Origin of the sequence: Pseudomonas sp. MYb13 (genome assembly GCF_002980075.1) — a bacterium.
Classification (GTDB): Bacteria; Pseudomonadota; Gammaproteobacteria; order Pseudomonadales; family Pseudomonadaceae; genus Aquipseudomonas; species Aquipseudomonas lurida.
The window spans coordinates 113,547-165,436 of sequence record NZ_PCQI01000013.1 but is presented as its reverse complement, the minus strand read 5'-3'; the positions used below and the strand labels follow the sequence as shown (position 1 = coordinate 165,436).

Here is a 51,890-nt window from a genome sequence, read left to right as displayed (position 1 = left end):
GATATGTACCCGGTCTGATCCAACATCCAGGTCGGCTGTCAGGCCGCCTTCGCGGGCAAGCCCGCTCCCACATTTTTAGATCGTGGGGTGTCAGGAAGAGAGTGGTTGGCTGGCAGGCCGTCTTCGCGGGCAAGCCCGCTCCCACAGTTGGATCGCGGGGTGACAGGCAGATAGTGGTTGGCTGTCAGGGCGCCTTCGCGAGCAAGCCCGCTCCCACAGTTGGAGCGCGGGGTGACAGTTAGAGGGTGGTTGGCTGCGGGGGCGCCTTCGCGGGCAAGCCCGCTCCCACAGTTGGATCGCGGGGTGACAGGTAGATAGTGGTTGGCTGTCAGGGCGCCTTCGCGAGCAAGCCCGCTCCCACAGTTGGATCGCGGGGTGACAGGTAGATAGTGGTTGGCTGTTAGGGCGCCTTCGTGGGCAAGCCCGCTCCCACAGTCGGATCGCGGGGGTTACGGTTACATCGGTAAACAACCCCCCACAGCAAATCGTATCTCAACGCTCCATCAAGGACTGTAGTACCCGACCGCCACCATGAAATGCCCAGCCTTGCGCACATAAGCATGCTTATTCTCAACCTTATCGGTCACCGGATTCTTCCACCGGTATTTGTATTCCCCCTGGTCCTGCTCGGCCATCAACTTCAGGATCGGCTCTCCCACGGGCTTGCCATCCGGGTCCTTGATCTTGCTGAAGTCCGTGTTGACCAACCGCAGATTAGTGCCATGGGCCACGTAGCGCCGGGTATCGAGGTCCACCACAAACACATAGAGGTCATCCTGCAGGAACCCACCCTGCAGTGAGTTGATGGCCTTGAGCGTGCCGGCTTCATCCTTGAGCAACGCGTTCACTGCCTTGTTGCGCAAGGCCCTGGCCTGTTCCGGCGTGGCCCGGGGCAGGTAATAACCCACCGCCAGGATGCGATCACCCACGCGCTGATAAAACACGTGCTTATGCTCGACCTTGCCGTCGTTCCAGTTCTGCCAGCGGTAATCAGCCTGCTGGATGCCCTGGCCTTCCGCACGATTGAGTGCATCCTTGAAGGACTGGCGCAAATCCGGGCCCAGCACTTCGGACACATCGCGGCCGATCAGGGCGGAGGAGGGCCCGCCACTGGCCAGCAGCACGCCTTTGGTGTCGACCACGAACACGTAGCGGTCCTGGTCGATGAACTCGCCTTGCCGGCTGAAGGCGGCAAAGGCCTTGTCGCCGTTGCTCTGGTAGTAAGCCAAGGCTTTTTCCAGCAGCGCCTTGGCCGCCTGCGCGTCCTCGTCCTGAGTCGTGGCGGCGTGCACTTGGCTGAAACACAACAGCAGCAGCCAAGTGAGTCGGAGCAGTCCCTTCATGGCCCATCCCTCGTTATTGTTGGTGTGCACACAGCGTAGACGCCCAGCGCTCAAGGCGCCGCCAGCCATTGATTGACGATGCCGTCATAGACGCCGGTGGCGACGCTCAGGTGCAGCCACTGGTCGACATAGCTTTTCCACGCCACATCATCGCGAGGCAGCAAGAAGGCTTTTTCGCTGTACTGCATCTGCCGTTCCGGGTTGACCGCACACAGCCCGGGCTTGAGCTTTTGCTGGTAACGCGCTTCGCTGGCGTCGGTAATCATCACGTCGGCCTTGCCTGCCAGCAATTCGTCAAAGATGGTCACGTTGTCATGCAAACGGATTTGCGCCTGGCCCAGATGAGCGCGGGCGAACACTTCGTTGGTGCCGCCCGCCGGCTCGATCACCCGCACTTGGGGCTGGTTGATCTGCTCGACGGTCTGGAAACGCTGCACGTCTGCGCAACGCACCAGCGGAATCTTGCCGTCGACGCCCAAGGCCTGGCTGAAGAACGCCTTTTTCTGGCGCTCCAGGGATACCGAAATCCCGCCCACGGCAATATCACAGCGCTGGGCCAGGAAGTCCGGCATCAGCGTTTTCCAAGTAGTGGGCACCCAGTGGATCTTGGCGTTGAGGCTCTTGGCCAGGGATTCGGCCATGGCAATGTCGATGCCTTCATAACGGCCGTCGGCACGCAGGGAGGTATAGGGCTTGTAGTCGCCGGTGGTGCAGACCGTGAGCGTGCCCCTTTCAAGCACCTGGTCAAGGCGCGAGGGGGCGGTGTCAGCCAGGGCGCTGGTTGCCAGGCCGAGTACACACAGGGCAAAAGGAACTTTCATGCGGTCGAGTCCTTGGGGCATGGGCAGGGCGCTCATTATTTCCAGCACCGGACAAGGTGGCAAGGCGCGACGAATGTTTAGCCAAGTTGCAACCAAACTCCGTCAACCCTGAATTTAACCCCCTATGCAGGCGTGTGACGCTGGCGGTTACCTCTAGCACTGTGATCCCCGCATGGACGGCTCTTCCGACACCCACCCCGCGACACTGCCGTCCGATCTCGCATTCTGGGCCCTGTTTCACTGCCGACACGCACGCCCACCAGATACCTCATTCCTACGTTGACCCAAGCCCTGGATGGCGTGCACCTGTGCGCCTGCCCGACACATACGTATGAGAATGCCCATGAGTGTTTTTGCCTGCCTGCACGAAGCCCAGTCTTTCCTTGAGCAACACCCGGACATCGAGATGTTCGAGCTGTTTATCCTCGACAATAACGGCGTGCCGCGTGGCAAGTTGTTGCATCGCGATGAACTGCTGGCGGTGTATGAAAGCGGCCGGCCGCTGCCCAGCACCATCCTTGGCTTGACCATCAACGGCGACGACGTGGAAAACTCCGGCCTGGTCTGGGAAGTGGGTGACATCGACTGTCGCGCCTACCCGATCAGCGGCAGTTTGCAACGCATGCCGTGGCGCCTGATCCCCACCGCCGCCGTGCAAGTCAGCATGCACCCCACCGAAGGCCTGCCCGCCACCGTGGCCGATCCCCGGCATTTGCTCGCCAAGGTGATCGACGGCCTCAAGGCCGACGGTTATTACCCCGTGATGGCGGCGGAACTGGAGTTCTACCTGCTCGACCAGAAGTCCGACAGCAACGGTCGCCCGCAACCGGCACGGGATGTGGATGGTGGGCGCCCGCGCTCGACCCAGGTCTACGGCCTGCGCGAGCTGGAGCAGATCGAACCGTTCCTCGCCGACCTCTACAGCGCCTGCAAACTGCAGGGCATTCCCGCGCGCACGGCGATTTCCGAATACGCGCCGGGCCAGGTGGAAATCACCCTGGAGCATCGCCGCGACGCCTTGCAAGCCATGGATGAAGCCGTGCGCTACAAACGCCTGGTCAAGGGCGTGGCGCACAAGCACGGAATGAGCGCCTGCTTCATGGCCAAGCCGTTCGACGACCTGGCCGGCACCGGCATGCACATGCACGTGAGCCTGGCGGATGCCGAGGGCAACAACCTGTTCGCCAGCGAGGCCACCGACGGCACGCCGCTGTTGCGCCAGGCAGTGGGCGGCATGCTCAGCACTTTGCTCGACTCGCTGCTGATGTTCTGCCCCAACGCCAACTCCTACCGTCGCTTCCAGACCAACAGCTACGCACCGTTGGCCGCCACCTGGGGCGTGGACAACCGCACCGTCAGCCTGCGCGTGCCGGGCGGGCCGGCCCCTTCGCGGCATATCGAACATCGCATCTGCGGTGCCGATGCCAATCCTTACCTGGCAGCCGCCGCGATCCTGGCTGGAATTCACCGGGGCATCCGTGAACAGCGCGACCCCGGCGCCCCGGTAGAAGGCAATGGTTACGCCCAGGCCAAGGAATTGCTGCCCACTGACTGGTTGACCACCCTGCGCGCCCTCGAAGAATCGAGCTGGGCACGAGAGGCCTTCGGCAGTGAGTTCCTCGGTGTGTACCTGGCGGTCAAACGCGCCGAATACCGGCAGTTCATGGGCGAGGTGGGCGAGCAGGATTGGCGCTGGTATTTGCATCAGGCGTGATCGGGCGAGCGGCAGTCACCTTTCGACCTTTTTTTGACATTGCAGTGGTTAAGCTGCCAATCAAGGTCGTTCACTGCCGTTCCACCTCTATGAGCCCGCGATGTCGTCACAGCCACCTTCCTCCATCGAGATCGAATACGCCGAGCGCTGTGACCGTGAGCACGCCAGGATCTGCGGCGAAACGCGTCCGCCCGGGTTGCGGCGCCGCCTGGCGTCGTGGCGCGACGAGTGGCTGGTGCGCCAGGCGCTGAAAGTCGCCGGCGAACCTGGGCTGGTGCTCGACCTGGCCTGTGGTTCGGGGCGCTTTTGGCCGGTATTGGCCGAACATATCAACCGGGTGATCCTGGCGTCGGACAACTCTCAGGACATGCTCGACCACGCCCGCACTCACCACCCGGCGTCCTTGCTCAAGCGCGTCAAGACCTTCCAGGGTTCGGCGTTTTCCATCGGCTTGTCGGCCAATGCAGTGGACTGTATTTTCTGCCTGGAATTGTTTCGCCATGTGCCCAGCAGCGAAGGGCGACTGGCGTTGCTGCGCGAGTTTCACCGGGTCAGCCGTGACACGGTGATTGTCTCTGTCAGTTCTCGTACTGCAGTAGAGGACGAGTTTCGCCAGGCGGGCTTCAAGGTCCTGAATCATCAGGAATTCATGCCAGGCTCAAACCTGTGGCGGGTCTACGTGCTGCGTAAGAGAGGATAACTCCCGCCTGTCGGACTATTCTTCATCTACTGTCTGAGTTTTCATGGTTGCCGTGCACTGCGAATGCTCGCAAGTCCCTTTAGCGATATATACTGCGCGCCATTCTTCAAGGGAGAGCCGTGTGGCCATCGATATTCACTGGATCTGCGACAACGATAGCCTCGGCCAGCATTGCGCCGAATGGCAGCAGTTGCCATTCGTCGCCCTCGACACCGAATTCATGCGGGTCGACACCTTTTATCCCATTGCCGGGCTGATCCAGATCGGTGATGGCGTGCGCGCTTACCTGATCGACCCCCTGACCATCGACAACTGGCAGCCCTTGGCCGCGTTGCTGGAAAACCCGGCGGTGATCAAGGTGGTGCACGCCTGCAGCGAAGACCTCGAAGTGTTGCTGCGCTTGACCGGCAGCCTGCCGGTGCCGTTGTTCGACACCCAGTTGGCGGCGGCTTATTTGAACCTGGGTTTCTCCATGGGCTACTCGCGCCTGGTGCAAGCCGTGCTGGATATCGAGCTGCCCAAGGGCGAGACCCGCTCGGACTGGCTGCAGCGGCCATTGTCCGAGACACAGATCAGCTACGCCGCCGAAGACGCGGTGCACCTGGCCGAGGTCTACGTCCGCCTGCGCCCGCAGCTGTCGGATGACAAATACGCCTGGGTCTTGGAAGACGGCGCCGAACTGGTCGCCAACCTGCGCCGTGAAGTCGACCCGTACGAGGTGTACCGCGACGCCAAGCTGGCGTGGAAGCTGTCCCGCGCGCAACTTGCCGTGCTGCGTGAGCTGTGCGCCTGGCGCGAGCAGCAAGCCCGCGCCCGTGACCTGCCGCGCAACCGCATCATTCGCGAGCATTCGTTGTGGCCACTGGCCAAATCCCAGCCGGATAACCTTGCTGCGCTGGGCAAGATCGAAGACATGCACCCGCGTACCGTGCGTCAGGATGGCCAGTTCCTGCTGGACCTGATCAAACGTGCCGGCAGCGTGCCGATGGACCAATGGCCGCCCGCCGTTGCCGAGCCGTTGCCGGTGGACGCCGCCGCACTCATCAAGCAACTGCGCGCCCTTGGCCAGGCTGAAGCCGAACGCCTGGACATGGCGCCGGAACTGATGCTGCGCAAGAAAACCCTCGAAGGCCTGGTCAAGAGTGGCTACCCCGATGGGCCTTATAAATTGCCAGACTCGCTGCGTGGCTGGCGCCGCGAGTTGATGGGCCAGGCGCTGCTCGACAGCCTGGCCACTGCCGGAGAACAGCCTTGAAACGTATCTGCTCCATCTACCGCAGCAAGAAAAAAGACGGGATGTACCTCTACGTGCTGAAAAGCGACGCCCTGGAGCGCGTGCCCGAACCGTTGATGGACGCCTTCGGCAAGGCCCATCACGCGTTTGACATGGTGCTGACGCCGGAGCGCAAGCTGTCCCGCGAAGACATTGCCGTGGTCCTGGAAAACCTCGACAAGCAGGGCTATCACCTGCAAATGCCGCCAGCCGAGGACGAGTACATCGAACACTTGCCCGAAGAGTTGCTGCGCCGTAACGACCCGATGTGATCGGGACGTGCCCCAGGGCACACGCTTCAATGGAATCGTATAAGTGGGCGGTGGCCGTAAGGATGCGGGCGGCCGCCCGGACTGTTTTTGAAAGGTTTTAAGCATGCGTGTTCTGATTGCTGAACAGGATCACCCGCTCTACGCGCGGTTGTTGGGCGAAGCGGCACCGGACCTGGAGGTGCTGACCAGTGGCGACTCGGCCGAGTTGTCACGCCTGGCCGCTGATTGCCCGGTATGGTTGGGCCAGCCGGACCTGTTGGCCACATTGTTGCGCCAAGGTCATCACCCGCAATGGCTGCAATCGACCTGGGCCGGCATCACCCCATTGCTCGCCGAAGGCCTGCCGCGCGACTATCGCCTGACCCGAGCGGTCGGCATCTTTGGCCAGGTCATGGCCGAATTTGTCCTGACCTACATGCTGGGCCACGAACGCGAAGTGTTGGCGCGCCTGGTCAGCCAGGTCGAGCGCAAGTGGGACAACCGCATGGGCCAGAGCCTGGCGGGCCGCAAGGCGCTGATCGTCGGCACCGGCGATATCGGCCAGCGCGTCGCCGAGTTCCTGCTGCCGTTCGGCGTGAAGCTTTACGGTATTGCCAGTGCGGCGCGCGAGCAGGCGCCGTTTATCGAGGTGGCCGGGCTCGACCAACTGGGCCGGCTGGTGGGGGAGGTGGACTACGTGATCAACCTGCTGCCCAATACGCCGAATACCCATGACCTGTACGACGCGGCGCTGTTCAAGCAGTTCAAGCCGACCGGGTTGTTCATCAACGTCGGGCGCGGGGTGGCGGTGGTAGATGCCGACTTGGTCGACGCCTTGAAAGAAGGGCATTTGGCGGGTGCGGTGATCGACGTCTGCCGTCAGGAACCTTTACCGCAGCGTCACCCGTTCTGGACGGCGTGGGGGCTGTTGCTGACCGGCCACAGTTCGGCGCCGACTTCGCCGGAGTTGATGGTGGCGTTGTTTGTCGAAAACCTGCGGGCGTACCAGGCCAAGGAAGCGCTGCGCGGGGAAGTGGATTTCGATCGCGGTTACTGACCCAACTCGGGATAAAAATGTGGGAGCGGGCTTGCCCGCGAAAGCGGTATGTCAGTCGCCAGACAGGCTAGCTGATCTACCGCGTTCGCGAGCAAGCCCGCTCCCACAGTGGTTCTGTACAAGGTTTAGAGGCTGAAGTCGCCCTCGCAAACCAGCTCGCTCAGCGGCCGACGCGGGCTGGGTGTTTCGCGACCTTGCAGGTAGTCCGGCAGGCTCGACTTGTCGCCCAGCTTGCCCACGGCCACGGCGGCATGCAGGGCATAACCGTCCGGGATCTTCAGCGCTTCGCGGGTCAGTTCCTGGTCGAAGCCAGCCATGCCATGGGTGTGCCAGCCGCTGAGGCTGGCCTGCAGCGCCAGGTGGCCCCAGGCGGAACCGGTGTCGAAGGTGTGCCACAGGGCCGGGGTTTCTTCCGTAGCGCCGGGGGCGGTGAAGTCGGTTTTCGAGGCGATGATCACCAGGGCAGATGCATGCTGCGCCCAGCCACGGTTGAATTCATTCAGTAAGCCCAGGAAGCGCTCCCAGTCCGGCGTATCGCGGCGCGCGTAGAGGAAACGCCAGGGCTGCGAGTTGTAGGCCGAAGGTGCCCAGCGCGCGGCTTCGAAGAAGCTCAGCAGGGTTTCCTGGGAGATAGGCTCGCCGGTGAAGGCGCGAGGCGACCAGCGGTCGGTGAACTGGGGGTGGATCGGGTAGTCGGCAACACGGGTCATGAGCAGTTCCTGATCGTCAATTCGGCGCTCAAAGCTACTGCGCAGCCACTAGACTGACAAGTGTTGTTACACCGCCAGTCGCTAGCGCTTGGTTCCAGGCGCCTGGGGCACTAGACTGGCGGCCTTTTCACCTACCGATACTGATGTAGAGCCATGGCCGCCAAAGTCGAACCATTCTGGATACGCAAAACCCTCGAGCACCTCGACCAGGAGGAATGGGAGTCGTTGTGCGACGGCTGTGGCCTGTGCTGCCTGCAAAAGCTCGAGGACGAAGACGACAACAGCGTCTATTACACCCGAATCGCCTGCAAGCTGCTCGACCTGAAAACCTGCCAGTGCACCGACTACCCCAACCGGCGCGCCTCGGTGCCTGACTGCATCCAGCTCACCCCAGGCCAGGCCGACCAGTTCAAATGGCTGCCGCCCACCTGTGGCTATCGCCTGGTCAGCGAACGCAAGGACCTGCCGCTGTGGCACCACCTGGTTTGCGGTGACCGCGACGCCGTGCACCACGAACGCATTTCCCAGTCCGGGCGCATGCTCAGCGAAGGCAGCGTGCCCGAGGACGATTGGGAGGACTACCTGATCTTCCGCGCTGGCTGAACAAGGAGTGTGTATGAGGGGGGGAGTCAAGCTGACGGCAACTGTCATGCTGCTGGCGCTGAGCATGCCGGCGTGGTGCGCCAAGAAAGTCGACCTGGATTATCACGTCAAACTCCTGCCCCAGAGCGATCAGGCCGAGGTGCGCGTGAGCTTGTCCCAGGGTTCGGCAGTGCGCAGCCTGAACTTTGACTTGGGCCACGACGGTGACTACAGCGACTTCAAGGCCGATGGCCAGTGGAGCGTCAGCGAGCACCGTGGCCTCTGGCAACCTGGCCCCAATAAAGCCAGCCTCACCTACCGCGTGCACCTCACCCACGCGCGCAAAGCGGGTCTGTATGAGGCGCGCATGACACCGGGTTGGGCGCTGTTTCGCGGCGAAGACCTGGTGCCGCCGGCGCGGCTCGATCAGCAGGACGGCGTCGAGCTGGTCTCGCGGCTGGTGTTCGAACTGCCGGCCGGCTGGAAAAGCGTCGAAACCGCCTGGCCGCGCATTGGCAAGAACACCTTTCGCATCGACAACGTTTCCCGCCTGTTCGACCGGCCCACCGGCTGGATGCTCGCCGGCAACCTCGGCAGTCGCCGCGTGCGCCTGGGCGAGACCGAGGTTACCGTGGCCTCGCCCAAAGGCCAGGCCATGCGCCGCATGGATGTACTCACGTTGCTGACCTTCGTCTGGCCGCAGGTGGAAGCTGCATTCCCGCGCCATCCGGCCAAGTTGCTGGTGGTGGGCGCCAGCGACCCGATGCGCCGCGGCGCGTCCTCGGCGCGCGATTCGATCTACCTCAATAGCCGCACCGCGCTGGTCAGCGAAAATGGCAGCAGTCCGTTGATCCGTGAATTGGTACAAGCGATCGGGCGCTTCAATGATCACGACACCAGTGACTGGATCAGCGAAGGCCTGGCCGAGTACTACGCCATCGAGCTGGTGCGCCGTGCTGGTGGTATTACCGATGAGCGCTACCAGGCGATACAGGCGCGCCTGGCGAAGGAAGGCAAGGACGTGACCAGCCTGCGCGGCGCACAGGTCAGCGGCGCGACGGTGTCACGGGCGGTGGTGGTGCTGCAGGAGCTGGACCGCGAGATCCGCGTGAAGACCCATAACAAGCGGTCGCTGGATGACCTCACGCAAGCGGTGATGCGCGCCAACAGCATCACCACCGCCGAGTTCGTGCACCTGGCCGAGAGCGTCATCGGCGAGTCGTCGGTGGTGTTGGATAACAAACTGCTGCGCTGATTCTGTGTCGTGCAAATCAAAAATGTGGGAGTGGGCGTGCTCGCGAATACGGTGCTTCAGCCGGACAGTCGGGGCCTGAATCACTGCTTTCGCGAGCACGCTCGCTCCCACATTTGACGGTGTTCGGTTTGACTATTTGGTGGCCTTTTCAGCCGCTACTTCGGCCTTGGTCTTCAAATTCATCAATTCTTCCCCGGCCCGCTCGATCTTCGCGCGCACCGTGTTCATTTCCTGGCGGCCCTGTTCGAGCTTTTCCTTCAGGTTGCTGTGACCGGTAAGGCCACGTGCCAGCGCCACACCGCCAATTGCTACCTGGATCAAGCCGAAAATCCCACCACGGCGCAGGCCTTTGCCTACCATCATCACGCCACCGGCCACCGAGCCAATGCGCTCCCAGCCGTGCACGTTTTGCGTGGGCTGGGCCTGGAATGGCGTGTGTTCGATGATAGGTCGCAGGGTTTTGCTGTCGCTCATGATCTGTCTCCAACAAGGGCTAGTGATAAATAGCTGACTGCCGGCAGGCGCTGGATGTTCCCGAAATATCAGTACTTGGGGCCCGAACGGGTGTTGTTGCCCTTGGCCAGGCGGTCATAGAGCACCACGTTGACGGTGGCGGCAAGGTTCATGCAGCCGGTGGTGGGGATGTAGACCACGTCTTCACACCAGTCGCGGATCTCCTTGTCGAGGGAGCCGTCTTCCGGGCCGAAGATATACAGCGCTCGGTCGGGGTGGGTGTATTCCGGCAGGGGGCGGGCGCCTTCCACCAGTTCCACCGCGACGGGGATGCAGCCCAGCGGCAGGATCTTTTTCAAGTCGTCGATACCGATCAGCGGGATATCGTGGTGGACCTTCTTGGTGTCGGTGATGAAATCCCGGGCGCGCTCGTAACGCACGCCGGTGTAAAACACCGAGGCCACGCCGTAGCAGCCGGCGGCGCGCATGACCGAGCCGACGTTTTCGGGGGATTTGGGGTTATACAGACCGATGCAGCTGTAGCGTTTATTGCCCACGGGGAAGGGTGCCTTGGAGAAAAACGGCGATTATACGGCCTGGAAGGCATGTGGTGGTTGGGCGATCGCTATCTCGGGCAAGCCCGCTCCCACAGTTGAATGCGTTCACACTTCACCCGTGTGGGAGCGGGCTTGCCCGCGATGAGGCCTGTACAGCCGACGGAGATCTTCAGTCGTCCTTCTTCATCAACCCCGCCAACGCCGCAAAGGGGTTATGCGTGGCCTTGGCAATTGTCGGGCTGCTGGTGGAGCCTTCGCCGAAGTACTGTTGGTCGGTGTAGCGCGAGTGCTCGTTATCGTGGCAGTACAGGCACAGCAACTCCCAGTTGGAGCCGTCCTGGGGATTGTCATCATGGTTGTGGTTGCGATGGTGTACGGTCAGTTCACTCAAGCGTTTGCCTGCGAACTCACGGGCACAGCGACCGCACACGTGGGGGTACATCTTCAGGGCTTTGTCGCGGTAGCCCATTTCCCGGTCGCGCTGGGCATCGGCGAGGATGCGGTCCAGCTTGGCGGTGTGGGAGGGCGGGTTGGTCGAGCTCATCATGGCTCCTGGCTATTTGGTGGTTCACGGATAGGGTTGATTCTAGCCGCTCGCGCTGTAAATAACCGCTTCACTTTATCGGTAAGGATTGAAACTCATGCGTCTGCATTCATGGACAGTTGCACTGTTGTTGTGTGGGCTCACCGCCCACGCCCACGCATTCTCTACACCCCAACCCGGGCAGGTCATCGAGGTGTCCCTCGAACAACTGCACCCGACCCAGGCCGTGGTGGGCTTCGACCAGATTTACTACAGCCTCGGCCTGTTCGCCGACAAACCCGCCAAGGTCTTCGATGAATACTGCGAAACCAACGGCCAGGGCGAAGCCGACAAAGTGCCCAAGGGCGCGGACCTGCACACCCCCGCAAGCTTCAGTTGCAAGGACCCTGTGGGCACTCATCCCGACGAGATGAAAACCGTGGTCGTCGGTCCAGGCGGCCAGTTGTACCTGACCGACGGCCACCACAGTTTCACGACCTTGTGGGAGGTGCCGGGCGGCGGCCCCCGCTTGAACATGTGGGTCAAGGTCACCGACGACTTCAGCAACAGCCCGACCATGGCGAACTTCTGGCAGCGCATGGAGACTGCGCGCAAAGTCTGGCTCAAGGACAACCAAGGCCAGGCCCTGCCGCCCGAGCAGTTGCCCGCCCACCTGGGCTTCCAGAACCTGCAGGACGATACCTTGCGCAGCCTGGTGTATTTCACCCGCAAGGCCGCCTATGGCAAACCTGATGCAGGCGAGATCGCGCCGGAATTCCTGGAGTTCTATTGGGGCAACTGGCTGCGCACCCAGATCGACCTGGGCGCGTTCAACCTGAACAAGAAGGGCGGTTACAAGGACGCGATCGAAGCGGTGGCCAAGCGCATGGTCAGCCTGGCGCCGGGTTCACAAGTGGGTGACAGCGGCTTTACCGCCCATCAATTGGGCGGCATGACCAAGCTGGACCGCGACGAACTGGAAAAGACGTTCGACAAAAAAGTGCCCTACGTGATCGACTACCGCAAATCCCGAAACTGACGCCGATCAAAATGGGGGAGCGAGCAATCCCGCTCCCGCACTGGATCTGTGGTGTTCAGTAATGTGTATTCAGCCTTTGAGCTTCTCGGCGATCCAGATGGTGTGCCGTGTGCCCTTGTTGCCATGGGCAAACACCTGCACTTCCTCGGCCTTGAAACCGGCCTTGCGCAGTTTGTCGCTGAACAGCTTGTCGGCGCTGGCCGACCACACCGCCAATACGCCTTTAGGGCGCAGGGCCTTGGCGCACGCCGCCAGGCCACCTGCGGAGTAAAGCCAGCTGTTGGCCCTTTGCGTCAGGCCTTCGGGGCCGTTGTCCACATCCAGCATGATCGCGTCAAAGCCCTGGGGCTCGGCCTGCAGCACCTTCGCCACGTCTTCCTGGCGGATCACCGTGCGTGGGTCCATGAGCGGCCGGCCGGATTTTTCCCCCAGCGGCCCACGGTTCCATTCCACAACGCCCGGCACCAGCTCCGCCACGACCACTTCGGCGGTCTTGCCCAGGTGCTTGAGCGCCGAGGCCAGGGTAAAGCCCATGCCCAGGCCGCCGATCAATACCCGCGAGCCCGGCCGCCCCGCGACCTTGCGGCAGGGAATTTCCGCCAGGGCATCTTCGGAACCGTGCATGCGCGTGTTCATCAACTGTCCGCCGTCACCGCCCTGAATCTTGATGACGAAATCTTCACCGTATTCGAACAGGCACAAGGCACCGCCGTTGTCGGGGATTGGGGTGGTGTCCAGCAGAACGAAACGTTTCATGGAAATCTCATTGGGAAGGGCATTCTTGCGCGGTTGGGAGTAGCCTTGTGACATTCCGGTCAGGCCATGGAGCCATCGATGAAGTGCAGCATTCTAACGGTCATTGTGTTGAGCGCGCTCGCATTGGGTGCGGCGCAGGCTCAGGAGTTGCAAACCGTACCGGTCGCGCCAGCCCCAACGCCGGGTGCGCCGGGCACCCCGACGCCAACGCTGTACCCGCAAATCACCCCGCCAGCCGTGCCCAAGACGAACGGCTCGCCACCCCTGGTGCCCATCGTGCTGCCGACGCCGCCGAAGGACCAGACGGTGCCCGGCCTGCTGCAAAACGACAGCAAGCCGAAGACGCCGGGGGGTTAAAACTGCTGCGAGAGTAGTTGGCCGTCAGCCATGCGCAGGCGTTTGGACAGGGCGATAGCGATTGCGCGGATGATCTTGGCGGCCACCCTGGGCGCTTCGTTGAGCATCTTTTCCAGGGCATCCTTGCCCAGGTTCAGCAGCACGCAGTCACTGGCCGCCACGCAACTGGCTGAGCGCCGCTCGCCGTCAAGCACTGCCATTTCGCCAAAAGCCCGGCCGCTGCGCAGGGTCGCGATGGTCAGGCGCTGGCCGTCATGGTTGGTTTTCTGCACCGCCACCTGGCCGCTGTGGAGGATGCACATGAAGGTGCCCGCATCGCCTTCGAGGAAGATCACTTCGTCACGGGCAATGCTGCTGATATTGAAGTAGCCGGCGGCCACGTGAAAGTCTTCCGGCAACAGCGGGTCGAACAGGCCGCAGTCCATGAGCATGTCGCGGATTTCGTTATTGAGGAGCGTCGGTTGTGGCATGGCGGCAGTATTGATCCATCAATCAGGTAGGGCGGTCCTGTGTTCAGACAGGACCGCCCGGCGAAGTTCCTTAAACCAGCCCCAGCGCCTTGAACACGAACCCATATTCGAGCGCTACGTCACGTAATCCCTGGTAACGGCCGCTCATGCCGCCATGGCCGGCGCCCAGTTCGGTCTTGAGCAACAGCAGGTTGTCGTCCGTCTTGGTGTCACGCAACTTGGCCACCCACTTGGCCGCTTCCCAGTACTGCACACGGCTGTCGTTGTAGCCGGCGATCACCAGCATGTGCGGGTAGGCCTGGGCGCTGACGTTCTCGTACGGTGCGTAGGCCTTGATGCGCTCGTACACCTGCGGCTCCTGCGGGTTGCCCCATTCGTCGTACTCAGTGATGGTCAGCGGCAGTTCCGGGTCGAGCATGGTGTTGAGTACGTCGACAAACGGTACTTCGGCAATCGCTGCCTGGAACAGCGCTGGGCGCTGGTTGAGCACTGCTCCGATCAACAGGCCGCCGGCACTGCCGCCGCTGATGGCCAGTTGCTTGGAGGTGGTCAGGCCCTGGGCGATCAGGTGCTCGGCGCAGGCGATGAAGTCGCTGAAGGTGTTCTGCTTGTGTTCCTGCTTGCCAGCGCGGTACCAGGCTTCGCCCAGTTCTCCGCCGCCGCGCACATGCGCAATGGCGAACGCCACGCCGCGGTCCAGCAGGCTCAGGCGTGCATGGGAAAACCACGGGTCGAGGCTCGCGCCGTAGGCACCGTAGCCGTACAGGTACAGCGGCACCGGTTTGCCGAGCTGGTCGCGCTTGACCACCAGGCTGATCGGCACCTGGGTGCCATCCGCCGAGGTGGCCCACAGTCGCTGGCTCACATAGTCATCGGCGTTGAACACGCCGAGCACCGGGGTTTCCTTGAGCACCTGTTGCGCGCCACTGGCCAGTTCCAGCTGGCGGACCTGGGCCGGGCGGTTCAGGGCCTCGTAGCGCAGGCGAATCCTGTCGCTGACGAACTCCAGGCTGTTTTGTACGTACAGGCTGTAGGCGGCGTCAGGCAATTCCACGCGATAGGCCGGCAGGCCTTCCGGGTGTACCTCGATCACCGGCAGGCCACCGATGCGCAGGCTCAGGGTCATGGCGCTGGCATTGAGGCTGACGCCGTCGAGCATCACCTCGTCGCTGTGGGGGATCAGGTTCTGCCACTCACCCTCGGTGGGTACGTCGCCAATGTCGGTCGCCACGAACAGTGCGTAGTTGATGCCATCACGGTTGCTGCGGATAAACCAGGTCCACGCGCCGTTCAACTGGCCATGGTCGACATCGTATTCATGGTCCTCGACCCGTGGCGCCAGGCAGGTGAAGTCCAGGTGCGGTTGGTTGGCATCCAGCGCCCAGATCTCGCTGGTGGTCTTGCTGCCAAGCGACAGCAGCAACTGGCGCTCGGAGCTGGAGCGGTAGCAATGCAGGAAGAAGCGCCCGTCGGGCTCGTGGAACACTTCCTGCGCCGCCGTGCCATCCAGGCGATAGCGATACAGTTTGTGCGGGCGATGGGTGTCGTCCAGTTCGCCGAAGAACAGGGTCAGGCTGTCATTGGCCCAGGTCATGCTGCCGTCGCAGTCCTGGAATTCCAGTTCGCTGACCTTGCCGGTGGCCAGTTCCTTCACGTACAGGGTGTAGACCTCTTCGCCGCTGGTATCGAGGCTGTAGGCCAGGCGCTGGTGGTCGGGGCTGATGCTGAACGCGCCGAGGGAGAAAAAACCGCCATTGGCCAGCACATTGGGGTCGAGCAGCAACTCTTCGCTGCTGTCATCCACCTGGTTGCTGTCGTCGGCCGGGCGGCGGCAGCGGTAGTGGCGGGCGTACTCGTCACCGGCGGTGGTGCGGGTGTAGTAGAGATACGGCCCCCACGGCGAGGGCAGGGACAGATCGGTTTCGAGAATGCGGCCCTTGATCTCCTCGAACAGGGTTTCGCGCAGCGCCGCCTGGTCGGCGAGCTGGGCTTCCTGCCAGGCGTTTTCGGCCTTGAGGTAATCGAGCACCTCAGCGCTGTCACGCGCTTGCAGCCAGGCATACGGATCCTGGCCTGGGGCCTTGCGGGCAATCGGGGTGGTCGATATAGGCATGGATTATTCTCTATCTGGCGGACGGTGGCAGGCATTGCAGCCGCGACACGCAAAAGCCGTTATCATAGCCGTCTGTTTGCCAACCTTGCCATGGACACCATGACCGAGAACGACTATCTGATCGCTTGGGGCCTTTACGCCTTCGCTGCCTTGGGCTGCCTGTTGGTGTGGTGGCGCATGACCCGCTGGATCTGGCGCTGGCTGCGCGAGCCGCTGCAATTGCTCATGGCGGTGCTGCTGTTCAGCCCGACCATCGTCGACCCGGTCAAGACCCAGTTCGCGCCGGCCGTGGCCATCACCGCCCTGGACCTGGTGCTCAAGGTCGGCAATAACGCCTGGCGGGCCATTTCCGACCTGTTCATGTACACCATGATCGCCTTTGGCGTGTACATCGTGTTTGTGTTGATCCGCTGGCCCATCGAGCGTGCCGCCAATGCCCGTCGTGAGCGCAAGGCTGCCGCCGATGCCGCCTTGGCCGCGGAGCCGGATGAAGATGAAGATGACGTGCCTTTTCGCCGTCCTGCCCCCGTGAGCGGTATGCGCGTAGAACCGCGCCTTTAACGTCGTCCGCCCTGCAGCGAGAGCCCTGGCATGTGTGAATTATTGGGCATGAGTGCCAACGTCCCCACCGACATCGTGTTCAGCTTTACCGGGCTGATGCAGCGCGGCGGGCGTACCGGCCCCCACCGTGACGGTTGGGGCATTGCGTTCTACGAGGGCCGTGGCCTGCGCCTGTTCCAGGACCCGGCCGCCAGCAGCGAATCGGAAGTCGCGCTCCTCGTGCAGCGTTACCCGATCAAAAGTGAAGTGGTGATTGGCCATATCCGCCAGGCCAATGTCGGCAAGGTCAGCCTGGCCAACACTCACCCGTTCGTGCGCGAACTGTGGGGCCGCAATTGGTGCTTCGCGCACAATGGCCAATTGGCGGACTTCAACCCCCGCGCCACCTTCTACCGCCCGGTGGGCGACACCGACAGCGAAGCAGCCTTCTGCGATCTGCTCAACCGCGTGCGCGAGGCCTTTCCTGAGCCGGTCGACCTTGAACAGGTGCTGCCGGACCTGATCGCCGCCTGCTCCGAATACCGCAGCAAAGGCGTGTTCAACTGCCTGCTCAGCGATGGCGACTGGTTGTTCTGCTACTGCTCGACCAAATTGGCGCAAATTACCCGGCGCGCACCGTTTGGCCCGGCGCGCTTGAAAGATGTCGACGTGATCGTCGATTTTCAGGCCGAAACCACGCCCAATGATGTGGTGACGGTGATTGCCACCGAGCCTTTGACCGACAACGAAAACTGGACCCGCTACGAACCGGGCCAATGGAGCCTGTGGCGACGCGGTGAATGCGTCAGCCAGGGCGTTACCGAGTAAGGATATCGACCATGTTGCTCAGTTATCTGCGGTTGGTGCTGTTTGCCATTGGCCTGTTGGTTGGCGTGCAAGTGCCAGGGTTCATCAACGACTATGCCAAGCGCGTCGAGGCCCACCTGATCGAGGCCCAGACCGGCCTCAGCGGGTTTGAAACCACCGCACGGCAGTTCTTCAACGGCGACTTGAAGGCGTTGGTGGCGCATTACCGCGCCAGCGATGACCCGGTGTTCCAGAGCGATGCCAACAGCCTGGGCGCCATGCTGGATCGCCAGGTGGCGCTGGACAAGCAATTCCAGGCCATGCAAGGCCCGTGGTATATCCGCGCCCTGCAAGTGGCGGTGGCGGCAGATCCGGATATTCGCCAGGAAACCTGGAATGGCTACAGCTACCAGATCCTGCTGACGCCCGAGGCGATGGGCTGGGGGTTGGGTGGGGCGATGCTGTTGTCGTTTGGCATCGAATGCCTGTTCCGCCTGATCGACTGGGTGGTATTGGGCGGCAAGCGCCTGCGCCAGAGCCGGCCGATCGAAGAGCGAGACCTGAAGGGCCTCTAACGGTTACCGCACGTCCAAAGGGTGGAAGCGGGCATGTTCGCGAATGCGCGGTGTCAGTCAGCAATGTTTTAACTGACCCACCGCTTTCGCGGGCTAGCCCGCTCCCACAGTGTTGACTGGGTCAGGCCAGGATCATGCGCTCTGCGCCAACCTCCTCGGCATACCGCGCCACCACCTTCTGGCACAGCCCCACGATCTCCTCCACCAGCTCCACCCCCACGCGCCACGACACCACCACCTGCAAATTCGGCAGTTTCTGGGCCATCGGCAGCATCACCAGCTCCCCGCGCGTCAGTTCTTCGCTGACCAACACCGGCGGCAGCGCGCCAATCCCGAAGCCATCGCGCAGCAGGCGGGTAATCGCCGACACTGAATTCACGCAGTTCATCCGTGGTGCGGCCACGCCGTTGGCTTGCATCAGGCTGATGACGTCCTGGTGCGGGTGAGAGTTTTTCGAGTAGGTGATGATGCGCTCCTGGGCCAGTTCGGCGAGGGAGGCATAGTCGCGGTTGTAGATCGACTGGCTGGCGACGATCCAGGCCATGGGGTGGCTGGCCAGTTCCAGGCTGCGCACGGTTTCCAGGCGCAGCAGGTCGGTTTGCAGGATCAGGTCGAGGAAACCTTTTTGCAGCTGATCGCTGAGGTTAAGTGCGGTATCGGCGACCAATTCGATTTCTACCAGGGGGAAGTGGTCCATCAGTTCCGCGACCAGGGGGCTGAGCCAGGTGTGGATCACTGTGTCCATGGCGCCGATCCGGATGCGCCCGACCTTGCTGCTGGTGGTCTCCAGGGACTGCTTCAAGCCCTGCATGGTCACCATCATCTGCTCCGCATAGTCGAGCACCTTCAAGCCTTCCGGGGTCAGGCTCACGCCACGCGAATCGCGCAGAAACAACTTCACCCCCAGCTCGCTTTCCAGCACCGCGATGCGGCTTGAGATCGACGCCTGGGTGGTGAACAACTTCTCGGCGGTCAGGCGGAAACTCTTGAGCTTGGCCACCCAGACGAAGGTTTCAAGGAACTTCAAATTCATGGGATCAACTTTTTCTTATGCATGGATCGGTTTTTATTAGTTGGACGCCGCACCGGGCCAGCGCCAAAAATCGAGTCATTCCACGATAAGCGCCGTTGGGGTCTCAGGACAAGTTGCGAGTTCTGTGTGAAAAATCCCAAACTACAAAAAATAAAGCCTACAGGAGCGACAGTCCGTGAGCCGTCTTTTACTCAATTGCGATATTGGCGAAAGCTTTGGCAACTGGACCATGGGTCTGGACGCCGAGGTCATGCCGTTCATTGATTGCGCCAACGTGGCCTGTGGCTTTCATGCCGGAGACCCGAGCATCATGCGCAAGACCGTCAGCCTGGCGCTCAAGCATGGCGTGCAAGTTGGCGCACACCCGGCATACCAGGACCTGCAAGGCTTCGGTCGTCGCTCCATGGCCTACACCCCCCAGGAAATCCAGGACCTGTTGCACTACCAGGTCGGTGCCCTCGACGGTATCTGCCGGGCCCAAGGCGGGCGCGTCAGCTATGTGAAGCCCCACGGTGCGATGTACAACGACATGATGGCCAACCCCGCGCAGTTGCGTGCGGTGATCCAGGCCGTGGCGGCCTACGGCGAACTGCCGTTGATGCTGCTCGCCACCCGCGACAACAGCGCCGCCCAGGCCTTGGGCGACGAGTACGGCGTCACCCTGTGGTTTGAAGCCTTCGCCGACCGCGCCTACGACAACAAGGGGTACTTGGTCTCCCGCCAGTTACCCGGTGCCGTGCATCACGACTCCGACACCATCGTGCAGCAAGCCCTGACCATTTCCCGGGGGGAAGCGCTGATCGCCAGCGATGGCAGCCCGCTGGTCCTGCAGGCCAATACCCTGTGCGTGCATGGCGACAACGCCAGCTCGGTCGCGGCCGTGCAGCGCATACGCGAGGCGTTGAAGCCGGTATGAAGCCACGCATTGAAGTGGTGGCCATCGACTGCCTGATGGTCCGTCTGTTCGACGTGATCGCCGAAGCCAACATGCCGTGGATGCTGGCCGCGACCCAGCGCCTGCGCAGCGGCTTTGGTGCGGCACTGGTGGACCTGGTGCCGTCCTACACCACCTTGATGGTGCATTACGACCTGACTGCAGTGAACCCGGCCCAGGCGCGGGAATTGATCGACCAGGCCCTCACCGACCTGCAGCCACAGGCTCAGGGCAGTGGCCAGTGCCATGTGCTGCCGGTGTGGTACGACCTGAGCGTCGGCCCGGAATTGACCTTGCTCAGCCAGCGCAGTGGCCTGGCGATCGACGACGTGATTCGCCGCCACACTGCCCACGAATACCAGGTGTTCGCCCTCGGCTTCGCCCCCGGTTTTGCCTTTATGGGCCTGGTGGATGAAAGCCTCGCCACCCCGCGCCTCAACACCCCACGCAAACGCGTGGCGGCTGGCAGTGTCGGCATCGCCGAACGGCAGACTGCCGCTTACCCGGTGGTGTCGCCGGGCGGCTGGAACCTGATCGGCCGCACGCCGGCCAAACTCTTCGACCGCGAGCGTGACGGCTACAGCCTGATGCAACCGGGCGACACGGTGCGCTTTGAAGCGGTCGAGCGTGCTGAATTCATCAAACTGGGTGGCGATGACACGCCGTTGGAGGCGCAGGCATGAGCCGCTTGATCATCGAGGCCAGCACGCCGCTGTGCCTGTTGCAGGACGCCGGCCGCGTTGGCGTGCGCCACCTGGGCGTGACCCAGGGCGGGGCGCTGGATTGGGTATCGATGTCCTGGGCCAACTGGCTGTTGGGCAATGCGCTGGATGCCCCGGTGGTGGAAATCACCCTGGGCGGTTTCACCGTGCAGGCCGAGGAGTATTGCCTGCTGGCCCTGGCCGGTGCCGACCTGGGGGCCTTTATCGACGAGCGCGCCATCAGCCCCGGTCGCAGTTTTATCCTGCAAAAAGGCCAGCGCTTGCGTTTCACCCAGCCGTTCAGCGGTGCGCGTGCCTACCTGGCGGCGCCGGGTGGGTTTGATGCGCCGGAAGTGCTCGGCAGTTGCGCCACTGTTGTGCGTGAGGCGCTGGGCGGGGTGGACGGTTTCGGCAAGGCACTGGCCGAAGGAGGGTGCCTCGCTTATTCCGGTACGGGCGGGGCGATGAAGGTACTGAGTGAGCCCCATTTGCACACCGGGGCAGCACTGGATGTCATCCTCGGCGCACAGATCGGCCAGTTCAGCGGCCAAAGCCTGTTCGATGCCTTCAACAGCGATTGGTCCCTGGACAGCCGCGCCGACCGCATGGGCATGCGCTTGCTGGGCACGCCCTTGCACTATCAAGGGCCTTCGCTGATTTCCGAAGGGATTCCGCTGGGGGCGATCCAGGTGCCGCCGGATGGGCAGCCGATTGTGTTGCTCAATGATCGGCAGACCATTGGCGGCTATCCACGCCTGGGGGCCTTGACGCCGTTGTCACTGGCGCGGCTGGCGCAGTGTTTGCCGGGTGAGAAGGTCCGGTTGGCGCCGGTGGTGCAAGAGACCGCGCACCAGCAGCACGTCGACTTTTTGCGTCGCTTCATTTAACTGCTGAGGCAGTACGCAATGACAATACGAGATATGTCCTACGGGGTTTGAGTCCTCCGTCGTATTGGTCCACAAAGACGCACATGGAAGTCTTGGTCGTTCATTCACCATCAGGACTCACCATGCGCTACATGAAGATCTACGCACAGGACATACTCGATAACGATGTGCCCGACGTGGTCACGCTGGAATTTCACGACGATACGTGCTCCCCGTCGCTCGTGCATCGAGCCACGACGTTCGATATCACGGATGATGGCAAGCTGGACTGGGTGATCGCCGATGATGTGAACCAGGACGGCATCATCGACGCGGTCGACCGTGCACAGGCCATCGAGTTGGCCCAGCTGTTTCTCGCGTTCAATTGGTTCAGCCTTGACGAGCCCTACGACAAATACCTGAAAGTGTTTGCCCGGGACTTTGATGGTAACGGCGTGCCTGACACGGTGCGCCTGCATTTTCATCAAGGCGAGGGCGAGCCCACCGATGAAAGCATTGCCTACACGGCGGCGGTCTATGCCGATGGCAATGGGCTTGGTGGGGTTTCGATCAATCAGGACGTCAACAATGACCAAAAGGTCGACGGGAAGGACGCCGAGCTGGTCAAACAGTTTGCCGCGCTGTTCCTGAAGTTCGGTTGGGTCGACGCCCAGCACGGCTGAGCACACGCCTGTAGCCGCTGCCCGCGGCTACAGGTTGCAGGCTACTTCGACAGAAACCGCATGCCTTCTTCCAGGCCACGCAATGTCAGCGGATACATCTGATCCTCCACCAACTCCCGCACGATTCCCGTCGACGCCGTATACCCCCAGGTGTCCTTCGGGTACGGGTTAATCCAGATCAGCTTCTTGTACTTGGCCATGAAACGCTGCATCCACACATACCCCGGCTCCTCGTTCCAGTGCTCGACGCTGCCGCCAGCCTGGGTGATCTCATAGGGCGCCATCGATGCGTCGCCGATAAAGATCACTTTGTAGTCGGCGCCGTATTTGTGCAGCAGATCCTGGGTGGACGTGCGTTCGGAAGTGCGGCGCTGGTTGTTTTTCCACACCGATTCGTACACGAAGTTGTGGAAGTAGAAGTACTCCAGGTGCTTGAACTCGGTCTTGCATGCGGAGAACAGCTCTTCGCAGATCTTCACATGGGCGTCCATCGAACCGCCGATATCGAACAGCAGCAGCAACTTGATGGTGTTGCGCCGCTCTGGGCGCATCTGGATATTCAGCAAGCCGGCATCACGGGCGGTGTAGTCGATGGTGCCATCGATATCCAGCTCTTCCACCGCGCCCTGGCGCGCGAACTTGCGCAAGCGACGCAAGGCGATCTTGATATTGCGCGTGCCCAGTTCTACCTGGTCGTCAAGGTTCTTGTACTCGCGCTGGTCCCACACCTTCACCGCCTTGCCCTGGCGTTTGCCGGCGTCGCCGACGCGAATGCCCTCGGGGTTGTAACCGCCGGAGCCAAACGGGCTGGTCCCGCCGGTGCCGATCCACTTGTTGCCGCCGGCGTGGCGTTCCTTCTGTTCTTCCAGGCGTTTCTTGAAGGCTTCGATGAGCGCGTCCAGGCCACCCAAGGACTGGATCTGCGCACGTTCTTCGTCGGTCAGCGAGCGTTCGAACTCCTTGCGCAGCCAATCCTCGGGAATCAGCGCCTGCAGGTGGTCGTCGAGCTTTTCCAGGCCGTTGAAATAGGCGCCGAAGGCCCGGTCGAACTTGTCGTAATGCCGCTCGTCCTTCACCAGGATCGCCCGGGCCAAGTAGTAGAACTCGTCCATGTCGGCGAAGGTCACGCGCTGTTTCAGCGCGTTGATCAGGTCGAGCAGCTCACGCACCGACACGGGCACCTTGGCTGCACGCATTTCATTGAACAGGTTGAGCAGCATCAGCGATTACCGCGACGGCTCATGAACGCCAGACGCTCCAGCAATTGCACGTCCTGCTCGTTCTTGACCAAGGCTCCGGCCAAAGGCGGGATGGCCTTGGTCGGGTCGCGCTCGCGCAGGACGGCCTCGCCGATGTTGTCGGCCATCAGCAACTTGAGCCAGTCGACCAGTTCGGAGGTGGACGGCTTTTTCTTCAGCCCTGGCACTTTGCGCACGTCGAAGAACACGTCCAGGGCTTCGCTGACCAGGTCTTTCTTGATGTCGGGGTAGTGCACATCCACGATCTTTTGCAGGGTGGTGCGGTCGGGGAAGGCGATGTAGTGGAAGAAGCAGCGGCGCAGGAACGCGTCCGGCAGTTCTTTTTCGTTGTTGGAGGTAATGATGATGATCGGGCGCTTCTTCGCCTTGATGGTCTCGTCGATTTCGTAGACGTAGAACTCCATCTTGTCGAGTTCCTGCAGCAAGTCGTTGGGGAACTCGATGTCGGCCTTGTCGATTTCATCGATCAGCAGGATCACCCGCTCCTCGGACTCGAAGGCTTCCCAGAGCTTGCCCTTTTTCAGGTAGTTGCGCACGTCGTGCACCTTGTCCACGCCCAGCTGCGAGTCGCGCAGGCGGCTGACCGCGTCGTACTCGTACAGACCCTGGTGAGCCTTGGTGGTGGACTTGATGTGCCAAGTGATCAGCTTGGCGCCAAAGGATTCGGCCAATTGTTCGGCGAGCATGGTCTTGCCGGTGCCGGGCTCGCCCTTGACCAGCAATGGCCGTTCCAGGGTAATGGCAGCGTTGACGGCCAGTTTCAGGTCGTCGGTGGCAACGTAGGCCTGGGTGCCTTCGAACTTCATGGGTATTTCCTCGAATTCATCAATGCCGGGACTATACCGCGCAGCCCCGGCGACTGTGAACGCAGGCGGGCTATTCAGTCTCTGAATGACCGGTCACCTTCAGTCCGCCGAGGGCTTGGGTTGTTCATAGCGCGCGTTGAACGCCTGGATGAAACCGTTGCGCAATATCGATATAAACGCCGAGAACGCGCTGACATTTTGCTGGTGCACACTACCGCTGAGTTCCACACGCGTGGCGAACTGGTTCTTGCTCTGGTTTTTCAGCACGGTCTCACTGGTGCCGACCACCGCCTCCCAGATCGAGCGGAAGATGTTCTTGTCTTTGTTTTCCACATCCTGTTTCCAATCAAAGACCTCCACATCGCGTAGCAGCGGCTTGATGTAGCCGGTCAACTGGCCTTTTTCCGCCTGGGCCTCGATCACCACATCGCCGGTGCCGGCCTTGAAGTCGAATTTGCCGTAGGCCGAGGCAAAGTCATTCATGCGCTTGAGCTGCAGATCCTTGGCGCGGAAACGGAATTCGAAGTTTTCGAAATTGCTCAGCGGGTCGAAGGTGGCGGTGGCTTCCAGCGGCGCCTGGCCCTGGAGCAACGCCTTGCCGTCGAAGCGTGCGTCGCGCTTGCCTTCAACGTCCACCACATTGGTCAGGTTGTAAAAGCTGGCGTTGACCGAGCTGGCATTGATGTTGACGGGGGGCTTGGAGTTGAAGTTACGGAAGGTGATCTTGCCGTCTGCGATGCGTACTTCATCGAGGGTGATGGGCGCCAGCTTGCTCAATTGCTCGCGCCAATCGGTGCCCTTACCGGTCTGGGACGCCTGCTTGTTGGGGCCGCCGTCGACGAAGTTCACTTCAGGGTCGACAAACAGCACCTTGGCGACCACTGCATGGTCGTACCACAGCGAGTGCCAGCTCACTGCCAAGTCGATCAGCGGCGCCTTGACGAACGGTACGGGCACCTTGCCATCTACCTTGGTGATCTCCAGCCCATTGATCCTGTAGGCGCCGCGCCACAGTGCCAGGTCGACGTCGATGACGTGGCCGCGGTAATCGCCCATGTCGGCGAGCTTGTCATTCAAGTAGTTACGCACCAGATAGGGCAGCGCGACGGTCAAGGCGACCAGCACCACCACCACCCCGGCGACGGTCCATAGCGGCCAGCTGTAGCGACGTTTCATTGGTCAAATCTCCATACAGGTAGGCGATTGACTACCGTCAAGCGCCCAACGTTCCTCTGACTGGACGCTTTGCAACACGAGGCATACCCTTGGGGCCTTCCAGAAACCGAGCAATAGGACCCGTCATGAGCCGTATCTTTGCAGACAATGCGCACTCCATCGGTAATACGCCCCTGGTTCAGATCAACCGTATCGCACCGCGTGGCGTAACCATACTGGCCAAGATCGAAGGGCGTAACCCTGGCTACTCGGTGAAGTGCCGCATTGGCGCAAACATGATCTGGGACGCCGAAGGCACTGGTAAGCTCAAGCCGGGCATGACCATTGTCGAACCCACTTCCGGTAACACCGGCATCGGCCTGGCGTTCGTCGCCGCGGCCCGTGGCTACAAGTTGCTGTTGACCATGCCGGCGTCCATGAGCATCGAGCGGCGCAAGGTCCTCAAGGCGCTCGGTGCCGAGTTGGTGCTCACCGAGCCGGGCAAGGGCATGCCCGGTGCCATCGCAAAGGCGAATGAAATCGTCGCCAGCGACCCGGCTACTTACTTCATGCCGGGCCAGTTCGAAAACCCGGCCAACCCTGCGATCCATGAGAAAACCACCGGTCCGGAAATCTGGAACGACACCGATGGCGCCGTGGATGTACTGGTCGCAGGCGTGGGCACCGGTGGCACCATCACGGGCGTGTCGCGCTATATCAAGAACACCGCGGGCAAGCCGATCCTGTCGGTGGCGGTCGAGCCAATGGTGTCCCCGGTGATCACCCAAGCGTTGGCGGGCGATGAGATCAAGCCCAGCTCGCACAAGATCCAGGGGATTGGCGCCGGTTTCGTGCCCAAGAACCTGGACTTGTCGATGGTCGACCGCGTGGAGTTGGTGACCGACGACGAATCCAAGGCCATGGCCCTGCGCTTGATGCAGGAAGAGGGGATTCTGTGCGGTATCTCCTGCGGTGCGGCAATGGCTGTCGCCGTGCGCCTGGCCGAGAAGCCGGAAATGCAGGGCAAGACCATCGTGGTGATTTTGCCGGACTCCGGTGAGCGCTACTTGTCGAGCATGCTGTTCAGCGATTTGTTCACCGAGCAGGAAAACCAGGCTTGATGTATGTCAGCGCCCGAACCTTAGGCCTTCTGCATAATGGCCCAACTGTTTATCATGGCCGGCTGCTACGTCTGCTGTTGGCCAGGCGCTTATTTCCAGGAGTTGCTGCATGACCTTTTCTTTGGCCGCCAAACTGTCGGTACTGGCGTTGTTTATCGGCAGCACGCTGTACGTGCACCTGCGCGGCAAGGCGCGTTTGCCGATGTTGCGCCAGTTCGTCAACCATTCGGCGCTGTTCGCCCCCTATAACGCCTTGATGTACCTGTTTTCGGCGGTGCCGTCCAAGCCGTACCTGGACCGCAGCAAGTTCCCGGAACTGGATGTGCTCAAGGACAACTGGGAAGTGATCCGCGAAGAGGCGATGCACCTGTTCGACGAGGGGTACATCCGCGCCGCCGAAAAGAACAACGATGCCGGTTTCGGTTCGTTCTTCAAGAAGGGCTGGAAGCGTTTCTACCTCAAGTGGTATGACAAACCCCTGCCCTCGGCCGAGGCCCTGTGCCCGAAAACCGTGGCGCTGGTGAGCAGCATTCCCAACGTCAAGGGCGCGATGTTTGCGCTATTGCCAGGCGGCAGCCACCTCAACCCGCACCGCGACCCGTTTGCCGGTTCCCTGCGTTACCACTTGGGCCTGTCCACGCCGAACTCCGACGACTGCCGCATCTTCGTCGACGGCCAGGTGTACGCCTGGCGCGACGGTGAAGACGTGATGTTCGACGAGACCTACGTGCATTGGGTCAAGAATGAAACCGAGCAGACCCGAGTGATCCTGTTCTGCGACATCGAGCGACCGCTGAGCAATCGCCTGATGACCCGCGTGAACCGTTGGGTCAGCAAGCAACTGGGGCGCGCTACGGCACCGCAGAACCTGGATGACGAACGCGTTGGCGGCATCAACCAGGCATATGCCTGGAGCAAGACCTTCAGCGACAAGTTCAGCGGTGTGGTCAAGCAATGGAAGCGCAAGCATCCGAAGGCTTATCGCATTGCGCGACCAGTGCTGGCTGTCGTGGTGCTGGTGCTGCTGTGGAAGTGGCTGTTCGGCTAGTTGGAATACGGTCGACACCGTGGGAGCGGGCAAGCCCGCTCCCACAGTTGATCGCCAGCCTTTGTCAGGAGGCGATCAACTGGCGCAGCACATAGTGCAAGATGCCCCCTGACTTGAAGTACTCCACTTCATTGAGCGTATCGATCCGGCACAGCACCTCGACCTTCTCCGTGCTGCCGTCCTCCCGCGTAATCACCAACGTCAGGTTCATGCGCGGCACGATCTCAACGTCCGTCAGCCCTAGGATATCGATCTTCTCCTTGCCGGTGAGCTTGAGCGACTTGCGGTTCTGATCCAGCTTGAACTGCAACGGCAGCACACCCATGCCGACCAGGTTGGAGCGGTGAATCCGCTCGAAACTCTCGGCGATCACCGCCTTGACGCCCAACAGGTTGGTACCCTTGGCCGCCCAGTCACGGCTGGAGCCGGTGCCATACTCCTGGCCGGCAATCACCACCAGCGGCGTGCTGGAGGCCTGGTATTTCATCGAGGCGTCGTAGATCGGCATTTTCTCGCCGGTGGGGATGTACAGCGTATTGCCGCCTTCCTCGCCGCCGAGCATCTCATTGCGGATACGGATGTTGGCAAAAGTGCCGCGCATCATCACTTCATGGTTGCCCCGGCGTGAGCCGTAGGAGTTGAAGTCCCGTGGCTCCACGCCTTGCTCGCGCAGGTAGCGGCCGGCGGGGCTGTCGGTCTTGATATTGCCGGCGGGGGAGATATGGTCGGTGGTGACCGAGTCGCCCAGCAGGGCCAGGACGTTGGCGCCCTTGACGTCTTTGATCACCGGCAACGGGCCGGCAATATCATCGAAGAACGGCGGGTGCTGGATGTAGGTGGAATCTTTCTGCCACACGTAGGTGGCCGCCTGTGGCACTTCAATCGCTTGCCATTGCTCGTCACCGGCGAATACCTCGGCGTATTCCTTGTGGAACATGCCCGTGCTGACCTGGGCCACCGCGTCGGCGATCTCTTTGCTGCTTGGCCAGATGTCCTTGAGGTATACCGGGTTGCCGTCCTGATCGTTACCCAGCGGCTCGCTGCTGATGTCGATGCGCACCGTGCCCGCCAAGGCGTAGGCCACCACCAGCGGCGGCGAAGCCAGCCAGTTGGTTTTCACCAGCGGGTGCACGCGGCCTTCGAAGTTGCGGTTACCGGACAGCACCGACGCCACGGCAAGGTCGGCTTTCTGGATGGCCTTTTCGATCGGCTCAGGCAATGGCCCGGAGTTGCCGATACAGGTGGTGCAACCGTAGCCGACCAGGTCAAAGCCCAGTTTGTCGAGGTAGGGAGTAAGGCCCGCCGCCTTGTAATAGTCGGTCACCACTTTGGAACCCGGGGCCAACGAGGTCTTCACCCAGGGTTTGCGGGTCAGGCCTTTTTCCACGGCCTTTTTCGCCACCAGCCCGGCGGCCATCATGACGCTGGGGTTGGAGGTGTTGGTGCACGAGGTGATCGCGGCGATCACCACGGCGCCGTTTTTCAGGCGATAGGTCTGGCCGTCGTATTCATAGTCGGTTTCGCCCACCAGGTCGGCATTGCCCACGGCAACCCCACCACCGCCTTCGCTTTCCAGGCGGCCTTCTTCCTTGTTGGCGGGTTTGAATTGCAGGTCGAGGAAATCGCTGAAGGCCTGGCCGACATTCGGCAGTGCCACGCGGTCCTGTGGGCGTTTCGGCCCGGCGAGGCTGGCTTCGACCGTGCCCATGTCCAGCGCCAGGCTGTCGGTGAACACCGGTTCCTGGCCAGCGTTGCGCCACAGGCCCTGGGCCTTGGTGTAGGCCTCTACCAGCTTCACGGTTTCTGCCGGACGGCCGGACAGGCGCAGGTAGTCCAACGTCACTTCGTCCACTGGGAAAAAGCCGCAGGTGGCGCCATATTCCGGGGCCATGTTGGCGATGGTGGCGCGGTCGGCCAGCGGCAGGTCGGCGAGGCCGTCGCCGTAGAATTCGACGAACTTGCCGACCACGCCTTTCTTGCGCAGCATCTGGGTGACGGTCAGCACCAGGTCGGTGGCGGTGATGCCTTCTTTCAGTTTGCCGGTGAGCTTGAAGCCGATGACTTCCGGGATCAGCATCGACACCGGCTGGCCGAGCATCGCCGCCTCCGCCTCGATACCGCCCACGCCCCAGCCGAGTACGCCGAGGCCATTGATCATGGTGGTGTGGGAGTCGGTGCCGACAAGGGTGTCCGGGAAGGCATAGGTGCGGCCATCTTCGTCCTTTGTCCAGACCGTGCGGCCCAGGTATTCGAGGTTGACCTGGTGGCAGATACCGGTGCCCGGTGGTACCACGCTGAAGTTGTCGAAGGCGCTCTGGCCCCAGCGCAGGAAGGCGTAGCGTTCGCCGTTGCGCTGCATCTCGATGTCCACGTTTTGCTCGAAGGCGCTGGTGGTGCCGAACTTGTCGACCATCACCGAGTGGTCGATCACCAGGTCGACGGGGGAGAGTGGGTTGATGCGCTGCGGGTCGCCCCCGGCCTTGGCCACGGCGGCGCGCATGGCGGCCAGGTCGACCACGGCGGGTACGCCGGTAAAGTCTTGCATCAATACCCGGGCCGGGCGGTACTGGATCTCGCGGTCCGACTGGCGCTCTTTGAGCCAGGCGGCGATGGCCTTGAGGTCGGCGCCGGTGACGGTCTTGTCGTCTTCCCAGCGCAGCAGGTTTTCCAGCAGCACCTTGAGGGACATCGGCAGTTTATCCAGGTCGCCCAGGCTCTTGGCGGCTTCGGGCAAGCTGAAGTAGTGATAGGTCTTGTCGTCGATCTGCAGGGTTTTAAGGGTTCTCAGGCTATCAAGGGATGACATTACATGACTCCTTATGGTCCGCACGGCTACGGACCTGACGGGACGAACAGAGCTTTCAACTTAGCCCTGTTTTCATTAGCAGGCTAATAACTGGACTCTATCGTTAAGTCCAAGGTTCCGAACTCGGCTATCATGCGCGCGTTTTCATGACAGGACTTGCGCTACAGCAAGCCCAGTTGCCAGGAGATTCAATGAACACCCTTTTTATGCACTGCCGCCCGGGTTTTGAAGGCGAAGTCTGTTCCGAGATCGCGGAGCACGCCGCGCGCCTGAACGTTTCCGGCTACGCCAAGGCCAAGACCGGCAGCGCCTGCGCCGAATTCGTCTGTACCGAAGAAGACGGCGCCCAGCGCCTGATGCACGGCCAGCGCTTTGCCGAGCTGATCTTCCCGCGGCAATGGGCGCGCGGGGTATTCATCGACCTGCCGGAAACCGACCGCATCAGCGTGATTCTCGCCCATCTGCGCGAATTCCCGGTGTGCGGCAGCCTGTGGCTGGAGATGGTCGACACCAACGACGGCAAAGAACTCTCGAACTTCTGCAAGAAGTTCGAAGTGCACCTGCGCAAAGCCCTGCTCAACGCCGGCAAGCTGGTGGACGACCCGAGCAAGCCGCGGCTGCTGCTCACCTTCAAGAGTGGCCGCGAAGTGTTCATGGGCCTGGCCGAGTCGAACAACTCGGCAATGTGGCCCATGGGTATCCCGCGTCTCAAGTTCCCTCGCGAAGCCCCTAGTCGTTCGACCTTGAAGCTGGAAGAGGCCTGGCACCACTTCATCCCCCGCGACCAGTGGGACGAGCGCCTGCATGGTGATATGACCGGCGTCGACCTCGGCGCGGCGCCGGGTGGCTGGACCTGGCAGCTGGTCAACCGTGGCATGCTGGTGACCGCCATCGACAACGGCCCCATGGCCGAAAGCCTGATGGACACCGGTCTCGTGCAACACTTGATGGCCGACGGCTTTACCTTCGTGCCCAAGCAGCCGGTGGACTGGATGGTCTGCGACATCGTCGAGAAGCCGGCACGCAACGCCGCGCTGCTGGAAACCTGGATCGGCGAGGGGCATTGCCGCGAGGCGGTGGTGAACCTGAAATTGCCGATGAAACAGCGTTACGCCGAAGTGAAGCGGTTGCTGGAGCGTATAGAGGATGGCTTCAAGGCGCGTGGCATTCGTGTGGAGATCGGCTGCAAGCAGCTGTACCACGACCGCGAGGAAGTGACCTGCCATTTGCGCCGGTTGGAAACAGCGAAGAAACCCAAGGCCCGCTGAATCTCTGGCTGGCACCGCTCAACGGTGGGCGCTGGCTGGCGTGCGATACCGGTATAACGGTCGATATCTATGTTGAATGTGTCCGCGTCTTCGCGGGCCAGCCTGCTCCCACAGGTGAGCAGGTACGTTTTAGGAGTACATGATGAATCAGTCTGTTGATTTGCCCGTCGACGCGACATTGGACGCCACCGGCCTCAACTGCCCCGAGCCTGTGATGATGCTGCACCAGCACATCCGCGACCTGCCGCCAGGCGGTTTGCTCAAGGTGATCGCGACCGACCCGTCCACGCGCCGCGATATTCCCAAGTTTTGCGTGTTCCTGGACCACGAACTCGTGGATCAGCAGGAGCAGGCGGGCACCTACCTGTACTGGATCCGCAAAAAAGCCGACTGAACACGCCGGCTCGTACACCGGGTTATGCGCGAATGCGCCGGCGTGCACTGCGCGCCAGGCGCACCAGCAACATCCCGGCCGCACAGCTCAGGCCCACGATCAGCCCTTGCCACAAGCCGCTTGGGCCGCTGGGTTCGCCGAGCCAGTGGGTCAGGCCCAAGGCATAACCCACCGGCAGGCCCACGCCCCAATACGCGAACAAGGTCAGGACCATGGTCACCCGGGTGTCCTGGTAGCCCCGCAATGCGCCCGCCGCCGTTACCTGGATCGAGTCGCTGAACTGGAACAGTGCCGAGAACACGATCAGCATCGACGCCAAGTGAATGACCACTGGATCGGGGGTGTAGATCGCCGCAATCTGCTCGCGAAACACCAACATCAGGCTGCAGGACAGGCAGGCATATGCCAGCGCAGTGCCCATGCCCACGCCCGCCGCGAAGCGCGCTTCACGCGGCTCGCCACGCCCCAGGGCCTGGCCGACGCGCACGGTCACGGCCATGCTCAGCGAGTAGGGGATCATGAACACCAGCGAGCTGACGTTCAGCGCGATCTGATGGCCTGAGACCACGGTGGCGCCCAGGCTGCCGATCAGCAGCGCGATGACCGCGAAGATACTCGATTCGGCAAAGATCGCGATGCCAATGGGCAGGCCGATGCTCAATACACGCTTGATCACCGCCCATTGCGGCCAGTCGAAACGCTTGAACAGCTCGCTGCTCTGGTAAGCCGGGCCCCAACGGGTCCAGACGGCCAGGCCGAGCATCATCACCCACATCGCAATGGCCGTGGCCCAGCCGCAACCGACGCCGCCCATGGCCGGCACACCCAGGTGGCCGTAGATAAAGATGTAGTTCAGCGGGATGTTCAAGGCCAGGCCACACAGGCCCATCACCATGCTCGGCCGCGTGCGGCCCAGGCCGTCACTGAAACAGCGCAGCACGTAATACAGCGCGATGGCCGGCATGCCGGCCGCGATGCCGTGCAGGTAGCCCATTGAGGGCTCGATCAGGTCCGGCTCCACTTTCATCGCATGCAGGATCGGTTCGGCGCACAGCAGCAACAGCGACGCAGTGATGCCAACCACCACTGCCAGCCACAAGGATTGACGCACCAGTGGCCCGATCTCGCTGAACTGGCCGGCCCCGTAGCGCTGCGCGACTTTGGGCGTGGTGGCCAGTAGCGTGCCGGTCATCAGCAGGTACACCGGGATCCAGATCGAGTTGCCCAGGCCTACGGCCGCCAGGTCCTGGGGGCTGACGCGCCCGGCCATCACCGCATCGACAAAGCTCATCGCGGTCGTCGCCAGTTGGCCGATCATGATCGGCAAGGCAAGCGTCAACAGGCCGCGCACTTCCCGGCTGATGCGGGCGGGGCGGGTGAGGGTGGCGGTGGCAGTGTTCACGTACAGGTGTCCAATAGAAGGAAGCGCAAGGACGGCGGATTCTACGCGTTGACGCATCGGTCAGGAAAAAACCTGTGTTAGCGATTTGTAAGCGAGGGCTGCGATCCCTGTACACTGCGGGTCCGCCAAAGGAGCCTGCCATGCTGATTGTTGCCGACGAAAATATTCCGCTGCTCGATGCATTCTTCCAGGGATTTGGCGAGATTCGCCGCGTCCCCGGCCGTTCCATCGACCGCGCCACGGTCGAGCAGGCTGATGTATTGCTGGTGCGCTCGGTGACCAACGTCAACCGCGCGCTGCTGGATGGCACGAAGGTGCGCTTCGTCGGCACCTGCACCATCGGCACCGATCACCTGGACCTCGACTACTTCAAGCAGGCCGGCATCCAGTGGTCGAGCGCCCCCGGCTGCAACGCCCGTGGCGTCGTGGACTATGTGCTGGGCAGCCTGCAGACCCTGGCCGAGATCGAAGGCGCCGACCTCAATCAACGCACCTACGGCGTGGTCGGCGCGGGTGAAGTCGGCGGGCGGCTGGTCAAGGTGCTCAAGGGCCTGGGCTGGAACGTGCTGGTCTGCGACCCGCCACGGCAGATCGCCGAGGACGGCGACTACGTCAGCCTGGCGCAGATCATCGCGCAGTGCGACGTGATCAGCCTGCACACGCCACTGACCAAGTCCGGCAACGGCTCCACCTGGCACCTGTTCGACCGCCAGCGTCTCGAGCAGCTCAAGCCCGGCACCTGGCTGATCAACGCCAGCCGCGGCCCGGTGGTGGACAACGCCGCCCTGCGTGAGGTGCTGCTGGACCGCGAAGACCTGCAAGCGGTGCTGGATGTGTGGGAGGGCGAACCGCAAGTGGACGTCGACCTGGCTGACCTGTGCGTGCTGGCCACGCCGCATATTGCCGGCTACAGCCTGGACGGCAAGCAGCGCGGCACGGCGCAGATCTATCAGGCGTTCTGCGCGCACCTGGGCCAGGAGCCGAGCATTCAATTAAGCGATCTGCTGCCGCCACCGTGGTTGGCCGAGATGCACCTGAATGCCTCTACCGACCCGGCCTGGGCGCTCGCCACCCTGTGCCGCAGCGTGTACGACCCACGCCGTGATGATGCGGATTTCCGTCGTAGCCTTGTCGGGACCGTGGAGGAGCAGCGCAAGGCGTTTGACCTGCTGCGCAAGCATTACCCGGAGCGCCGCGAAATTGAGGGGTTGAAGGTGCGCATCAACGGGGAATCCGCCGCGCTCTCAGCGATAGTCTCGGCCCTGGGCGCCGAAGTCCTTTAACGCCAGGCACCGGCCTGCCGGTTTTTACCGGGCATAAAAAACCCGGCCACCAGGGCCGGGTTTGAAAGAGCGTAGGCGCTTCAGCCTTGCTGGGCAGGCTTGACCAGTCGCTGTTCCAGTTCGCTGCACGCTTGCTGGATCATCTCTTCGGTAATCTGCACTTCGCGGCCTTTCGCGTCGATGTAAGAGCAAGGCAACTGCTGCGGCTGGCGGATCACTTCAATCTTGGCATCGCTGCTATTTTGCAAGGTCATGGCCTGTCTCCTCATCAGGTTGTGTACCTATTGTAAAACCCCCGCGTGACCAGGCTGTTACAGCTCCCTGCAAGGTCATCGGCTCGAACACCCAGTCCACCAGAAACCGCTGCGGATTTCCAGCCGGGGGTTAGACCGATAGCCTCTAGGGATCAGCATCGGCGGGCATAATTAACCTGACTCATTGTTATTTACCCAAGTTCCCCCAATGTTGTGGTGTAGATACCTATCTCCCCTGCGCAGGTGATGCCCTCCATGTTCTCAGTCCGTCAACGCCGTGCGATCCGCCTGGCCAGCCGCTTCATTGCGCCCTACCGCTGGCACGCGCTCGGCGCGCTGTTGGCGCTTATCGTCACCGCCGGTATTACCTTGTCCATGGGGCAGGGTATCCGCCTGTTGGTCGACCAGGGCTTCATGACCCAGTCACCGCACCTGCTCAACCAGTCCATTGGCTTGTTCATGGTGTTGGTGCTGGGCCTGGCGGTGGGCACGTTTGCGCGGTTTTACCTGGTCTCGTGGATCGGCGAGCGGGTGGTGGCGGATATCCGTCGGCAGGTGTTCAACCACCTGATCTACCTGCACCCGGGTTTTTACGAGAACAACCGCAGTTCGGAAATCCAGTCGCGGCTGACCACCGACACCACCTTGCTGCAATCGGTGATCGGCTCCTCGCTGTCGCTGTTCCTGCGCAATGCCCTGATGGTCATCGGCGGTATCGTGCTGCTGTTTGTCACCAACCCCAAGCTCACCAGTATCGTGGTCGTGGCGCTGCCGCTGGTGTTGGCGCCGATCCTGATCTTCGGTCGGCGCGTACGCAGCCTGTCGCGCCAAAGCCAGGACCGCATCGCCGACGTGGGCAGCTATGTGTCCGAGACGCTCGGCCAGATCAAGACCGTGCAGGCCTACAACCACCAGGTGCAGGACGAACAGCGCTTCGCCGTGACCGTGGAAGACGCTTTTACCACCGCGCGTAAACGCATCACCCAGCGCGCCTGGCTGATTACCCTGGTGATCATGCTGGTGCTCGGCGCGGTGGGGGTGATGCTGTGGGTCGGCGGCATGGACGTAATCAACGGGCGCATCTCCGGTGGTGAGCTGGCGGCGTTTGTGTTCTACAGCCTGATCGTCGGCAGTGCGGTCGGCACGCTCAGCGAAGTGCTCGGCGAGCTGCAACGGGCCGCCGGTGCTGCCGAGCGCATCGGCGAGTTGTTGCAGTCGAACAACGAAATCCAGGCGCCCGCCGCCAACACCGTCCAACTGCCGGCGCGGGTCAGCGGCCGCATGGAGTTGCAAGACCTGCGGTTTTCCTATCCCTCACGTCCCGACAGCTATGCCATCGACGGCTTGAACCTGACGATCAACCCCGGCGAGACCCTGGCCCTGGTGGGGCCGTCCGGCGCGGGCAAATCGACGATTTTTGACCTGCTGCTGCGCTTCTACGACCCCCAGCACGGCCGCATCCTGCTCGAAGGCCACCCGCTGACCGAACTCGACCCCATGGACCTGCGCCGCCACTTCGCCCTGGTGTCCCAGAGCCCGGCGCTGTTCTTCGGCAGCGTCGAAGACAACATCCGCTACGGCAACCCGACGGCCACCACAGAGCAGGTCGAAGCCGCCGCGCGCATTGCCCACGCCCATGACTTCATCCTGCAAATGCCCGACGGCTACCAGACCCACCTGGGTGACGGCGGCATGGGCCTCTCTGGCGGGCAACGCCAACGGCTGGCCATCGCCCGGGCGCTGCTGGTAGACGCACCGATCCTGCTGCTCGACGAAGCCACCAGCGCCCTCGATGCCCAGAGCGAGCACCTGATCCAGCAGGCCTTGCCGCAATTGATGCAAGGGCGTACCACGCTGGTGATCGCGCATCGCCTGGCGACGGTGAAACACGCTGACCGCATTGCTGTAATGGACCAGGGCAAGCTGGTGGCCATAGGCACGCACCAGCAGCTGATTGCGAGCAACCCGCTGTACGCGCGGTTGGCGGCGTTGCAGTTCAGTGATGGGGTAGAGGAAAGCGCCTCGCACTAAGTATCACAGCCCATAAAAAATGCCCGCATTGAGAAATGCGGGCATTTTTATTGAGCGTGAAGCTTACCGCTCATCGCTGCCGTTATTACTGATCATCAAAATACCGCTCATGCCAATCCACCAACGGTTGGGGTGAATTGAGCTTCTGGCCGTAGATCACCGAATAAGACAGCACGTTCTGCACGTACTGGCGGGTTTCGTCGAACGGGATGCTTTCCACCCATACATCGAAACTCAGGTGATCCGCGCCGCGCAGCCATTGGCGCACACGGCCGGGGCCGGCGTTGTAGGCGGCAGAGGCGAGTACACGGTTGCCGTTGAACTGGCTGTGCACCTGGCTCAGGTAGGCGGCGCCGAGCTGGATGTTCTTGTCCGGGTCCAGCACTTGGGCGGGGGAGGCCAGGGGGATGCTGAACTTGCGCGCGGTTTCCTTGGCGGTGCCGGGCATCAGTTGCATCAGGCCGCTGGCGCCAACGCCGGAGCGGGCGTCGTCCATGAAAGCGCTTTCCTGGCGAGTGATCGCGAACACCCAGCTCGAATGCAGGCCGCGCACCTTGGCCTCACGCACCAGGGTATCGCGGTGGGCCATCGGGAAGCGGATGTCCAGGTCGTCCCAGTACTGCGCCTGGCTGATGGTACGGATAGCCGGGAAGTACCACTTCATGTCGTACGCCAGCTTGGCCTGGGCGACCATTTCGTCGCGGTTGAAGTGACGGCTCACGTGGTACCACTCACGGCGACCATCCACCACCTGGCCACGTGCGTAGAACTCCAGGGCGCGACGTACGCCGGGGGTGTTGCGCACCTTGTTGACCAGCGCCTGGCTCATCAGCAGCGGTTTGTTCTTCAACTGGTACGGGGCCTTGGAGCGGTCCGCCGCCAGGAACCCGTAGAAATCGCGTTCTTGCGCCAGGTGCTTGTACAGGACCAGCGCTTGCGGGTTCTTCGGCTCGGCCAATTCCAGGCTACGGGCCTGCCAGTAGCGCCAGCGGTTGGTGGTGGCCAGGTCCTGGGGAAGCTTGCGGGTCAACTGGTAGGCGTCTTCCCAGCGAGCCAGGCGCAGCAGCAGGCGCAGGCGCCACTCGGAGACGGTGTTGTCGCGCAGTTCGGGATCGTACTTGGTCATCACCTCGAGGGCGCGCGGGTCATAGCGCTTGGCCAGGGTGAGACCGATTTCGCGGGCGATCGACACTTTTTCGTCACGCGAGAAGTGCATGCTGCTGGCGTAGCCGTCGAGCAGGGCCATGGCCTTGTCGGGATCCTGGCGTGCCAGGCGGCGCAGGCCCAGGCCCACGGCGTCAGACATGGCCTCGGTGGCCGGCAGGAAGCGTGAGGGGTCGCTGAGCATGTCGGGCTTCTGCGCCACGTCCACCATCAAGCGACCTTGGGCGCCGAGGGTGGGCAGGGTTTTCACCAGGCTGTTAGCCAAGGCGTAGTTGCGCGCTTCGGCGGCGAGTTTGGCGCGATCCCAGATCTTCTGTTCAGTGAGTTGGCCGTCAGCCGCCCACTGCCCGAAGGTGACATCGCAGGCCGCCGGCTGGGACTTGCCCGTCATCCAAAGCTTTTCGGCGGTCTTGTAGCCTTCGGCCTTGAGATTGTGGGTGAGTTGGTACTGGCCGTGCAGGCAGTCCAGTTCGACGAAGTTGAGCTTGGCGTCATAGTACTTTTCAAAGGTCTGCCAGTCACCGCGTTCGGCCAGCCAGCGCAACCAGCGCAGTTTCATCCAGTTGGCCTGGGGCAGGTCGCCGTTTTTGGCGAGGAACTGCTCGATTTCCTGATTGCTCGCGGTTTTCAGGCGGGCGGTCAGTTCGTCGTAGGCCAGGTACGGCGTCAGCGGGTAGTCGGCCAGGGCCTGGCTGTATTGCATGTAGGGGCCGGTATCGCCCTTGGCCAGGGCGCGTTTGGCTTCATCGTAATATTGACGTTGGGTGGTGAGGTCCACGGCCTGGGCGGATTGAACGGCGGTGGCAGAAAGAAGCAGACAAGATAAAAGACTAAAAAGGCGACTGCGCATGAGACGTCCGTGCAGAGAAATCACGACTAGCACCGGCACCGCCGACACTGATTGCCCCTAGCTTAGCCTTTTGCCCGCAGCCTAAGAAAGCTTTGCCGGCTGGTTCGTTCAAGTTCGACGGAAATGTCCTACAGAACGTGTCGACAACGAAAATGCCGGCCGCATCCCACCCTCAACTCAGGTAGAATGCGCGCCCAGTTTTTGGAGAAGCGTATGACCCTGCTCAAATTCAGCGATGTGTCCCTTGCTTTCGGCGCTATGCCGTTGTTGGACAAGGTGTCCTGGCAGATCGCCCGTGGTGAGCGGGTGTGCATCATCGGCCGCAACGGCACCGGCAAGTCCAGCATGATGAAGCTGGTAAAAGGCGACCAGAAGCCCGATGACGGCTCTGTTTGGCGCGCCCCGGGCCTCAAGATTGGCGAATTGCCGCAAGAGTTGCCGGTGGCCGACGGACGGACAGTGTTCGACGTGGTCGCCGAAGGCCTGGACGGCGTCGGTGAGTTGCTTGCGCAATACCATCACCTGGCGCAGAACTGCGTCACCGAAGAAGACCTGGACAAGCTGATGCACGTCCAGCAGGACCTCGAAGCCCGTGACGGCTGGCGCCTGCAGCAACTGGTCGACAGCACCCTGAGCCGCCTGCAACTGCCGGCCGACAAGACCCTCGCCGAATTGTCCGGTGGCTGGCGTCGTCGCGTGCTGCTGGCCCAGGCGCTGGTGTCCGAGCCCGACCTGCTGCTGCTCGACGAACCAACCAACCACCTGGACATCGGCGCCATCGCCTGGCTCGAAGAAGCCCTCAAGGATTTCCAGGGCGCCGTGCTGTTCATCACGCACGACCGGTCCTTCCTGCAGAACCTGGCAACCCGCATCCTCGAACTGGACCGTGGTGGCCTGATCGACTGGAACGGCGACTACGCCAGCTTCCTGGTGCACAAGGAAGCCGCACTGGCGGCCGAAGAAACCGCCAACGCGCTGTTCGACAAGAAACTGGCCCAGGAAGAAGTCTGGATTCGCCAGGGCATCAAGGCCCGTCGCACCCGTAACGAAGGCCGCGTGCGTGCCCTGAAGGCCCTGCGCGTTGAGCGCAGCGAGCGTCGTGAACGCACCGGCAAGGCCAATATCCAGCTGGATACCGCCGACAAGTCGGGCAAGCAGGTGATGGTGCTGGAGAACGTCAGCTTCCATCACCCGGACGGTCCGTTCCTGATCAAGGACTTCTCCATGGTCCTGCAGCGCGGCGACCGTATCGGCCTGCTGGGCGCCAACGGCACCGGCAAGACCACCTTGCTCAAGCTGATGCTCAGCGGCCTGCAGCCGACCAGCGGCACCGTTGAAGAAGGCACACGCATCGACGTGGCTTACTTCGACCAACTGCGCCACCAGTTGGACCTGGAAAAAACCGTGATCGACAACGTCGCCGAAGGCCGCGACTTTATCGACATCGACGGCCAGAGCCGCCATGTACTCAGCTACCTGGGTGACTTCCTGTTCAGCCCGCAACGCGCGCGCACGCCAGTAAAAGCCTTGTCCGGTGGTGAGCGTGCGCGCCTGCTGCTGGCCAAGCTGTTCAGCAAGCCGGCCAACCTGCTGGTACTCGACGAACCGACCAACGACCTCGACGTGGAAACCCTCGAGCTGTTGGAAGAAGTGCTGCTGACCTTCAACGGCACCGTACTGATGGTTAGTCACGACCGGGCATTCCTCGACAACGTGGTGACCAGCACCCTGGTCTTCGAAGGCGAAGGCAAGGTGCGTGAATACGTCGGCGGTTACCAGGACTGGCTGCGCCAGGGCGGTTCGCCACGCCTGCTGGGCGTGACCGAGAGCAAATCCGGCAAGGCTGACCTCACCTCGGCAGTCGTGGCGCCTGTGGCCGCAGCTGCCGCACCGGCCCAAGAAGCGGCGCCGGCGGCCAAGAAGAAGCTCAGCTACAAGCTGCAACGCGAGCTGGAAGCCTTGCCCGGCGATATCGACGCCAAGGAACAGCAGATCGCCGCGGTAGAAGCGGAAATGGCCGACGCGGGTTTCTACCTGCGCCCGGCGGCGGAAACGGCCAAGGTCATCGCTTCCCTGGAGACGTTGAACCAGGAGCTGGAAGCGCTGGTCGAGCGTTGGGCCGAGCTGGATGCCTGAGTGATTCCAGGGCATTAAAAAACCCGGTGTTCATCTGATGAACACCGGGTTTTCTATATGGAATGCGATCCAAATGCGGGAGCGGGAAGGCCCGCTCCGGCATTGGCTCCTCACTCGTCTTACGAGGATTTGACCAGCTTCACCGCCAGAACATCGCACGGCGCACCGTGCAGCACGTCATTGGCGGTAGAGCCCAGCAGCAGCGCCAAACCGTGACGGCCATGGCTGCCGACCACGATCAGGTCGCAGCCGTGTTCCTTGGCGAGGTGGTGGATTTCCTGGCGCGGTTGGCCGTAAGTGAGGTGGGAGTTTTCCTTGGTCACTTCCGGGTATTTGAGGATCAACCGGTCCAGGCGCTCCTTGGCCTGGTCAAACTGTTGTTGCTGCAGTTGGGAAAGGTCCATGGGCACGTCGCCGCCAAAGGCCATGGCCATCGGTTCGACGATGTGCACCAGTGAGAGCTTGGCGTTGCTGGCGACCGCGAAGGCGCGGGCCCGCTTGATCACTGGATCGCACTCTTCGGTCAGGTCGACAGCGACCAGAATATGTTCGTAGGACATGGGGCGTTCCTCCAGGGGACTGCAATAGATTCAGTATGGCTGCTTTCAAGCGGATGGGGTTGCGCGAGATCAAATCCGCTCATCTAGAAAATCGGGAGTACACATATGACGGTCTGGATAGTGGTGTCAATCCTTGTGGTGGTTCTGAGCCCTCTGGCATGGCTGCGCCCGTCGCGTCATCAGAGCGGGCGCATGGCCCTGCGCATGGAGGCGCGCCGCATCGGCCTGGCCATGCAGCTGGCCCCCCAGGAATGGCCGCACTGGCTCAAGCAGGAGCCGCCCAGCCCCTGCGCGCAATACTGCCGCCCTCGGCGCGGCAGCACGCCGGCCATCTGGAGTTATTGGCAGTTGGAGCCGGGTGTGTGGGTCAATCAGTGGCGTGAAGTGTGTGTCGATGAGAAGTTGTTGCCGCATTTTGCAAAGCTGCCGGCCAACGTCTACAAGGTCGAGGCCGACAAGCAGATGATTGCGTTGTATTGGGGCGAGAAGGGCGAGGCGAGTGTGTTGGAAGACATTGATGCGCTGCTCAAGGCGCTCGCCTGAAGGCCAGGCAATAAAAAGCCCGACATCATCATCGGGCTGGAGTTGGCCAGGCAGGCCGGTAAATCTGTGGTTCCCGCGCCGGGTGTTCATCCAAGCGCATGTGGCTTGTCGCTAGCCTAGCGGCATATCCCGTTCTGTACAGTCTTTTCCCACATCTTTTCTAATATTGATTTTGTGAATATTTGAATATTGACGAGTCGCGGGCTTAGGCTCGGGGTTCTGAAATGACTGGAAAGTCGCGTTTTTCCTAGCCTTTCGAGCGATTGACAATTGCCCGGAATTGGATGAAGGTGGCGTACCCAAATCAAACGGGCGTATGAATTGAGCGTTTGTCTGTCAGACTGCTCATACAGAATCCCGACTATCGCATTGGCGGGTGTGCCTGGCGGATCGGCATGAGCATTGACGCAACTGTCAGTGTCCAACCAGAGGCCAGCGTCCAATGTGTACTGTTCAGCTTCCATATCGTGGAGATCAGTTGATGATTTACGAAGGTAAAGCCATCACGGTTAAGGCTCTTGAAAGTGGCATCGTCGAATTGAAATTCGACCTCAAGGGTGAGTCCGTCAACAAGTTCAACCGTCTAACCCTGAATGAATTGCGTCAGGCCGTAGACACCATCAAAGCAGATGCTTCGGTCAAGGGCGTGATCGTCTCCAGCGGCAAGGACGTGTTCATCGTCGGCGCTGACATCACCGAATTCGTCGACAACTTCAAGCTGCCCGATGCCGAGCTCGTGGCTGGCAACCTCGAAGCCAACAAGATTTTCAGCGATTTCGAAGACCTCAATGTCCCCACCGTGGCTGCCATCAATGGCATCGCGTTGGGTGGCGGCCTGGAAATGTGCCTGGCCGCAGACTTCCGCGTCATGTCGGCCACTGCCAAGATCGGCCTGCCTGAAGTCAAACTGGGCATCTACCCAGGTTTCGGCGGCACGGTGCGCTTGCCGCGCCTGATCGGTGCCGACAACGCGATCGAGTGGATCGCCGCCGGTAAGGAAAACAAAGCTGAAGACGCGCTGAAAGTCGGTGCCGTCGACGCCGTGGTTGCCCCGGACAAACTGGCCGAAGCCGCTCTGAACCTGATCAAGGGCGCCATCAGCGGCGAATTTGACTACAAGGCCAAGCGTCAGCCGAAGCTGGAAAAACTCAAGCTCAACGCCATCGAACAAATGATGTCGTTCGAAACCGCCAAGGGTTTCGTGGCTGGCCAGGCCGGCCCGAACTATCCGGCACCGGTTGAAGCGATCAAGACCATCCAGAAGGCCGCCAACTTCGGTCGCGACAAAGCCCTGGAAGTGGAAGCGGCAGGCTTCGTCAAACTGGCGAAGACGTCGGCTGCACAGAGCCTGATCGGCCTGTTCCTGAACGACCAGGAGCTGAAGAAAAAGGCCAAGGCGTACGACGAGATTGCCCGCGACGTGAAACAGGCTGCCGTACTCGGCGCCGGTATCATGGGCGGCGGTATCGCCTATCAGTCGGCGTCCAAAGGCACGCCGATCCTGATGAAAGACATCAACGAGCACGGTATCGAGCAGGGCCTGGCAGAAGCCGCCAAGCTGCTGGTCGGTCGTGTGGACAAAGGTCGCATGACCGCTGCGAAAATGGCTGAAGTGCTCAACGGCATTCGTCCTACGCTGTCCTACGGTGATTTCGGCCACGTCGACCTGGTGGTCGAGGCCGTTGTCGAGAACCCGAAGGTCAAGCAGGCGGTACTGGCTGAAGTCGAAGCCCAGGTCAAAGACGACACCATCCTGGCCTCGAACACCTCGACCATTTCCATCTCGCTGCTGGCCAAGGCCCTCAAGCGTCCGGAAAACTTCGTCGGCATGCACTTCTTCAACCCGGTGCACATGATGCCGCTGGTGGAAGTGATCCGTGGCGAGAAGTCCAGCGAGCTGGCCGTTGCCACCACCGTTGCCTACGCCAAGAAAATGGGCAAGAACCCGATCGTGGTCAATGACTGCCCGGGCTTTTTGGTCAACCGTGTGCTGTTCCCGTACTTCGGCGGTTTCGCCAAGTTGGTCAGCGCCGGCGTGGACTTCGTACGCATCGACAAGGTCATGGAAAAATTCGGCTGGCCGATGGGCCCGGCGTACCTGATGGACGTGGTCGGCATCGACACCGGTCACCACGGTCGCGACGTAATGGCTGAAGGCTTCCCGGACCGCATGAAAGACGACCGCCGCTCGGCGATCGACGCGCTGTACGAGGCCAAGCGCCTGGGCCAGAAGAACGGTAAGGGCTTCTATGCCTACGAGGCCGACAAGAAGGGCAAGCAGAAGAAAGTCGCCGACCCGTCGGTGCACGAAGTGCTGGCTCCGGTCATCTACGAACAGCGTGAGGTGTCTGACGAGGACATCATCAACTGGATGATGATCGCCCTGTGCCTGGAAACCGTGCGTTGCCTGGAAGACGGCATCGTCGAGACCGCCGCTGAAGCCGACATGGGCCTGGTGTACGGTATTGGTTTCCCTCCATTCCGTGGTGGTGCACTGCGTTACATCGATTCCATCGGTGTGGCTGAGTTCGTTGCCCTGGCTGACAAATACGCTGATTTGGGCCCGCTGTACCACCCGACCGCGAAGCTGCGTGAAATGGCCAAGAATGGCCAGAGCTTCTTCGGTTAAGCGCCCAGACGACTAGAGCGAGAATATTTATGAGCTTGAATCCAAGAGACGTGGTGATTGTCGACTTCGGTCGCACACCGATGGGCCGCTCCAAGGGCGGCATGCACCGCAACACCCGTGCCGAAGACATGTCGGCACACCTGATCAGCAAAGTGCTGGAGCGCAACACCAAGGTCGACCCAAACGAAGTCGAGGACGTGATCTGGGGCTGCGTCAACCAGACCTTGGAGCAGGGCTGGAACATCGCGCGCATGGCGTCGCTGATGACCCAGATCCCGCACACTGCGGCCGGCCAGACTGTCAGCCGCCTGTGCGGTTCGTCGATGAGCGCGCTGCACACCGCTGCCCAGGCGATCATGACCGGCAACGGTGATGTGTTCGTGGTCGGTGGCGTGGAGCACATGGGCCACGTCAGCATGATGCACGGTGTCGATCCAAACCCGCACATGTCGCTGTACGCGGCGAAAGCCTCGGGCATGATGGGCCTGACCGCGGAAATGCTGGGCAAAATGCACGGCATTACCCGCGAAGCCCAGGACGCGTTCGGCCTGCGTTCCCACCAACTCGCCCACAAGGCGACCGTGGAAGGTAAGTTCAAGGATGAAATCATCCCGATGAACGGCTATGACGAGAACGGTTTCCTGAAACTGTTCGACTACGACGAAACCATTCGTCCGGATACCACCCTGGAAAGCCTGGCAGCGCTCAAGCCTGCCTTCAATCCAAAGGGCGGCACCGTGACAGCCGGTACTTCGTCGCAAATCACCGACGGTGCCTCGTGCATGATCGTGATGTCGGCGCAGCGTGCCCAGGACCTGGGTATCCAGCCGCTGGCCGTGATCCGTTCGATGGCCGTGGCGGGTGTGGACCCGGCGATCATGGGCTATGGTCCAGTACCGGCCACACAAAAAGCCTTGAAGCGCGCGGGCCTGACCATCAACGACATCGACTTCTTCGAGCTCAACGAAGCTTTCGCCGCACAGGCCCTGCCAGTGCTGAAAGATTTGAAAGTGCTCGACAAGATGAATGAGAAGGTTAACCTGCACGGCGGCGCGATTGCCCTGGGCCACCCATTCGGTTGCTCCGGTGCACGTATCTCCGGCACTTTGCTTAACGTGATGAAGCAAAATGGCGGCAACCTCGGGGTAGCCACCATGTGCATTGGTCTCGGCCAAGGCATTTCCACCGTCTTCGAACGCGTCTAAGCGTTGGGTTGACGGAAGCCGGGGCCCAGTGCCCCGGTTTTTGTTTTTTGGCGGTTTTGTATTTTTTTTTTAACAAATTTTGTAAGAGGGCCAGAGCATGAAAGTCGAACCAGGGCTCTACCAGCATTATAAAGGTCCGCAGTACCGTGTTTTCAGTGTGGCGCGGCACTCCGAGACCGAAGAAGAAGTGGTGTTTTACCAAGCACTGTATGGCGATTACGGCTTTTGGGTGCGCCCACTGAGCATGTTCGTAGAGACTGTCGAAGTTGACGGCGAGCAGGTCCCGCGCTTTGCTTTGGTCCAGGCCGAACCCAGTCTTTTTTCAGGGCAATAACGGCAGGTCGCGCAGAATGCTGCGCTTGACCTCACCTTGTTGCCACTATATATAGCGTTGCCGCGACAGGCGCCAACTGCCTTTCACTTCTCGAATTCAGGAATTTTCCGATCCATGGGCAAATCGCTGGTCATTGTGGAATCCCCGGCTAAGGCCAAGACCATCAACAAGTACTTGGGCAACGAGTACGTGGTGAAGTCGAGTATCGGCCATATCCGAGACCTGCCCACCAGCGGTTCGGCTAGCGCCAGCAAGGAGCCTGCCGCCAAGCGCGGCAAGGCCGCTGCAGGCGAAGGTCCGGTACTCACCCCTAAAGAGAAAGCGCGCAAGCAGCTGGTCTCGCGCATGGGTGTGGACCCGGAACATGGCTGGAAGGCCAAGTACGAAATCCTTCCCGGCAAGGAAAAGGTCATCGAAGAGCTTCGCCGGCTCGCCAAGGATGCCGACACCATCTATCTCGCGACGGACTTGGACCGCGAAGGGGAAGCCATTGCCTGGCACCTGCGGGAAGCCATTGGCGGTGACGACAGCCGCTACAAGCGCGTGGTGTTCAACGAGATCACCAAGAAAGCCATCCAGGAAGCCTTTTCCAAGCCGGGCGAGCTGGACATCGACCGCGTCAATGCCCAGCAGGCCCGGCGCTTCCTCGACCGTGTCGTGGGCTACATGGTCTCGCCACTGCTGTGGGCCAAGATCGCCCGTGGCCTGTCCGCCGGCCGTGTGCAATCGGTTGCAGTGAAGCTGGTGGTGGAGCGTGAGCGCGAGATCCGTGCGTTCATCCCCGAAGAGTACTGGGAAGTCCACGCCGACCTCGGTACCGCCAAGGGCGCCAACGTGCGCTTCGAAGTGGCCCGCGAGAAAGGCGAGGCCTTCAAGCCGCTGAACGAAGCCCAGGCCATGGCCGCGCTGGAAAAGCTCAAGGCGTCCAGCTACAGCATCGTCAAGCGTGAAGACAAGCCGACCAGCAGCAAGCCGTCGGCGCCGTTCATCACCTCCACCCTGCAACAGGCCGCGAGCAACCGCCTGGGCTTTGGGGTGAAGAAGACCATGATGATGGCCCAGCGCTTGTACGAAGCCGGCTACATCACCTATATGCGTACCGACTCCACCAACCTGTCGGTGGACGCGGTCGCCATGGCGCGTACTTATATCGAGAGCGAATTCGGCAAGAAGTACCTGCCGGAGAAGCCGAACGTCTACAGCAGCAAGGAAGGCGCACAGGAGGCTCACGAAGCGATTCGTCCTTCCGACGCCAACACCGAGCCAAGCAAGCTCAGTGGCATGGAGCGCGACGCTGAGCGCCTCTACGAGCTGATCTGGCGCCAGTTCCTGGCTTGCCAGATGCTGCCGGCGCAATACCTGTCCACCACCGTGAGCGTGGGCGCAGGCGACTTCGAGTTGCGTGCCAAGGGCCGTATCCTCAAGTTCGACGGCTACACCCGTGTGATGCCGCAGATCGCCAAGCCTGGCGATGATGACGTGCTGCCGGACATGGCCCAGGGCGATACGTTGAAGCTGATCAAGCTCGACCCGTCCCAGCATTTCACCAAGCCGCCGGCGCGTTACTCCGAAGCCAGCCTGGTCAAAGAGATGGAAAAACGCGGTATCGGTCGGCCCTCGACCTACGCGGCGATCATCTCCACCATCCAGGACCGCGGCTACGTGGCACTGCACAACCGTCGCTTCTATTCGGAAAAGATGGGCGACATCGTCACCGAGCGCCTGTCCGAGAGCTTCTCCAACCTGATGGACTACGGCTTCACCGCCGGCATGGAAGAGAACCTCGATGACGTCGCCCAGGGCGAGCGTGACTGGAAAAACGTGCTGGACGAGTTCTACGGCGACTTCAAGAAGAAACTCGAAGTGGCCGAAAGCCCTGAGAGCGGCATGCGCGCCAACCAGCCAGTGATGACTGATATCCCGTGCCTGACCTGCGGCCGTCCGATGCAGATTCGCACCGCGTCCACCGGCGTGTTCCTCGGTTGCTCGGGCTACAGCCTGCCGCCGAAAGAACGCTGCAAGGCCACGGTCAACCTGGTGCCGGGCGATGAAATCGCCGCGGACGACGAGGGTGAATCCGAGTCGCTGGTACTGCGTGGCAAGCACCGCTGCCCGATCTGCAGCACGGCGATGGACGCCTACCTGCTCGATGAGAAGCACAAGTTGCACATCTGCGGTAACAACCCGGATTGCGACGGCTACGAGATCGAAGAGGGCAGCTACCGCATCAAGGGCTATGAAGGCCCAAGCCTGGAGTGCGACAAGTGCGGCAGCGAGATGCAGCTCAAGACCGGCCGTTTCGGCAAGTTCTTCGGTTGCACCAACCCGACGTGCAAGAACACCCGCAAACTGCTGAAAAGCGGTGACGCAGCGCCGCCGAAGATGGACCCGGTGAAGATGCCTGAACTCAAGTGCGAGAAGGTCAACGACACCTATATCCTGCGTGACGGCGCTTCGGGGTTGTTCCTGGCGGCCAGCCAGTTCCCGAAAAACCGCGAGACCCGTGCACCGCTGGTGCTGGAAATCGTGCCGCACAAGGACGAGATCGATCCGAAGTACCACTTCCTGTGTGAAGCGCCGAAGAAGGACCCGGACGGTCGCCCGGCCGTGATCCGCTACAGCCGCAAGACCAAGGAGCAGTACGTGCAGTCCGAAGTGGACGGCAAGCCTACCGGCTGGAAAGCGTTCTACGACGGCGGTAAGTGGAAGGTCGAGGACAAGCGCCAGGGCGCTTGATCGACAAATCTGCGCAATACAAAGGCCGCCTGCATAGGCGGCCTTTTTCTTTGCGCTTGCAGTGCGCTCAGCTGATCCGTGACACTGTTAAGCCAGCATCACGCTATTCGTTGTGGAGATTGCCGTCATGGCCAACGAACTCTATACCCGTACCAATCAGAAAATTTACTTCGCGGGTTTGTCCCTGGAAGCCCTTGGCCGCGCCGAGGAAGGGCGGGAGATGAATGCCATTGCGCTGGTCCAGGCAGGTCGTGAAGCAGCGTTGTTCCACCTGTATGGCGCCTTGCTGGGCCTGTGTCATGAAATCGCCGGGTTCTATCGCCTGCCCCAAGCCGGTTCGCCGCGCGCAGAAATGATCATGAATCGCGACGTGCTGGACACGATGGCGATCCCTGAACTGGCCGAGCTGGTAGAAATGGCTCAGAGCCCCGATAGCTGGATCGCCCGCTTGCTCAAGGCACATGCCGATATGTTCCAGCCGCCGCGTGTTCCCCATGTGCCCAAGGGGGATGTGACCCAGCCGTTGATCGTGGCGGTTGCGGTGGAAGAGGAAGAGCCCAAGCCGTTGAGCCGGGAAGAGCTGGAAGGCTGGCGCCAGGCGCTGAAGAAGATGGCACTGCGCTTTCGCGAAGGCCTCAATGAGTGCTGAGGCGGCGCCGCTGATGTACACCCGTCAAACTGGGGTGGCGGGCTTGCTCGCGTAGGCGCAGTGCCAGTTGCTTGTGGGGCACTGATCACCACCTTCGCAAGCAAGCCCCATCCCGCATTTGAAGCGAGTCATCCCGGCACCATTCATCAAGCCGGCGAGAAACCTGGGCAGATCCTCAGCGAAACGCAACGGATGACTGATATAATCCCGGCCTTTCGTGGAGAACAGACTTTTATGCCGACGTCCTTTCTGGAAATTGTTGAGTTGCCTGACGGCCGAATCGAGCTGCGCCGGGCTGAGGACGAGGGTTCTCTGGTTATTCTGGATTTTTCCGAGGACGCCAAGGTGTTCCTGCAGGGCCAACACGTGGAAGTGGCTAAAGCCATGTTGAGCGTGGGTGTGCAGATGGCAGGTCGCCTGGCGGAAGGCGAGCCGGAGAAAGAAGACGGGCCGCGGGTTCTTCACTGAGCCCATTGGTCGCTTTGTGTGCTGTGTGTTGCAGATCGGCTTCTCAATCCTGAAGAAGCCTTGCGTCCATCGCGGGCACTGACATTCAAGGGTCAGCGAGCCGCGAGTGCTGACGCTTCTTGTTATCCCAATCGAATATTCAAGCTCTGAGCATCGCCCGTACGTGCGGCGCTGATCAGCTGCTGCTTGGCCGTAGCATTCAGCGGGTTCAGCCAGCTCACCACGGTGTGGCTACGGCCCAGTCGCAAGGCCTCGCAGGTCAACTGCTGGGCACTTTGTGCGCCACGCGGTTGCAGCAACAGGATGCGCTCGCGGTTGAGGCCAGCGTCCCGCAGCCAGGCCTGGGTGAGGCTGGCGGGCGGGGCGATCAGCGTCAGCCAGCGGGCGTCCTGCTCTTCGCTCAATTCGCGAAGGATTGGCGCCAACAGGCTCAGGCAGCTCCCAGCTGCACCGCGCAACGACAATTCACTGAACGCCTCAGGCTCGGCGCTCCAGGGCGCTTCGATCGTTTCCTTGAGGATGGGCGCAAGGGGTTGGGCCATGAAGGCCTCGAACAGCGACAGTTGTGTTTGTTGTGGGGTGTGCACGAGCTGCATGATGCCTCCTTTAGCGGCGAATGACGCCGACGCTCAAGCCTTCGATCACCAGGTCCTGATCTTTCAGGTTCACTTCAATCGGGGCGAACTCAGGGTTCTCGGCCAGGAGCCAGACCTTGCTGCCTTCGCGCTTGAAGCGTTTAACGGTGACTTCATCGCCGATACGGGCCACGACGATCTGGCCATTACGGGCTTCGCGGGTGGTGTGGACGGCCAGCAGGTCGCCGTCGAAGATGCCCACGTCCTTCATGCTCATGCCATGGACCCGCAACAGGTAGTCGGCGCGAGGATGGAAGAAAGTCGGGTTGATGTTGCAGGACTCTTCGACGTGCTGCTGTGCCAGGATCGGCGCACCAGCGGCGACGCGACCGATGATCGGCAGGGTCGATTCGTCGGCCTTGGCTTCGAAGCCAGGGATGCGAATACCGCGCGAGGCACCTGGCGTCATCTCGATCGCGCCTTTGCGAGCGAGGGCCTTGAGGTGTTCTTCGGCGGCGTTAGGGGACTTGAACCCCAGTTCCAGCGCAATTTCCGCTCGTGTCGGCGGGTAGCCGTTATCATCGAGGCAGCGCTTGATAAAAGCCAGAATCTCAGCTTGGCGTGGCGTCAGTTTTAGCATGTTGATCGCTCTGTCTTTTTATACAGTGACTGGGATTATATACAGTGGACTGCGCTTGGCAATCATCCTTTTCAGTCCCTCCGCTGGACGGTCACCCGGGACGCTTCCTACAAGGCAGAGATAGCGCTGCCTACAGACCCGTAGGGATGTGATTAAATAGCGATGAAATACATGACTGACCGGCCGGAAAGCGAACCCGCAGGCTTGACAAGACACAACCTGAAACGTATGTTTCAAACAAGTGTTTGTCAGGCGGAATAACCATGGCCCAGTCGGAAACCGTTGAACGCATTCTCGATGCTGCCGAGCAGTTGTTCGCGGAAAAAGGATTTGCTGAAACTTCATTGCGGCTGATCACCAGCAAGGCTGGGGTCAACCTGGCCGCCGTGAACTACCATTTCGGCTCGAAAAAAGCCCTGATCCAGGCGGTGTTCTCGCGCTTCCTCGGGCCGTTCTGCGCC

General features: G+C 61.5%; 51 protein-coding genes (1 of these 51 only partly in view). 31 read left to right on the top strand and 20 right to left on the bottom strand.

Features of this window, described 5'->3' with window-relative positions; genetic code table 11:
- Positions 1-503: 503 nt before the first annotated feature.
- A complete protein-coding gene (locus tag CQ002_RS21605) occupies positions 504-1,343 on the bottom strand; it encodes a cache domain-containing protein (RefSeq protein ID WP_105161814.1) in 840 nt (279 codons plus the stop codon).
- A gap of 50 nt (positions 1,344-1,393) precedes the next feature.
- Entirely contained in the window at positions 1,394-2,164 is a 771-nt protein-coding gene (locus CQ002_RS21600) for a transporter substrate-binding domain-containing protein (protein WP_105161815.1), read from the bottom strand.
- A 343-nt stretch (positions 2,165-2,507) separates the two neighbouring features.
- Between CQ002_RS21600 and CQ002_RS21595 the strand changes: the two genes are divergently transcribed.
- The 5 genes from CQ002_RS21595 to CQ002_RS21575 all read left to right on the top strand — a co-directional run bounded on the left by CQ002_RS21595 (position 2,508) and on the right by CQ002_RS21575 (position 7,159).
- Entirely contained in the window at positions 2,508-3,878 is a 1,371-nt protein-coding gene (locus tag CQ002_RS21595; RefSeq protein ID WP_034102509.1) for a glutamine synthetase family protein, read from the top strand.
- Positions 3,879-3,978: 100 nt separating this feature from the next.
- Positions 3,979-4,578: a class I SAM-dependent methyltransferase gene (locus tag CQ002_RS21590; protein WP_105161816.1), complete on the top strand. Its 600-nt coding sequence runs from the start codon at positions 3,979-3,981 to the stop codon at positions 4,576-4,578.
- Positions 4,579-4,699: 121 nt separating this feature from the next.
- Entirely contained in the window at positions 4,700-5,833 is a 1,134-nt protein-coding gene (gene rnd, locus CQ002_RS21585) for a ribonuclease D (RefSeq protein ID WP_105161817.1), read from the top strand.
- Positions 5,830-6,123: a YcgL domain-containing protein gene (locus CQ002_RS21580; RefSeq protein WP_069022347.1), complete on the top strand. Its 294-nt coding sequence runs from the start codon at positions 5,830-5,832 to the stop codon at positions 6,121-6,123. Before rnd ends, CQ002_RS21580 begins: the two co-directional genes overlap by 4 nt.
- Before the next feature lie 103 nt (positions 6,124-6,226).
- Positions 6,227-7,159 (top strand): D-2-hydroxyacid dehydrogenase, encoded by a 933-nt coding sequence (locus CQ002_RS21575; protein ID WP_069022350.1) that lies wholly within the window; start codon positions 6,227-6,229, stop codon positions 7,157-7,159.
- Positions 7,160-7,284: 125 nt separating this feature from the next.
- Here CQ002_RS21575 and CQ002_RS21570 read toward each other — a convergent pair whose 3' ends face one another.
- Complete coding sequence (locus CQ002_RS21570; RefSeq protein WP_034102514.1) at positions 7,285-7,869, bottom strand: nitroreductase family protein; 585 nt, start codon at positions 7,867-7,869, stop codon at positions 7,285-7,287.
- Between the two features lie 153 nt (positions 7,870-8,022).
- On the opposite strand from CQ002_RS21570, the gene CQ002_RS21565 reads away from it, so the two are divergent.
- Both CQ002_RS21565 and CQ002_RS21560 read left to right on the top strand, forming a co-directional pair.
- Positions 8,023-8,472 carry a YcgN family cysteine cluster protein gene (locus CQ002_RS21565; RefSeq protein ID WP_003172524.1) on the top strand — a complete coding sequence of 150 codons (450 nt, stop codon included), beginning with the start codon at positions 8,023-8,025 and terminating at the stop codon, positions 8,470-8,472.
- A 13-nt stretch (positions 8,473-8,485) separates the two neighbouring features.
- Positions 8,486-9,706, top strand: coding sequence for a hypothetical protein (locus CQ002_RS21560; RefSeq protein ID WP_034102515.1), 1,221 nt, complete (start codon positions 8,486-8,488; stop codon positions 9,704-9,706).
- A gap of 132 nt (positions 9,707-9,838) precedes the next feature.
- On the opposite strand, the gene CQ002_RS21555 is transcribed toward CQ002_RS21560, so the two are convergent.
- From CQ002_RS21555 to CQ002_RS21545, 3 genes are all read right to left on the bottom strand, one after another.
- The gene (locus CQ002_RS21555) at positions 9,839-10,180 is read right to left on the bottom strand and encodes a DUF2892 domain-containing protein (RefSeq protein WP_034102516.1); all 342 of its coding nucleotides are present in this window, start codon (positions 10,178-10,180) and stop codon (positions 9,839-9,841) included.
- Between the two features lie 68 nt (positions 10,181-10,248).
- Positions 10,249-10,716, bottom strand: a complete 468-nt coding sequence (locus CQ002_RS21550) for an RNA methyltransferase (RefSeq protein ID WP_003189607.1) — start codon at positions 10,714-10,716, stop codon at positions 10,249-10,251.
- Between the two features lie 169 nt (positions 10,717-10,885).
- On the bottom strand, positions 10,886-11,260 hold the full coding sequence (locus tag CQ002_RS21545) for a YajD family HNH nuclease (protein WP_003210675.1): 375 nt from the start codon (positions 11,258-11,260) through the stop codon (positions 10,886-10,888).
- Positions 11,261-11,357: 97 nt separating this feature from the next.
- Between CQ002_RS21545 and CQ002_RS21540 the strand changes: the two genes are divergently transcribed.
- Positions 11,358-12,278 (top strand): ParB/Srx family N-terminal domain-containing protein, encoded by a 921-nt coding sequence (locus CQ002_RS21540; RefSeq protein WP_069022354.1) that lies wholly within the window; start codon positions 11,358-11,360, stop codon positions 12,276-12,278.
- A gap of 69 nt (positions 12,279-12,347) precedes the next feature.
- On the opposite strand, the gene CQ002_RS21535 is transcribed toward CQ002_RS21540, so the two are convergent.
- Positions 12,348-13,034, bottom strand: a complete 687-nt coding sequence (locus CQ002_RS21535) for a spermidine synthase (RefSeq protein WP_034102518.1) — start codon at positions 13,032-13,034, stop codon at positions 12,348-12,350.
- 78 nt (positions 13,035-13,112) lie between these two features.
- Between CQ002_RS21535 and CQ002_RS21530 the strand changes: the two genes are divergently transcribed.
- Entirely contained in the window at positions 13,113-13,391 is a 279-nt protein-coding gene (locus CQ002_RS21530) for a hypothetical protein (protein ID WP_034102519.1), read from the top strand.
- Here the strand turns inward: CQ002_RS21530 and CQ002_RS21525 are convergent.
- Together CQ002_RS21525 and CQ002_RS21520 are read right to left on the bottom strand one after the other, a co-directional pair.
- A complete protein-coding gene (locus CQ002_RS21525; RefSeq protein WP_034102520.1) occupies positions 13,388-13,861 on the bottom strand; it encodes a cyclic nucleotide-binding domain-containing protein in 474 nt (157 codons plus the stop codon). The genes CQ002_RS21530 and CQ002_RS21525 overlap by 4 nt on opposite strands.
- Before the next feature lie 70 nt (positions 13,862-13,931).
- A complete protein-coding gene (locus CQ002_RS21520) occupies positions 13,932-15,974 on the bottom strand; it encodes a S9 family peptidase (RefSeq protein ID WP_034102521.1) in 2,043 nt (680 codons plus the stop codon).
- Between the two features lie 24 nt (positions 15,975-15,998).
- Between CQ002_RS21520 and CQ002_RS21515 the strand changes: the two genes are divergently transcribed.
- From CQ002_RS21515 to CQ002_RS21505, 3 genes are read left to right on the top strand one after another with little or no spacing between them, the layout of a single operon-like run.
- Positions 15,999-16,535: a hypothetical protein gene (locus CQ002_RS21515; protein ID WP_034102522.1), complete on the top strand. Its 537-nt coding sequence runs from the start codon at positions 15,999-16,001 to the stop codon at positions 16,533-16,535.
- 30 nt (positions 16,536-16,565) lie between these two features.
- Positions 16,566-17,342 (top strand): class II glutamine amidotransferase, encoded by a 777-nt coding sequence (locus CQ002_RS21510; protein WP_034102523.1) that lies wholly within the window; start codon positions 16,566-16,568, stop codon positions 17,340-17,342.
- Positions 17,343-17,353: 11 nt separating this feature from the next.
- Positions 17,354-17,896 (top strand): DUF2937 family protein, encoded by a 543-nt coding sequence (locus CQ002_RS21505; RefSeq protein WP_010212110.1) that lies wholly within the window; start codon positions 17,354-17,356, stop codon positions 17,894-17,896.
- A gap of 121 nt (positions 17,897-18,017) precedes the next feature.
- Here CQ002_RS21505 and CQ002_RS21500 read toward each other — a convergent pair whose 3' ends face one another.
- Complete coding sequence (locus CQ002_RS21500; RefSeq protein ID WP_034102524.1) at positions 18,018-18,929, bottom strand: LysR family transcriptional regulator; 912 nt, start codon at positions 18,927-18,929, stop codon at positions 18,018-18,020.
- A 175-nt stretch (positions 18,930-19,104) separates the two neighbouring features.
- On the opposite strand from CQ002_RS21500, the gene CQ002_RS21495 reads away from it, so the two are divergent.
- The 4 genes from CQ002_RS21495 to CQ002_RS21480 all read left to right on the top strand — a co-directional run bounded on the left by CQ002_RS21495 (position 19,105) and on the right by CQ002_RS21480 (position 22,113).
- Positions 19,105-19,845: a 5-oxoprolinase subunit PxpA gene (locus CQ002_RS21495; RefSeq protein ID WP_105161818.1), complete on the top strand. Its 741-nt coding sequence runs from the start codon at positions 19,105-19,107 to the stop codon at positions 19,843-19,845.
- Positions 19,842-20,546 (top strand): allophanate hydrolase subunit 1, encoded by a 705-nt coding sequence (locus CQ002_RS21490; protein WP_105161819.1) that lies wholly within the window; start codon positions 19,842-19,844, stop codon positions 20,544-20,546. The genes CQ002_RS21495 and CQ002_RS21490 overlap by 4 nt, the downstream gene beginning before the upstream one ends.
- Positions 20,543-21,451 (top strand): biotin-dependent carboxyltransferase family protein, encoded by a 909-nt coding sequence (locus CQ002_RS21485; protein ID WP_034102527.1) that lies wholly within the window; start codon positions 20,543-20,545, stop codon positions 21,449-21,451. Before CQ002_RS21490 ends, CQ002_RS21485 begins: the two co-directional genes overlap by 4 nt.
- A gap of 83 nt (positions 21,452-21,534) precedes the next feature.
- Positions 21,535-22,113, top strand: coding sequence for a hypothetical protein (locus CQ002_RS21480; protein WP_144401128.1), 579 nt, complete (start codon positions 21,535-21,537; stop codon positions 22,111-22,113).
- 41 nt (positions 22,114-22,154) lie between these two features.
- Here CQ002_RS21480 and CQ002_RS21475 read toward each other — a convergent pair whose 3' ends face one another.
- The 3 genes from CQ002_RS21475 to CQ002_RS21465 all read right to left on the bottom strand — a co-directional run bounded on the left by CQ002_RS21475 (position 22,155) and on the right by CQ002_RS21465 (position 25,354).
- Positions 22,155-23,333, bottom strand: a complete 1,179-nt coding sequence (locus CQ002_RS21475) for a VWA domain-containing protein (protein WP_105161820.1) — start codon at positions 23,331-23,333, stop codon at positions 22,155-22,157.
- Entirely contained in the window at positions 23,333-24,178 is an 846-nt protein-coding gene (locus CQ002_RS21470; RefSeq protein WP_003210690.1) for a MoxR family ATPase, read from the bottom strand. Before CQ002_RS21470 ends, CQ002_RS21475 begins: the two co-directional genes overlap by 1 nt.
- 99 nt (positions 24,179-24,277) lie before the next feature.
- Positions 24,278-25,354, bottom strand: coding sequence for a DUF748 domain-containing protein (locus CQ002_RS21465; RefSeq protein WP_105161821.1), 1,077 nt, complete (start codon positions 25,352-25,354; stop codon positions 24,278-24,280).
- 125 nt (positions 25,355-25,479) lie between these two features.
- Here CQ002_RS21465 and cysK point away from each other — a divergent pair, with 125 nt between their 5' ends.
- Together cysK and CQ002_RS21455 are read left to right on the top strand one after the other, a co-directional pair.
- Entirely contained in the window at positions 25,480-26,454 is a 975-nt protein-coding gene (gene cysK / locus CQ002_RS21460; RefSeq protein ID WP_105161822.1) for a cysteine synthase A, read from the top strand.
- A 109-nt stretch (positions 26,455-26,563) separates the two neighbouring features.
- Positions 26,564-27,502, top strand: coding sequence for an aspartyl/asparaginyl beta-hydroxylase domain-containing protein (locus CQ002_RS21455; protein ID WP_034102532.1), 939 nt, complete (start codon positions 26,564-26,566; stop codon positions 27,500-27,502).
- Between the two features lie 64 nt (positions 27,503-27,566).
- Here the strand turns inward: CQ002_RS21455 and acnA are convergent, their stop codons facing one another.
- Positions 27,567-30,308 carry an aconitate hydratase AcnA gene (gene acnA, locus CQ002_RS21450; RefSeq protein WP_069022369.1) on the bottom strand — a complete coding sequence of 914 codons (2,742 nt, stop codon included), beginning with the start codon at positions 30,306-30,308 and terminating at the stop codon, positions 27,567-27,569.
- A 191-nt stretch (positions 30,309-30,499) separates the two neighbouring features.
- On the opposite strand from acnA, the gene rlmM reads away from it, so the two are divergent.
- Together rlmM and tusA are read left to right on the top strand one after the other, a co-directional pair.
- Positions 30,500-31,576 carry a 23S rRNA (cytidine(2498)-2'-O)-methyltransferase RlmM gene (gene rlmM, locus CQ002_RS21445; RefSeq protein WP_034102534.1) on the top strand — a complete coding sequence of 359 codons (1,077 nt, stop codon included), beginning with the start codon at positions 30,500-30,502 and terminating at the stop codon, positions 31,574-31,576.
- A gap of 142 nt (positions 31,577-31,718) precedes the next feature.
- A complete protein-coding gene (gene tusA, locus CQ002_RS21440; RefSeq protein WP_034102535.1) occupies positions 31,719-31,970 on the top strand; it encodes a sulfurtransferase TusA in 252 nt (83 codons plus the stop codon).
- Positions 31,971-31,992: 22 nt separating this feature from the next.
- Here the strand turns inward: tusA and CQ002_RS21435 are convergent, their stop codons facing one another.
- Entirely contained in the window at positions 31,993-33,372 is a 1,380-nt protein-coding gene (locus CQ002_RS21435; protein ID WP_034102536.1) for an MATE family efflux transporter, read from the bottom strand.
- A 140-nt stretch (positions 33,373-33,512) separates the two neighbouring features.
- Here CQ002_RS21435 and pdxB point away from each other — a divergent pair, with 140 nt between their 5' ends.
- Positions 33,513-34,655 (top strand): 4-phosphoerythronate dehydrogenase PdxB, encoded by a 1,143-nt coding sequence (pdxB, locus tag CQ002_RS21430; RefSeq protein ID WP_105161823.1) that lies wholly within the window; start codon positions 33,513-33,515, stop codon positions 34,653-34,655.
- An 80-nt stretch (positions 34,656-34,735) separates the two neighbouring features.
- Here the strand turns inward: pdxB and CQ002_RS28355 are convergent, their stop codons facing one another.
- The gene (locus CQ002_RS28355) at positions 34,736-34,909 is read right to left on the bottom strand and encodes a PA1571 family protein (RefSeq protein WP_014717504.1); all 174 of its coding nucleotides are present in this window, start codon (positions 34,907-34,909) and stop codon (positions 34,736-34,738) included.
- A gap of 246 nt (positions 34,910-35,155) precedes the next feature.
- Here CQ002_RS28355 and CQ002_RS21425 point away from each other — a divergent pair, with 246 nt between their 5' ends.
- Positions 35,156-36,940, top strand: coding sequence for an ABC transporter ATP-binding protein/permease (locus tag CQ002_RS21425; protein ID WP_164441099.1), 1,785 nt, complete (start codon positions 35,156-35,158; stop codon positions 36,938-36,940).
- A gap of 85 nt (positions 36,941-37,025) precedes the next feature.
- On the opposite strand, the gene CQ002_RS21420 is transcribed toward CQ002_RS21425, so the two are convergent.
- On the bottom strand, positions 37,026-38,954 hold the full coding sequence (locus CQ002_RS21420; protein ID WP_034102539.1) for a transglycosylase SLT domain-containing protein: 1,929 nt from the start codon (positions 38,952-38,954) through the stop codon (positions 37,026-37,028).
- Between the two features lie 213 nt (positions 38,955-39,167).
- On the opposite strand from CQ002_RS21420, the gene CQ002_RS21415 reads away from it, so the two are divergent.
- Entirely contained in the window at positions 39,168-41,090 is a 1,923-nt protein-coding gene (locus tag CQ002_RS21415; protein ID WP_034102540.1) for an ATP-binding cassette domain-containing protein, read from the top strand.
- A 119-nt stretch (positions 41,091-41,209) separates the two neighbouring features.
- Here the strand turns inward: CQ002_RS21415 and CQ002_RS21410 are convergent, their stop codons facing one another.
- A complete protein-coding gene (locus CQ002_RS21410; RefSeq protein WP_034102541.1) occupies positions 41,210-41,650 on the bottom strand; it encodes a universal stress protein in 441 nt (146 codons plus the stop codon).
- Positions 41,651-41,755: 105 nt separating this feature from the next.
- Between CQ002_RS21410 and CQ002_RS21405 the strand changes: the two genes are divergently transcribed.
- The 7 genes from CQ002_RS21405 to CQ002_RS21375 all read left to right on the top strand — a co-directional run bounded on the left by CQ002_RS21405 (position 41,756) and on the right by CQ002_RS21375 (position 50,214).
- Positions 41,756-42,193, top strand: a complete 438-nt coding sequence (locus tag CQ002_RS21405) for a hypothetical protein (protein ID WP_105161825.1) — start codon at positions 41,756-41,758, stop codon at positions 42,191-42,193.
- 481 nt (positions 42,194-42,674) lie between these two features.
- Positions 42,675-44,822 carry a fatty acid oxidation complex subunit alpha FadB gene (gene fadB / locus CQ002_RS21400; protein WP_034102543.1) on the top strand — a complete coding sequence of 716 codons (2,148 nt, stop codon included), beginning with the start codon at positions 42,675-42,677 and terminating at the stop codon, positions 44,820-44,822.
- 29 nt (positions 44,823-44,851) lie between these two features.
- Positions 44,852-46,027: an acetyl-CoA C-acyltransferase FadA gene (gene fadA / locus CQ002_RS21395; RefSeq protein WP_016971415.1), complete on the top strand. Its 1,176-nt coding sequence runs from the start codon at positions 44,852-44,854 to the stop codon at positions 46,025-46,027.
- 97 nt (positions 46,028-46,124) lie between these two features.
- Complete coding sequence (locus CQ002_RS21390) at positions 46,125-46,361, top strand: DUF1653 domain-containing protein (protein WP_028619417.1); 237 nt, start codon at positions 46,125-46,127, stop codon at positions 46,359-46,361.
- Between the two features lie 114 nt (positions 46,362-46,475).
- Positions 46,476-49,097, top strand: coding sequence for a type I DNA topoisomerase (topA, locus tag CQ002_RS21385; protein ID WP_034102544.1), 2,622 nt, complete (start codon positions 46,476-46,478; stop codon positions 49,095-49,097).
- Positions 49,098-49,224: 127 nt separating this feature from the next.
- A complete protein-coding gene (locus CQ002_RS21380; protein WP_034102545.1) occupies positions 49,225-49,746 on the top strand; it encodes a DUF6586 family protein in 522 nt (173 codons plus the stop codon).
- Between the two features lie 234 nt (positions 49,747-49,980).
- Positions 49,981-50,214, top strand: coding sequence for a hypothetical protein (locus CQ002_RS21375; RefSeq protein ID WP_010212068.1), 234 nt, complete (start codon positions 49,981-49,983; stop codon positions 50,212-50,214).
- A 122-nt stretch (positions 50,215-50,336) separates the two neighbouring features.
- Here the strand turns inward: CQ002_RS21375 and sulA are convergent, their stop codons facing one another.
- Both sulA and lexA read right to left on the bottom strand, forming a co-directional pair.
- Positions 50,337-50,810, bottom strand: coding sequence for an SOS-induced cell division inhibitor SulA (gene sulA / locus CQ002_RS21370; RefSeq protein ID WP_105161826.1), 474 nt, complete (start codon positions 50,808-50,810; stop codon positions 50,337-50,339).
- Positions 50,811-50,820: 10 nt separating this feature from the next.
- Positions 50,821-51,429 carry a transcriptional repressor LexA gene (lexA, locus tag CQ002_RS21365; RefSeq protein ID WP_003172575.1) on the bottom strand — a complete coding sequence of 203 codons (609 nt, stop codon included), beginning with the start codon at positions 51,427-51,429 and terminating at the stop codon, positions 50,821-50,823.
- A 263-nt stretch (positions 51,430-51,692) separates the two neighbouring features.
- Here lexA and CQ002_RS21360 point away from each other — a divergent pair, with 263 nt between their 5' ends.
- A protein-coding gene (locus CQ002_RS21360; protein ID WP_034102546.1) for a TetR/AcrR family transcriptional regulator crosses the window boundary here: on the top strand, positions 51,693-51,890 show its beginning. The gene runs 510 nt beyond the window's last position; only the first 198 of its 708 coding nucleotides appear in the window; it begins with the start codon at positions 51,693-51,695; its stop codon lies off the right edge, out of view.

Excerpts from the sequence above, each read along its gene's own strand:
- CQ002_RS21375 (WP_010212068.1), top strand. The coding sequence starts at position 49,981 with ATGCCGACGTCCTTTCTGGAAATTGTTGAGTTGCCTGACGGCCGAATC.
- cysK (WP_105161822.1), top strand. The coding sequence starts at position 25,480 with ATGAGCCGTATCTTTGCAGACAATGCGCACTCCATCGGTAATACGCCC.
- topA (WP_034102544.1), top strand. The coding sequence starts at position 46,476 with ATGGGCAAATCGCTGGTCATTGTGGAATCCCCGGCTAAGGCCAAGACC.
- CQ002_RS21565 (WP_003172524.1), top strand. The coding sequence starts at position 8,023 with ATGGCCGCCAAAGTCGAACCATTCTGGATACGCAAAACCCTCGAGCAC.
- CQ002_RS21595 (WP_034102509.1), top strand. The coding sequence starts at position 2,508 with ATGAGTGTTTTTGCCTGCCTGCACGAAGCCCAGTCTTTCCTTGAGCAA.
- CQ002_RS21525 (WP_034102520.1), bottom strand. The coding sequence starts at position 13,861 with ATGCCACAACCGACGCTCCTCAATAACGAAATCCGCGACATGCTCATG.
- tusA (WP_034102535.1), top strand. The coding sequence starts at position 31,719 with ATGAATCAGTCTGTTGATTTGCCCGTCGACGCGACATTGGACGCCACC.
- CQ002_RS21465 (WP_105161821.1), bottom strand. The coding sequence starts at position 25,354 with ATGAAACGTCGCTACAGCTGGCCGCTATGGACCGTCGCCGGGGTGGTG.
- CQ002_RS28355 (WP_014717504.1), bottom strand. The coding sequence starts at position 34,909 with ATGACCTTGCAAAATAGCAGCGATGCCAAGATTGAAGTGATCCGCCAG.
- CQ002_RS21420 (WP_034102539.1), bottom strand. The coding sequence starts at position 38,954 with ATGCGCAGTCGCCTTTTTAGTCTTTTATCTTGTCTGCTTCTTTCTGCC.
- CQ002_RS21560 (WP_034102515.1), top strand. The coding sequence starts at position 8,486 with ATGAGGGGGGGAGTCAAGCTGACGGCAACTGTCATGCTGCTGGCGCTG.
- CQ002_RS21510 (WP_034102523.1), top strand. The coding sequence starts at position 16,566 with ATGTGTGAATTATTGGGCATGAGTGCCAACGTCCCCACCGACATCGTG.
- fadB (WP_034102543.1), top strand. The coding sequence starts at position 42,675 with ATGATTTACGAAGGTAAAGCCATCACGGTTAAGGCTCTTGAAAGTGGC.
- CQ002_RS21590 (WP_105161816.1), top strand. The coding sequence starts at position 3,979 with ATGTCGTCACAGCCACCTTCCTCCATCGAGATCGAATACGCCGAGCGC.
- acnA (WP_069022369.1), bottom strand. The coding sequence starts at position 30,308 with ATGTCATCCCTTGATAGCCTGAGAACCCTTAAAACCCTGCAGATCGAC.
- lexA (WP_003172575.1), bottom strand. The coding sequence starts at position 51,429 with ATGCTAAAACTGACGCCACGCCAAGCTGAGATTCTGGCTTTTATCAAG.
- CQ002_RS21410 (WP_034102541.1), bottom strand. The coding sequence starts at position 41,650 with ATGTCCTACGAACATATTCTGGTCGCTGTCGACCTGACCGAAGAGTGC.
- CQ002_RS21490 (WP_105161819.1), top strand. The coding sequence starts at position 19,842 with ATGAAGCCACGCATTGAAGTGGTGGCCATCGACTGCCTGATGGTCCGT.
- CQ002_RS21390 (WP_028619417.1), top strand. The coding sequence starts at position 46,125 with ATGAAAGTCGAACCAGGGCTCTACCAGCATTATAAAGGTCCGCAGTAC.
- CQ002_RS21475 (WP_105161820.1), bottom strand. The coding sequence starts at position 23,333 with ATGCTGCTCAACCTGTTCAATGAAATGCGTGCAGCCAAGGTGCCCGTG.
- CQ002_RS21520 (WP_034102521.1), bottom strand. The coding sequence starts at position 15,974 with ATGCCTATATCGACCACCCCGATTGCCCGCAAGGCCCCAGGCCAGGAT.
- CQ002_RS21570 (WP_034102514.1), bottom strand. The coding sequence starts at position 7,869 with ATGACCCGTGTTGCCGACTACCCGATCCACCCCCAGTTCACCGACCGC.
- CQ002_RS21470 (WP_003210690.1), bottom strand. The coding sequence starts at position 24,178 with ATGAAGTTCGAAGGCACCCAGGCCTACGTTGCCACCGACGACCTGAAA.
- CQ002_RS21545 (WP_003210675.1), bottom strand. The coding sequence starts at position 11,260 with ATGAGCTCGACCAACCCGCCCTCCCACACCGCCAAGCTGGACCGCATC.
- sulA (WP_105161826.1), bottom strand. The coding sequence starts at position 50,810 with ATGCAGCTCGTGCACACCCCACAACAAACACAACTGTCGCTGTTCGAG.
- CQ002_RS21380 (WP_034102545.1), top strand. The coding sequence starts at position 49,225 with ATGGCCAACGAACTCTATACCCGTACCAATCAGAAAATTTACTTCGCG.
- CQ002_RS21455 (WP_034102532.1), top strand. The coding sequence starts at position 26,564 with ATGACCTTTTCTTTGGCCGCCAAACTGTCGGTACTGGCGTTGTTTATC.
- CQ002_RS21540 (WP_069022354.1), top strand. The coding sequence starts at position 11,358 with ATGCGTCTGCATTCATGGACAGTTGCACTGTTGTTGTGTGGGCTCACC.
- CQ002_RS21600 (WP_105161815.1), bottom strand. The coding sequence starts at position 2,164 with ATGAAAGTTCCTTTTGCCCTGTGTGTACTCGGCCTGGCAACCAGCGCC.
- CQ002_RS21500 (WP_034102524.1), bottom strand. The coding sequence starts at position 18,929 with ATGAATTTGAAGTTCCTTGAAACCTTCGTCTGGGTGGCCAAGCTCAAG.
- CQ002_RS21530 (WP_034102519.1), top strand. The coding sequence starts at position 13,113 with ATGAAGTGCAGCATTCTAACGGTCATTGTGTTGAGCGCGCTCGCATTG.
- CQ002_RS21480 (WP_144401128.1), top strand. The coding sequence starts at position 21,535 with ATGGAAGTCTTGGTCGTTCATTCACCATCAGGACTCACCATGCGCTAC.
- pdxB (WP_105161823.1), top strand. The coding sequence starts at position 33,513 with ATGCTGATTGTTGCCGACGAAAATATTCCGCTGCTCGATGCATTCTTC.
- CQ002_RS21405 (WP_105161825.1), top strand. The coding sequence starts at position 41,756 with ATGACGGTCTGGATAGTGGTGTCAATCCTTGTGGTGGTTCTGAGCCCT.
- CQ002_RS21415 (WP_034102540.1), top strand. The coding sequence starts at position 39,168 with ATGACCCTGCTCAAATTCAGCGATGTGTCCCTTGCTTTCGGCGCTATG.
- rlmM (WP_034102534.1), top strand. The coding sequence starts at position 30,500 with ATGAACACCCTTTTTATGCACTGCCGCCCGGGTTTTGAAGGCGAAGTC.
- CQ002_RS21485 (WP_034102527.1), top strand. The coding sequence starts at position 20,543 with ATGAGCCGCTTGATCATCGAGGCCAGCACGCCGCTGTGCCTGTTGCAG.
- CQ002_RS21555 (WP_034102516.1), bottom strand. The coding sequence starts at position 10,180 with ATGAGCGACAGCAAAACCCTGCGACCTATCATCGAACACACGCCATTC.
- CQ002_RS21605 (WP_105161814.1), bottom strand. The coding sequence starts at position 1,343 with ATGAAGGGACTGCTCCGACTCACTTGGCTGCTGCTGTTGTGTTTCAGC.
- CQ002_RS21535 (WP_034102518.1), bottom strand. The coding sequence starts at position 13,034 with ATGAAACGTTTCGTTCTGCTGGACACCACCCCAATCCCCGACAACGGC.
- CQ002_RS21425 (WP_164441099.1), top strand. The coding sequence starts at position 35,156 with ATGCCCTCCATGTTCTCAGTCCGTCAACGCCGTGCGATCCGCCTGGCC.
- CQ002_RS21505 (WP_010212110.1), top strand. The coding sequence starts at position 17,354 with ATGTTGCTCAGTTATCTGCGGTTGGTGCTGTTTGCCATTGGCCTGTTG.
- CQ002_RS21575 (WP_069022350.1), top strand. The coding sequence starts at position 6,227 with ATGCGTGTTCTGATTGCTGAACAGGATCACCCGCTCTACGCGCGGTTG.
- fadA (WP_016971415.1), top strand. The coding sequence starts at position 44,852 with ATGAGCTTGAATCCAAGAGACGTGGTGATTGTCGACTTCGGTCGCACA.